Source organism: Pseudoalteromonas sp. TAB23, from assembly GCF_000498075.1.
GTDB classification, from domain to species: domain Bacteria; phylum Pseudomonadota; class Gammaproteobacteria; order Enterobacterales; family Alteromonadaceae; genus Pseudoalteromonas; species Pseudoalteromonas arctica.
On record NZ_AUTP01000168.1, the window covers coordinates 1 to 50,740 of the forward strand.

Genomic DNA, 50,740 nt, shown 5'->3' on the forward strand with positions numbered 1-50,740 from the left:
TGGCGTCCCCAAGGGGATTCGAACCCCTGTTACCGCCGTGAAAGGGCGGTGTCCTAGGCCTCTAGACGATGGGGACACATAAATGTGTCACTAGGACAACTGAATTTTTAAACTCGTTTCAGGCGAGCTTTCTTAATAACACTTCACTTCCCTATTAAAAATAAGTAAGTGGCGTCCCCAAGGGGATTCGAACCCCTGTTACCGCCGTGAAAGGGCGGTGTCCTAGGCCTCTAGACGATGGGGACACATAAATGTGTCACTAGGACAGTTGATAAGTTTAACTCACATCATGAGCTTTAAGGTAATTGCGTTTAATACAAGTAAAGACTCGAGCTTTAATTGTGACGCTATTTTCTCGGTAAAACCGCCTTTAACTAATAAAAGTTAAGTGGCGTCCCCAAGGGGATTCGAACCCCTGTTACCGCCGTGAAAGGGCGGTGTCCTAGGCCTCTAGACGATGGGGACACAGAAAACTGCTACCCTAGGACAAAACACTAATTTTTGGTGGAGCCATGCGGGATCGAACCGCAGACCTCTTCACTGCCAGCGAAGCGCTCTCCCAGCTGAGCTATGGCCCCAACTTAATCAATACCCGCCGTGACAAACACATCGTGTATCGCTTAGTGCGGGGCGCATTCTATGCACCACCCAAAATAAAGTCAACAGTTTTTTACCTAGCTTTATTTAAATGGTTTAATTTTCAACAAACTGGCTATCAAGCGTGCTAAAAAATACAATTTGAATAAGATTCTAGCCCTACTGCTTATAATAACATCACTATATCGCAGCGAATACTTAACAACACCCTACACCCCTATTTAATGCAACAAAATTGCATCAAAGCAAAGGTATACATTTATATGCAAATTGAACTTATCTAAAAACTACCAATTAAGGCCCCGCCAATCGCCTTAATCGTTTAAAAGTTACAATTGCTTATAATAACCAAAACTTAAATGTGGATTTGAGAGTGCCCACTGCCTTTACTTGCTTAATAACCAGCGTAACTCGTACTCAAAAACTCGATTATTGTTTGAAGAACATTTTTTAAAGAGCATTGTAGTTTCGTAATGCTATGTACAAAACTTCAGGGCGTGTTGATCTTTGGTGGGTGAATTTGCAGCAGTATGTTTGGTTTTTAGGCAAGGCAGAGCCTATGTAGTTTGGTTATTACCCATGAATAGGCGATAACGCCGCATAAAGTCCAAACATGCGCTGCCCTTTGGGTTCAATCCACAAAGGTCAACACGCACTAGTTATATGTGATCTATTTAGTCTTAATCCGAAGGCTATTAGTGAAGTATGAGTATTTACGATTTGGCTAGGTTGGCTTATAAAAATAAAGTAAGTACAAAAATAGAGTTTAGAATGCTGAAAATAGCATTTGTTTTGGGGAGTTTAGATTAAATTCATTTTTAAAGGACCGCTCTATTCACTAAATAACTCGCCCTAATATTAATCCATCTTGCTCATAATCATAAAAACGACTCCAGTAAAAAAACAATAAGTATCGTGAAGCTAAATTTAAGATTAATAAAATACAATTCCCTACTCACTTTTAGGAGCTTATTAGGTGCTTAATTGAACTGCAATATCAAATTTGATGATAAAATAGACTTCAACCATATCCTATTGTTTATAAAACCTTCATTCAGCACATTTTTATCATTCAAGTGTTGACACATTTTCAACTCTATCTATAATAGCGCCCCACAACAACGCAGCAATGCAATGTTGTTTAGATGTGGGTGATTAGCTCAGTTGGGAGAGCATCGCCCTTACAAGGCGAGGGTCACTGGTTCAAGTCCAGTATCACCCACCACTTTTTAATTAAAGTGTTCACATCTAAATTCTATATGGGTCCTAAGCTCAATTAGAAAATAGAGAGCATTACCGCTACTTACAAGTAACGGCGAAGTTCACTGGTTAAAGTCCAGTACTATTTATTTTAATAGTAGTGTTTTAATTTATATGTGGGTGATTAGCTCAGTTGGGAGAGCATCGCCCTTACAAGGCGAGGGTCACTGGTTCAAGTCCAGTATCACCCACCACATATAAAACCTATTATTATATAATAGTCGTGTTTTAAAATTGTAATATGGGTCGTTAGCTCAGTTACAAGAAAAGAGAGCATCACCACCTTTTATAAAAGATGGCGAAGTTCACTGGTTAAAGTCCAGTACTATCTATATAGGTAGTAGCATGTAATATGGGTCGTTAGCTCAGTTGGGAGAGCATCGCCCTTACAAGGCGAGGGTCACTGGTTCAAGTCCAGTACGACCCACCATTCTTAGAATGGTGCATATTACAAGAAAATCTAAATGGGTCGTTAGCTCAGTTAGAAAAAAGAGAACATTACCGCTATTTACAAGTAACGGCGAGGTTCACTGGTTAAAGTCCAGTACTATTTATTTCAATAGTAGCGTTTTAATTTATATGTGGGTGATTAGCTCAGTTGGGAGAGCATCGCCCTTACAAGGCGAGGGTCACTGGTTCAAGTCCAGTATCACCCACCACATATAAAGCCTATTATTATGTTAATAGTCGCGTTTTAAAATTTAATATGGGTCGTTAGCTCAGTTGGGAGAGCATCGCCCTTACAAGGCGAGGGTCACTGGTTCAAGTCCAGTACGACCCACCATTCCTAGAATGGTGCATATTAAAATGTAATTTGGGTGATTAGCTCAGTTGGGAGAGCATCGCCCTTACAAGGCGAGGGTCACTGGTTCAAGTCCAGTATCACCCACCAAATTACATCAAGCGGTTAATTGACAACAAAGAATTAAATAACAGGCATACCTATTATATGTGGGTGATTAGCTCAGTTGGGAGAGCATCGCCCTTACAAGGCGAGGGTCACTGGTTCAAGTCCAGTATCACCCACCACATATAAATACCATCAGACAACTTCCCTAGTAATAACTCTTTTCCCATATTAAATACGTTTAACTCCTCTTTTTACCTTAAATACATTTCATATTTTTATTAAAATCTAAATTTCCATATCAAAGCACTCATCAAATATAGCGTTTCCATTTTACTTATTTAGTTTTTAATTATGTTATTCGGCTCAGTACTTTCGTAGTTAGATAAACGTATTAGGCAAAGTTAAGTACCTAATAAATACAGCTATCATTTAAATTCCCTTGTAAGGAGTTAAACTGTTGATTATAGTCTGTGTTAAATACAATCACGCTTAAGCCAATGCCAACTAAGATCTATTCAAAAGCCAAAATACTTATAGTAGAGGAGCAGCCACTTGCTCAAAGCTATATGAAACAATCGTTAGAAAGGCTTGGCTTTCGGCAGTTGCGCTTTGCTGATCATGCAAATTCTGCAAAAGAGCAGTGTTTAAGTGAAGAATTTGATCTAATCGTTTGCTCATTCAACTTAAATAAACACCAAGATGGCTACCAGCTTTATGAAGAGCTACGTGTAAAGCAACTCATAAAAAGCTCGACTGGCTTTATTTTTATCTCAGCAGAAACAAGTGGCTCACTCGTTCATAGTGTTCTTGAGCTGCAACCTGATGACTTTTTAGTTAAACCTTTTACAGTACAAGAGCTTAAAATACGCATTGAACGAATCTTAAAGCGTAAACACGACTTACAAACAGTGTATTCATTAATTGATGATGGTAACGATTCAAAAGCTATTAAATTTATTGATACCGCTCTGGATAAAAAAAATAATAATTACAGCCCTATCCTACTTCGCTTAAAAGGTGATGCCTTACTTCGCTTAAAGCGCGCTCAAGATGCGAAAGACTTTTTTAAGTCTGTTCTCGACATTCAAAAATTTGCTTGGGCAAAAGTAGGCTTAGTAGAAGCACTTATAGCGAATAACGAACATATTTTGGCGCAGCGAATGCTCAAAACAATGTTAGAGCGCCAAGAAACTCGTTTAGTAGCCCTTGATTTGTTGGGCAGATTAGAAATAAAGCTAAATCAATTTGAGCTAGCACAAAGCTTTTTAAGCCAAGCTGCAGAAATTGCACCGCGAAATATCACACGCCAAAAATCGCTAAGTAATGTGTCGCTAATTAATCACGACTACGAAAAAAGCTATTTAACTCAAAAAGATATAGCCACCTTTGCAAAACACTCAATACACGACCACCCCGATGTATATTTGAATGCAGCACGTGCAGGTATCGACTTTGCGCTAACGACTGATCAAACCGATCAAATTCAACGAATTTCTAGGCAAACCAATCAGTACATTAATGATTTAAAAAAACAGTTTCCTAATAATACTAATCAAGCTCAAATTGATGTACTTAATGCACGACTCCATTACTTAAAAGACGAGCATCAAAAAGCTAAAAAGCTAATTGAACAACTTGATGATGACGATACTCATATCCGATCGGTTGATGGCGCACTTGATAAAGCAAAAGCATTTCATGAACTGGGGTTTCATCAAAAGGCGCAAACCTTATTCACACAAATAATTAGCCACTGTGAAAGACATCCCGCAGTTAGCGACACAACTTACTTGCGTTATATTCAGCAGCAACAAAGTGAGCGACGCGATATTAAAATGGGTCCAAAAGAGCTTAATAACCATGCCGTTAGTCAATTTAATAAAGGCCAATTAAATACTGCGTTGGAAGCTTTTACACAAGCGTTTAGAGTCATGCCTCGTAATCAAAGTATCGCACTTAATTTATTACAGTGCCTATTTGATTCAACTAAGCAATCTGGCAGCTCATTTAATATGGATCTTGCTAGAAGGTGCTACGCCCTTCTTGATAAAACTAAATTACAAGCAGATCAGACGCAGCGTTTAGATAAGATTTTGCACATAGCAAAAGAAATGAATTTAGATATTCAAAGCGCTAGTAAATAAAATATTAGAGCTTTTTCATTGATGCGGCATTAACGCAATAACGTAAACCCGTTGGTAATGGGCCATCTGGAAAAATATGACCTAAGTGCGAATCGCACACGTTACAAACCACCTCTATGCGCTCCATACCATGACTTGTATCGCTTACATAGCCAATCGCTTCAATTGTCGCAGGTTGCGTAAATGACGGCCAACCAGTACCACTATCAAACTTCTCATCAGCATCAAACAATAGATTATCACAACAAATACACACATACTTGCCAGGTTCGAGTAATGTACAACTACCCGAGCTACCTGGGCGCTCTGTTCCCTTTTTACGTGTTACGTAATATTCATCTTCTGATAGTTGCATCCGCCACTGCTCGTCAGTTTTGACTACTTTTTTACTTGGGGTAGGATTGCCATTGGTGGCAAAGTTAATAACATCATTCCACTTCAACATAATAGCCTCATTGAATAGTTGATTAGCTATACTTTATAAAGTCATAAAAAGTACGGCTAATTATTACGTTATTTAATACACTAAAGATCAGCTAAGGAGTGTTGACCGTTTAAGACTAAAACTCGTTCAATCTTAAAGGTAATTTTCTTAGCTAAAGGTAATATTTTGTTTTTCTGAGTCGGTAAGTATTCGTTTAATAAAACTATCTAGCTCTGCTTTTTTTACAGGTAAACTAACACTCATTTGGCGCTCGTTATTACTGTAAATTATTAGCTCATCATCCTTTGTCGTTATACGTTCAATACTCTCAATAACTAACCAATCTGGACCGTGCTTTTTATCAAAAAATCCCATCAAACTAAAAAGTAATAAGTGTTGGGCATCTCGCTGAATAAAATCCTCTAACCTGTTTCTTGATTTAAATAAAGGCGTTAACCTATAAACGCTTGAGCAAAAAACAAATACCCATAACCCAAATAACGCTTTAAACCACATAAACTCTAAAAGCTCAGTGCTAATCATTAAAATAATAAGCACAAAGCCTATTATCGATATAGCTATCGCTATTTTTTTATTTACGGCGTCCACAACTAATCCCTTTTAAGTCGCTTTTTTTCTTCTGGTGCCTTTTCTGTCGGCTCAGGCCAATCATTAAAGAAAACAGTTAAATAGCGGCTTTTCACCAAATACCATAATACCCATAAAACAATCATCATTTGTACTGCTAAAAATGATGAAAATCGATAATGGCTATGCGCTGCTTGAACACTTAACCATGTTAAATCAACAACTGCACATAAAATAAGAGGCCAGCGCATATGTCGCCATATTCTTGCTAACCTGTTGCTTGCACTGTGTGAATCTCGTGGTCTGCGTAAACAAAATAAAATAGTCGGTATTATTGCAATACTTCCAATCGTTATTGCGATAAAAAAATCATTTTTATTTTTAAAAAATAACGACATTAAATCTAGTTCAGGCCTGCGGCTTAAAGCCGCAATAACCCAAATAAAATAACTGCGTAATAACACAAGCACACTTAAATGAAATGCAATAGGCGTACGGTAACTTCCGTACTTATCCCAGTATTCTGGCCCATATCGGCTCATTGTCATTTTCCTAACCGTTATGCTTTATAAGCAACTCAATTAATTCATCTTCAGTTAGTATGTCTATGCCTAGGTCTTGTGCTTTTGTTAGTTTTGAACCTGCTTTTTCACCCGCCACTAACGCATCTGTTTTAGCCGATACGCTACCAGACACCTTGGCACCAAGTTGTTGTAATCGTGCTTTTGCATCATTGCGATTAAGTGTATTAAGCGTACCTGTAAGTACATATGTAAGCCCAGCGAGCGGCTGTTCTTCTTCAGAAGGTGCGCTCAACGCTGGCCAGTTTACACCTTGATCTATCAGCGCATTAACAACTGCTAAATTATGCTCTTCATCAAAAAAACCACGAACATGAGCAGCTACTATTTCGCCTACATCACTTACTTGCGTTAAACTATCAATGCTGGCATTTATTACATTTTCAAGGGTTAGAAAGTGATTAGCTAAATTTTGTGCTGTCGCCTCCCCGGCTTCTCGAATACCTAATGAATATAAAAACTTAGCAAGCGTAGTGCCTTTAGCCTCTTCAAGTGCTGTTACTAAGTTTTTAGCTGACTTAGGTCCCATACGTTCAAGTGACTCAAAATGCCCCTGTTTTAAAATAAACAAATCAGCAGGCGTTTTTATAAGTTCTCTATCGACTAACTGATCAACAATCTTATCGCCAAGACCATCTATATCCAGCGCTTTGCGCGAAGCAAAGTGCTTAATAGCTTGCTTACGCTGTGCAGGACATACAAGTCCACCCGTACAACGGGCTACAGCTTCGCCTTCAACCTTTTCAACATGAGAATCACAGATTGGGCAAGTCGTCGGGAATTCGATATCTCTGGCATCATCAGGTCTGCGTTCAAGTACAACTTGAGTTATTTGTGGGATTACGTCTCCAGCACGGCGAATAATAACTGTATCGCCTACTTTTACGCCTAAACGTGCAACTTCATCACTGTTATGAAGCGTTGCATTTGATACGGTAACGCCACCCACAAAAACAGGCTTCAAACGTGCAACAGGTGTAATGGCGCCAGTACGACCGACTTGAAAATCAACATCAAGTAGTTGGGTTATTTCCTCTTGCGCCGGAAACTTATACGCAATAGCCCAACGAGGAGCACGTGCCACAAAGCCTAAACGCTCTTGTAAGGTCTTTTTATTTATTTTTATTACTACGCCATCAATTTCATATTTAAGCTCACCACGGCGCGTTAAAATATCGCTGTAGTAATCGAGCGCGGCTTTTGGACCTTCAACTAATTTTGTTTCTGGGCACAAAGGTAGTCCCCAATCAGTCAGCTTTTCTAATTGCTGATAGTGATCCTCAGGAATGCTGCCATCAGCAACAAGCCCGGTGCTGTACGCATAAAACATGAGTGGGCGTTTAGCGGTAATTTTAGAGTCGAGTTGACGCAAACTCCCNCCCCGCCGCTGCATTACGCGGGTTAACAAATACTTTTTCACCGCGTTTTTCTGCCTCAGTATTCAATTTATCAAAGCCAGCGCTGTCCATAAATACTTCGCCGCGAACTTCAAGCTCTTGTGGGTAATCACCACGGAGCTTGAGCGGTACATTACGAATGGTTTTAACATTTTGAGTAATGTTTTCACCGGTAAAACCATCACCTCGAGTAGCCGCTTGTACAAGCACACCATCGCGATAAATAATTGATACAGCTAAACCATCAAGTTTTGGCTCACAACAAAAAGTAAGCTCATCAGTACTCATTAAACGCTCTTTTATACGGCGATTAAACGCAGTGAATTCTTCTTCACTAAAGGCGTTATCAAGTGAGAGCATGGGTACTTGGTGCGCTACTTGTTCAAATTTACTAAGTGCTGCACCGCCTACTTTTTGTGTAGGTGAGTCGGCGGTTAAAAATTCAGGATGCTCGGTTTCAAGTGCGCTTAGTTCGCGTAATAACCTATCGTATTCAGAATCAGGAATACTGGGGGTGTCGAGCACATAATAATTATAGTTGTGTTGCTCTAATGTAGTACGAAGATGATTAACTTGCTCACTAATGCTGCTAGACATTTAAACCTCAATAAACATAAAAAAAGCCACTTTGACGATTCACCGTCCAGTGGCTTATAAAAATATAATGTATGCGTTATTTACGCTGAAAAAGAACGAACCTGCTCAACATATTGTCTTACGCGATCTACTGTCATTTCATTTCGCTCAGCATCTAAAATTTGTGCACCAAATTCATCCGCTAACTTTTTAGCTGCGCTGTGCAACATATTAAATGCAGCTAGACCATCGCCGTCGCACGGTAACGTCATAAATAAGCTTACCCCAGCGGTACTAAACTGTTCCATATTATCAATATCAAACGTACCTGGGTTGTACATATTTACTAATCTAAATAAAACAGGGCCTTGACCAGCCGGATCTAAGTGGCGATTAAAAAAGCCTTCCTCAGAATATTTAAAACCTAAAGTGTTAACTGCCGGCAATAATTTACTGCCCTGCATACTAAGCTCTTCTGGCATATGAATATGTACAATAACAAAGTCAGACATTTGGGCAGATGCTTCTTCAGCGCTTTGCTCTTTTGCTTCTAGGTCATCAACTATTTCTAGGTCATCTTCAATCGGCACTTCTGGCACGCTTGTATCTATTTGCGGCTCATTTGCATCAAAGTTAAGCTCACCAAACTGTGGCTCATCACGTTCGTTTTGCATTGGCTCTTTTGGTTCAGCCTCAGTACGAAACGGTTTAGATGAAGCTGATGCGCTTTCTTGTAATGGTTCAACCCGCTCGTTATCAGATACTTCTGGGCGGTCTTTTTTTCTCACAGACCACAATCCATGTATTAATAAACCACCAATGACAACTACACTGATAATGATTAAAACCCATCTTAATTGTTCGGCCATCCCCTCACCTTTTATTATTTGATATGCCTAAAACCTGTATATTAATTAAAAAATAATACACTTGTTATAAAAATTTATGCATGTGCAAGTTGCACAGCCTGCTCTATATCTACAGCAACCATACGCGATACGCCAGGTTCTGCCATAGTAACACCTGTTAATCTACCAGCCATTTCCATCGCAATTTTATTATGACTAATATAAATAAACTGCACTGATTGTGACATTTCTTCAACCAAACGGCAAAAACGCACAACGTTGGCATCATCTAATGGTGCATCTACTTCGTCCAGCATACAGAAAGGAGCTGGATTGAGCCTGAATATAGAAAACACTAATGATAATGCGGTCAGCGCTTTTTCTCCACCACTTAACAAATGAATTGTTGAATTTTTCTTACCCGGTGGTCGTGCCATTATACTAACACCACTTTCGAGTAAATCGTCACTGGTTAATTCTAAATACGCACTACCACCACCAAAAACTTTAGGAAATAGCTCTGCAAAGTCTTCGTTAACTTGATCGAACGTCGCTTTAAAGCGTGTTTTGGTCTCACTATCAATTTTACGAATTGCACCTTCAAGGGTACTTAACGCTTTTGTTAAATCATCTAATTGACTATCAAGATAATCACTACGAGCTTTAGCTAAATCAAACTCTTCTATTGCCGCTAAGTTTACTGCACCTAATTTATCTAACTGATTAGTAAACCCGGTTAACTGATTTTGCGCTGCACTTAAATTCAATGAATCAGGTAATTCATCAAGTATTGCTTTTAAGCTTTGCTTTAGCTCTTCTAATGGTTCGAGCGCAACTTGCGCTTTTATTAGTAAGCTTTGCTCTTCAATTGTTAGCTTTTGATGCTGCTCTTGCAAGCCCACCAGCTCACCTTGTGAGTTTTTAAGACTTGCTTGCTTGGTGTTTAAACTTTCTTTAGCGTGAGATAATTCTTTTTGTAGCACTACCAGTGCCTGCTCGCCTTTTTGATGCTGCGATAAAAACTGCGTTATTTTATCGCTAAGCTCTTGCTCTGGTATAAGCAGCTCTTCTATTTCATTGAGTAGTTCTTGCGCACCTTCAGATGCACTAACGTGCTCCTGCTCTGCATGGCTCAATTTGGTTTGGCTTAACTGCCATTCACTGCGTGCCTTTTGCTCTGAGAGCGTTGCCTTATGCGCTTGCGTTTTATATTGCTCAAGCATGCTTAATGCTTCGCTATAACTTTTATCACTTTGTGAGCGCAGGCTATTTGCAGCGTCTACCTCATCCGCTAAGTTAAGTTGCTGCTCATTTAACACTTCCAATTGCTCTGTTTGCTCATCAAGCACGTTATTTAATTGCAAAAGCGCAGTGGTTAATTGCTGTTTTTGTTGCTGTAGCTTTTCTAGTTGAAGCTTAAAGTGCGCTACTTGCTGTTTGAGCATATCGCTGCGTGTACCGGCTACTGCTATATTTTGCGCAAGCTCATGTATGGCTTCTTTTAGCTCGCTTTGCTCATTAATTAACTTTACTTGCTCGGCTGTATGTTCATCACGAGTGTGTGTTACTTGTTTTAGCTCATCCTCGGCATTGCTTAACTGCTGAGCTTTATCCTGCAATTGCTTATGTTTTAAAAGTAATGAGTTTTCAGCATTTCTATCGGCACTTACATGCCAGTTACGACCATATAAAGCGCCGTTTTTATCCATAACGGCTGTATAATAAGCATCTTTTAACAGCGTTAGATCACCGCTCTCGCTATAAGCAATGCGCGTTAAATGATCTGGGTACACGCCGCTTGTTATGAATGCCGCTAAGCTATTTTCAGCAATGTGCTTACCACTAATTGGCCACACACTATTATCAGCTTGCTGTTCACTTACATTTAAGTGCTCTAGCGATTTAAGTGCTTGCTCTATTAAGGGCTCAAAGCCTTCTTTAACACTTAGCTGATTAAACAAACCATTAGTACTTTCACTTTCTTCATCAAACCCTAATGTACTTTTAAGCCCCGTTATACTCGCTTTTAACTCATTTATTGTTTGAGTAAGCGTCGAATATTGCTTTTGTGAGTTATTAACACGCTCATTTTGCACTTCAAGCTGAGCACTGCACTGCGTGTGCGCTGTTTGTTTAGCGGCAAGTTCTTGGGTTAATGTTTGTGTTTGCTGTGTTTGCTGCGTTAATTGTTGTTCTACATCGCTACTTTGTAAGTCAGTAAGCTGCGCATTTAACTGATCAATTTGCTCGTTAACGTGGCTTATTTGCTGCTGAGTTTGTTTAATGTGACTGCTATGCAGTTGCGCATTATTATTAAGTTGCTGCTGTTGCTCACACAAAGTTTGCCAGTGTGTATTGTGGCGCTGCTTCTGCGCTAATAATTCCTCAAGCTCATGCGTTAACTTCCTAACTTGCTCTTCGCACATTAACGCGTTTTCACTTGCCTCTTGCAGGGTTTCATTTAGTTGCTCGCACAGAATTTGCTGCTGCGTTTTAACTTCAGTGCTATGGGTTTGGCGTTGCTGTAATTTAATTAAATTTTGTTTAAGCGTTTGAGTTTGTTGCTTTACATTTATTTGCTGTTGCTCAGCGCGGGTAAGCTCGGTGTGTATTACATGTTGCTGATGCTGTGCATCGCTTAGTTTATCTTGCTGAGCTTGTACTTGCCCTTCTAAGCTTGCAAGTACATCGTCATGCCCTGAGTTAGCGGTTTTAAAAAAAGAAATTTGATCGTTCAGCTTTTTAATTAGAGTACTTTTTTCAAGTTGCTGCTGATGTAACTTTTGCCATTTTAAAACCGCAATTTGCCCTTTTAGCGTTCGCTCTTGCGCTTTTAACTCTCGGTATTTTTTTGCATCAACCGACTGCACAGCCAATTTATCTAATTGGCTTTGCAGCTCTTTACGCACATCTAACAAACGCTCAAGGTTTTCGCGGGTGCTTTTAATGCGTGTTTGTGTTTCACGGCGGCGCTCTTTGTACTTAGAAACGCCAGCGGCTTCTTCTAAAAATACGCGTAATTCTTGTGGTTTACTTTCTATTAAACGCGAGATCATCCCTTGCTCAATAATTGCGTAACTACGCGGACCAAGACCTGTACCTAAAAATATATCGGTAATATCACGCTTACGGCATTTACTGCCATTTAAAAAGTACAGCGATAGCCCGTCGCGCGTTACTAAGCGTTTAATGGCAATTTGGTTTCTGTCGGCAAATGTGTTTGAAGGACTACCTTTATCGTTATCAAAAACAAGCTCTACAGAAGCTTGTGATATGGCTTTACGATTAGTTGAGCCATTAAAAATAACGTCGGTCATGGCATCGCCACGCAGGTTTTTAGCAGAGCTTTCACCTAGCACCCATCGTACTGCATCAATAACGTTAGATTTGCCACAGCCATTAGGGCCTACAACACACGTCATTTGATCAGGAAATGGAATTTTAGTGGGCTCTACAAACGATTTAAAGCCCGCTAATTTAATAGTGCTTAAGCGCATCTTATTGTTATTACCAATTTATTATTGTTATTTGTCATAAACAATTTAACCCATAATTTACTAATAGATTAAGCTTGTCGTTTAAAGTTATCTAAAATAATACCGGTCGCCATTGCAACATTAAGTGACTCTGCTCCACCAAAAGCGGGAATGGTGATTTTATTGGTCACTAACTTTGCACATGTCTCGCGTATACCATGCGACTCACTGCCCATTAGCAAAACGCCTGAGCCCGTAAATTGGGTTTTATGTACACTTTGTCCATCTAAAAAAGCACCGTAAACAGGTAAATTTAAAGACTGTAAGTAATCAGGTAAATCTACTTGGCTTACCGATACCCTTACAAATGAGCCCATTGTGGCGCTAATTGTTTTAGGGTTGTAAGCGTCTGCGCTGTCGGTGCTAGTTACTATATGTTTAATACCGTACCAATCAGCTACTCTAATTATTGTGCCTAAGTTACCAGGGTCTGATACGCCATCAAGCGCGAGTATTAAGCCATTTGCTTGTGGTAAAGCTGCCTTTGGCATATCAACAATAGCAATGGCTGCATTATTGCTAACTAGCGTGCTCGCTTTAGTGAGGGTTTCTTCATCCGCTTCAATAAAATTAGCGTGCTGATACTCACCTTGGTACGCATTTATAAATTCGTTTGTAGCAAAAATGTTAACCGCATTTAATGGGCTGTTTAATAACTCAAGTACGTTTTTTTCACCCTGTACAAGGTATTGATTATATTGCTTTCGGTACTTTTTTTGGCCAAGTTGGCGAATAAGTTTGAGTTGGTTTTTTGAAATCATAACAGCCCCATAAAATTGTCCATTAAGTATAACAGATTTCGTTATAACATCTGAACTCGAAAAGCAGCGAATAGGGTTAATTTATCTTGCTGGCACTTCTTTCAAAGGTCAGATTAATGCGAATAAACATGCCTTTTATTGCCTCTAATTGGTTTGAATCACCAACAGATGCGGCTAATTCGTTATAAAGATTATCAGACGCTTTCTTAAATTTTTCATCAAACTTACCTTTGGTAGCCAGCATAAATGCATCAGCCAACGTGTGTTGCCACTCATTTAAGTATTTTAGCTTTGTGTCACCAGCAAGGTTTTCGCAAATTGAGTTTAATCGCACTGAAGCATGCCCTAAGTTTAGACCGGTAAGAGCCATATCGGTAATAGCGCGTGAGTGTGAGCCCTGATCGTAATTAGTTAAGCGGATTAACCTATCTGCCATGCGGCGGTTGTACCAAATACTCGGAGTTTGATGGGTATTTATTTCGAGTAAATCTTTATAGGTAGCCTTAAAAACACGATGAACAAGTAACTGAACACTTGGTCCTGTAAATAACTGAAAAATCCAAAATAAAATACTCACGCCAGCAAAAATAGCGATTGCAGAGCTGAGTGTATAATCAATTGAAAATGCTAGGCTCATATCCATGCTGGGTCTAACCAAAATAGTAAATGGAATACAAAACCCTAAGCCGTATGGCAGCGTTTGTTGATCAGCGAGTAACAGCAAACCCAAAAAATACGGACCAGCTAATACAAGCAATAATATTTCTAATTGCCCTCCACTTTGCGACAGTAAATTTAACGCATAAAAAATAGTTACAAAAGTGGCAACAATTATACCTGCCAATAAACGTTTAATTACAACCTGTAAAATAGCCAAGGGTATTCGCGCCAGCATTATCGAAAATATGACCGGTAAAATCATAATTAATAATGCAGCTGAAGAACCAGTATTAATCCAAATAAATGCGCCGATAGAAAACACCAAAGCAGTTCTAAATCCAACAATAATGCCAGCTAATGGGTCACGATATGTAAGCATACTGGGTGCATTTAATAATGTTTTATCGCGTTGTTCTAAAGCTCTGTATGCGCGTAGTAAAATTGTTAAGTCGGCTGCCACTTCTAAACTCACATTGAGCATGTGAGATTCAAATGGCGAATCACACACCGTATTTGCTCTATAGTCGGTTAGCTCTTTACGCAGCGTTTTAACTTGTTCGGCGCAGTAATCAAAATCGTCAGATTCTTTAATTTGCGCGAATACGTGTTTAAGTTTACTTATTAATTTGTCTAATGTGGGAGTAATAAGGTCAGCGTGGTTTCGTTGCAGACGACCAATTATTTGAATTGAAGCCAGTAAAGAAAGCACTTTTTGCGACAATTGATTTGCAGCACGTGAGCGCCCTGGACCTTTTGGTCCTTCGTACCTTACTGCGCTGGAGTCTTCGTTTATAGATCCTAATGTTGCCATAATGCCATCAATTTGCTGATGGCGATTTTCGTGCGAGCCTTTAGAATCAAGCTCAGTTACTAAATAATCTAACGTTTGGTTTATAACCGACCGCGCTTGTACTTGCAGTAAGTGTTTAACTTTTACAGGCCAAAACAAATGGCTCACAAGCCCTGCACATATTGAGCCTATTACTATTTCACTCACGCGCGCTTGTGCAATATCAAATATGCTTTGACTGCTTACCATTGCCGGAGTAACCATCACTAAAAGCACTATAATAGCGGCTGNCCTGCCATAGCAAACGCATAAACAAAGTTTGCTTGGCGTACCATTGCCGATAACGCAGAGTTTACCCCCAACCATAATGCAAGTGCACCGAGCGCTAAATAAGGGTAAAGAATTAGCTGAGTTAAAAGCAATATGCCAAATAAACCACCCACTATGGTGCCTATTATTTGGCAAATTGCTTTTTCAATAACTAATCCGCTTTGCGGGCGTAATTGCAAAAATATAGCCGAGACTAACGCCCAATAAGGTCTTTCAAGATTAAGCCACATAGCAATAGTAAGCGCCATTACCATGGCTATAACGCCCTTAGTCGCAAAAATAATTGCCTGTTTTTTAGGAAAAAACAAATTTTGTAATACAACGCCCACTGTCTTCCCCTTAACGTGTAGCGAGATGTATTGTGGCGGTCATTCCTGCGCTTAACAGTGTATCTTCGGGCAATGAATCTAACTTAATATCAACAGGAATACGTTGTGATAAGCGCACCCAATTAAATGTTTGTTGCACTTGCGGTAAAAGTTGTCCGTTACTTTGTGTATTCGTATTTGCAATTGCTTTACCTACACTCACTACATGCCCTGTTAATTGCTTACCACCACTTAAAAGCGCTATTTTAGCTTTTTGATCAGGATAAATAAGCGGTATTTTACTCTCTTCAAAGTAACCTGTTACGTAAAACGAATCTAACCGCACAATAGCAAACACAGGGGTGCCTTGAGCTACATAGTTACCTTGGCGTAAATTCAGATTAATTATTTGCCCCGATGCAGGTGCAACAATTTTAGTTCTATCAACATTTAATTGCGCAATTGTTTGCTCTGTTTTAGCTAGGTTATAATTTGCCTCAGCAATTTTAGTATTGATACGTGTTGATTCTAGCGTTTCTTCACTTATTGCCTGTTGAGTGTTTAGCTCAACACGTCTTTCGTATTTATGTTTAGCAAGCTCCCATGTATATAGCGTATTTTCTGTATTGGCTTTACTTTTATCAAGCGCTGCTTGGTAACGCTTTTGATCAACATTAAAAAGTACTTCGCCTTTTTGTACGTTTTGACCATCTTTAATGTTTAAAGCAGTCACCCAACCCGACACGTCTGGAGCAACTGTAACTATGTCTGCTCGAATGCGACCGTCGCGCGTCCAAGGAGTATGCATGTAGTCAGTCCATACCCAACGCCCAGCAAAAACCGCAGCTATAACAACCAAGATAGTAAAAGTAATACGCAGATATTTAATCATTCAATTTATCTTCCACTTAGTAAATAGACGGCCAGTGCCAAGTAACAAACAAATAGTGACACTTCAAACCAAGCCACTTTCCAAATACGGTCATGCCAATCTAGTCGATGCAAAGCAAAACGAGTCAGCGCTGTTAAAATAAACGCAATTGGGAAGTAAACAATCAGCGGGCTAAACTCTAATCCCCCTAACACGACTGCTTGAAACATAATAAATATCCTAATGTTATTTAAAGCGGTGATAAAAGCTGTAAAACCTAAATAAATTTACATCCCCACTACTCTTACAATCTATTATTTTGGCATATAAATCAATTAGCTTAATTGTACGTAGGTGTGCTTAATACATAATTAATGCCATTACATTTAAGCAGCATTAACTATGTATAGTAGCTAAATCGCATATTAAAAAGCTAAAGTTCCCAGTTACCAGCCAAATAAATAAAACCAGCGAGGTTTATTTATAAAAAAGTATTAGAGTATTTAACTCAATACTTAAAACGCCTATTTATAGCTGTTTACAGAAGGGTGAGATAATTATAAACATTGAATTTTGCACTAAAAATGGGTAAATTAACAAAAAAACAACATGGATATAATTTTAATGGAATCAATACACCCTACCCCATCTGAAACAACCCCACCAATAAATGAGCCTGCTGAACCAATTTTTAGCGGAAAAGTGCAGTTTAGTGGTAAAGGCGGTGAGTTTTTTGGAATTTGGATTGTAAATATATTACTTAGCGTTATTACGCTTGGCATATACTCAGCGTGGGCTAAAGTACGTACGCATCGCTATTTTTACGGCCACACCCGCATAGATGGTCATAGTTTTGACTACCTAGCAACGCCAATACAAATTTTAAAAGGTCGGATTTTAGCGGTTATTGTATTTTTTATTTATACATTCTCTATTAGCTTTATGCCTATTTTAGGCCTATTTATTGCTCTTGGTTTTATCTTTTTAATGCCATGGATTATTAACCAAGGTTTACGTTTTAATCTGCGTATGACGCGCCATCGTAATGTTCGCTTTGCTTTTAAAGGCAGCTATGGCGAAGCCTTTGTTAACTTTATACTATTACCTATTGCAAGCATATTTACGCTTTATTTATTAATGCCTTACGTTATAAAACGTATTGATAGCTATATACATAGCAATATTAGTTACGGTGACAAACCGCTTACTGTAAATCTAAAAGGCGAAACCTATTACCTAACAGCGCTTATTTGCTTTGTAGTGAGCTCTATCACCATGGTGGTATTTATGGGGATTTTAGGATTATTTGGCCTCAACTTAGTAGATATTGAAAACCAACAAAATTTAGAAAACTCTGCAGCTATGGTTATGCTTCCTATCTTTATGATGATTGCCTATGTGCTAATGATTGCCATTGTTTCTGCTGTATGGCACGCCGCTATTAGAAATCACATTTTTGATAACAGCCATTTTGAAGGCATTGCTACATTTAAATCTGAGCTAAAACCAATTCCTTTCGCTGTTTTACTACTCACTAACATGTTGGCTATTGTGTTTTCTTTAGGGCTTGCATACCCATGGACAAAAGTACGTACATCAAAAATGCTCGCTGATGTAACTAACGTCACTATTTATCCTGGTGCATTAAGCCTAATCGATACCGCGCAAGAGCAGCAATCATCATTTGCTGAGGAAGCTGCAAACGTATTTGATATTGACCTTTCTCTAACTTAAGAGCTCACTATGCATGTAAAGGGACATTTTTTCCCCATCGCGTCGAGTAACTATCAAGTGTGTGTTGCAACTATTAGCGACACACACATTGAAGTTATCAACGATGAACACGTTATAGCTCGCCACGCAATCTCAAGTCTAAAATTAAGTTCGGGGATGGCAGGACTTGCTGACGAACTAAACTTTGAAGATGGCAGTCGTTTTATTCCTCAAGATGTAAGTTACAGATGGCCATTTAAAGAAAATAACCATCACATAATGGAGCGCCTTGAAAAAAGTAAATGGGCAATTTTAGCCGCAGTCATATTTACACCACTTTTTATGTGGTTAGTACTTTATAAAGCGGTACCTGCCATTGCTGTTTACAGTGTTGATACTCTGCCACGTAATGTTGTGGAACAAATGGGGGAGCAAAGCTTTACACTTATTAAAAAGATTGCGCTTGACCCAAGTGAGCTGCCCGCAGAGCAGCAAACTAAAGTACAAGCACATTTTACAAGTATGCTTAATGCGTTATCGCTTGATCAATCGGTTTATAGATTATCGTTTTATAAATCAGACAGCTTTGGTGCTAACGCGTTTGCACTACCCCATGGCCGTATCGTGGTCACAGATGATTTAGCAAATTTACTTGCCGATAAACCCAATGCACTAAAAGCGGTATTACTACACGAAATGGGTCATGTAGTGCATCAACATAGCGTACGTATTACAGCACAATCTGCCGCAAGTACGATTGTGCTAGCGGTTGTATTTGGTGATTTAGAAGGGGTTGCAGAGGTTGCATTAGGTACGGGTGCATCGTTTGCTCAGCAAGGGTTTTCACGAGATATGGAACGCGAGGCAGATACCTTTGCACTCATTCAATTAGAGTCGCTTGGGTATTCGAGTAATGACTTTGCTGATGCAATAGAGGCCCTACAAGAAAGCCATACCAGCGAAAACGAGCACCTCGAAAAAGTAAATGACTTTTTAGAGTACTTATCTAGCCACCCAAGTGCACAAGAGCGTATTGACAATGCTAGGAAATAATCGCGGTTATATTCAACTTGCTCGCTACATAGTAAGTTTAAGTTGGATATACTAATTCAATTAACTATGGGGGCTATTTTAACGTTAAATAAATCATTTAGTAACTAGGCAAAAAACTTTGTGTTTAGTGGTTCTAAATAAAAGTTTTTTAACGACGTTAGTAATTGATTTAGGTCGTTAAATTGTTCAAATAGTTATTTGGGTTAGTATCATTCATGGCTTTTTCCCAAAGCTTTATCATATTGCACCACTTGAAAAATTAATGACTGGCAGTGCTGGTTTTTCAGCAGAAGTATCTGACTTAATTACACGTTCGGCGGGTGTTGGCGAAATTATATTTGGATTGTGTTTATTTGTGTTTTATAAAAATAAACACCTAGTAATTTTAAATATTTTAGCATTAATTGGCCTTCTACTCGCTGTAGTTGCAGTGCAGCCACAATTGCTTATTGAAGCATTTAACCCTGTAACTACTAACCTGCCTCTTATTGGGCTAAGCGTTATTTGGTTAAAGGAAATTAAGCTGCTGAATAATCGATACCTCTAAATAAAAAAAGGGTATGCCTGCGCATACCCTTTTTTGTAGTACTTAAGTTATATAATTAGTACTTGTTTTTATGCGTCCACAAATGCAGTAATTCGCTCGCAATGGTTGCTGCGGCAATAGCGGTAAGCTCACTTTGGTCGTACGAAGGTGATACTTCTACCACATCCATACCTACCATGTTTATGCCTTTTAGCGCACGCAGTACTTTAAGTACTTTATCTGACGTTAAACCACCGCACACAGGAGTGCCTGTACCAGGCGCAAACGCAGGGTCTAAACAATCAATATCAAACGTTAAGTAAACAGGTAGGTCACCTACTCGTTCAAGTATTTGCGCTGCAATATCATTTGCATGTAAATCGTTGGCTTGCATTGCATCAATCACAGCAAACTCATGTTTACTTTGATCAAAGTCGGTACGAATACCTATTTGTATACTGTGCTCAACATCAATCAGCCCTTCCATTGGTGCATGATAAAACATAGTGCCGTGATCAAAACGCGAGCCATTGCTATAGGTATCGGTGTGCGCATCAAAATGTACTAATGCCATTTTGCCATGTATTTTTGCGTGAGCACGTAATAGCGGAAGCGTCACAAAGTGATCGCCCCCTAAACCTAATAGCGTTTTACCTTGGCGAAGTATTTGCTCAGCAGCCATTTCTAGTTGCGCAGTAAAATACTCAGGATCGCCAACAGGGTAAGTAAAGTCCCCTGCGTCTGCCACTTTTAAACGCTCAAACAACGGGAACGTCCACGGGTACTTAGTGTCTTCCCATGCTAAATGAACCGACGCACGACGAATCGCATCAGGACCTAAACGTGCACCAGGGCGACCCGATGTCGCTAAATCAAACGGTAAGCCTAAAACGACTACGTCTGCATCAATTGCATTAATATTTTGCACCATAGGACGACGCAAAAACGTCATCCCATTTGAGTACAATGAGTGATCTGCGTGACCAAACAAAGTCGACATTGCTTATAACTCTTCTAAATAAGTGTAGCCATCAAGGCCGCTTTGCAACTCGTCTAAAACGCTTTGCTGTTCGTGTTTTTCAATTTTAGTGCTTACTAACTGCTCGTATGATTGCTGAAAACTTTCAACATCTAAATGTACATAGCGCATCATATCGGCAACAGTGTCACCTTGGTTTATCTCGGTAATACTTGCAACGCCTTGCTCATCCATATTAACAATTGCGCTGTGCGTATCGCCAAACAAGTTATGCATGTCACCTAAAATTTCTTGATAAGCACCCACCAAGAAAAAGCCCATTAAATAAGGTTTATCGGCACTAAATTCTGGCACTGGTAATGTGCTTTCAATACCTTGTCCATCTACGTAATGCTCAAGTGCGCCATCTGAATCACAGGTTATATCAAGTAATACAGCACGTTTTTTGGGTGCTTCAGTTAAGCCACTTAATGGCAATACCGGAAACACTTGATCAATGCCCCATGCATCTGGAAGCGATTGAAATAACGAAAAGTTTACAAAAAACTTATCGGCTAAACGAACGTTTAACTCGTCAATAATAGGACGATGAAAACGGTTTTTATTATCCATGTGTTTGTTAAGTTCATAACAAATACGAATATTAATTTGTTCAGCCCACGCACGCTGCGATAAGTCTAATAAACCGAGTGCAAATTGGTTATGCGCTTCAGCTAAATCACCTTGACTGTCGTGATAAATTTCAATTAATGCACGGTCATCCGTTAAATCAGTTAACTGTACAAACGATGCCCACATATTTTTTAATAACAGGGGTGCATCTACTGCTGGCGCTACTAACTCTTCTGGCGTGTAACTTTCAGTACCAATAACATTAGAAATAAGCACAGCATGATGCGCCGTAAGCGCACGACCCGACTCAGAAATAATAGTCGGCATTGGTTGCTCATATTGCTTACATGTATCACCAATGGTGTACACAATGTTATTTGCATATTCAGCTAAGCTGTAATTCATAGAGTTATGCGACTGGCTACGTGTGCCGTCGTAATCAACAGCCAAACCGCCACCTACATCAAGGCAATCAATTTCTGCGCCTAATTTACGTAGCTCACAGTAAAAACGCGCAGCTTCGCTTACACCTAAACGTACGTCACGAATGTTCGCCATTTGTGAGCCTAAGTGAAAATGTACTAGCTGAAGTAAATCAAGCTGGTTTGCGTCTTTTAAACGATTAACTACATGCAAAACTTGCGATGCAGATAAACCAAATTTTGATTTTTCGCCGCCACTCGCTTGCCATTTACCTTTACCTTGCGACGCTAAACGTACACGAATACCAATGCGTGGTTTTACGTTAAGCTCTTTTGCTTGGCTAAGCACCATGTCTAGCTCAGAAAGCTTTTCAAGTACGATATACACTTTATGACCTAGCTTTTCGCCAATAAGTGCTAAACGTACGTATTCTTTATCTTTGTAGCCATTACATACAATAACGGCGCTGGTTTTTTCAGCCAATGCTAATACTGTAAGTAGTTCAGGCTTGCTGCCTGCTTCTAAACCAAGTTGCTTTTTTTCTACTTGTGCTTGGCTTGCTACTATTTCCTCAACCACTTCACGTTGTTGGTTTACTTTTATTGGGTAAACTAATAGGTAGTCTTTAGGGTAACCATAGTTTTCAATCGCAGTATTAAATGCGCCGCATAAGCTGTGTACACGATGGTGTAAAATTTGCGGAAAACGAACTAAAGCAGGTAAGCTTAAACCTTTATCTTGTAGTTGCTTTGCGATATCTGTTAATGCAATGGTTTGCTCTGGGGCATGAGCCTTGGGCGCAACATACACATCACCTTGATCATTAATACCAAAAAAACCTTGGCTCCAATGACGAACATTGTAGCTCGTACGAGCTTGTTCTAGTGATGTTGTTTCTTTCATTTATCTTTCTCTTTTATTTAATTAATTAGTGCCAACTCGGCTAGTGCCGCGCATTAAAAGAAAAATAGAGATCTAAGTCCAACAAGTATTTTTGCTCGTAACGAGTGATTTCTAATATTAACAAAACAACCAATCACGCATTGCCCTCCAGCGTATATAAAATAGGACTTTGATGATTATTAAAGATAAGAAAAGCTGTAAAAAATGGCTGTTTTTAAATGACTCTTTATAAATTTTATTAGCAAAAATGAGTTACCCTATTCAATAAAACTAATCTGGAGTTACTTTGGTAATAGAATCTGCTTTTGAAGAATTAGAACCGAGTGTTCTACACGCTTCATATTACTCATAGTTTAGCCAACGTGTTGTGTTTAAGTAATACCTATGCATTTTTAAAATTGAATATAATCTGCACTTCTAAAACGCTCAGCATAACATCCACCAGCTTCAATAGTTGCTTAGCGCATATGTAGCGTTAGGTATTGCCTGTCGTATTGAAGTTGTTATATTTTATTGGCAGTTTGAAAATAATCGAGATAGGACTTTAAATAGCACTAGGGTGTGTTTATCTTTGGAGGTAGAAATTGCAGCTGTGCATTTGGTTTTTAGCCAAGACAGGGCCTATATGTGTTTTCCCCTATAAATAGGCGCTTTTTATTTATTGAGTATGAGCCAGCTATGCACTTTTTGGTGCGAACATAATTATAGCCATACCTAGCAGTGCAACTAAACCACCAATAATATCCCACATAGTAAGCTTTACGCCATCAACAACCCATAACCATAATAGCGCAAAACAAATATATACGCCGCCATAAGCTGCATACACGCGCCCTGCTGCAGTAGGATGTAAAGATAGCAACCATGCAAATAGTGCCAAACTTAAAGCCGCAGGAATTAAAAGTAAAATGCTTTTATCTTGCTTAAGCCAAAGGTAAGGCAAATAACAACCCACTATTTCTGCTAAGGCTGTAATAGTAAAAAGTGCGATTGTTTTTAGTTCAAACATAATGCTCCACGCTAATATAACAAGCATAACAATCTATATAAATTGTTATGCTTAGTATTCGTTATGAATCTGCGTTGTTATTCGCTAAGCGCCATGGTGGCAAGTTTCATTGTGCTTTCAAACGACTTAGTGCCCGCTATAAATAAGCCATTGTGACAGAACACAGCGTCGTCAATACCGGTTTCATCTATAAACGCTTGATCAGATAAACCTGACCATGCTTTAGGAAGCGGTTTTCTATCTTCAAACGAGCCAGGCTCAACGGGTACTGTTTGTAATATCCATTGCCCAGAATGCGATGGGTAAACCATGTATAGCGCATCGCTTGATAAAATATGCACTGTTTTTTTCCACGGTGTGTATTTTTCAAGCACTATAACTCTGGCATCTTCTGCATTTTCAATTGCTTTAGCAACAATCGCTTTTGCATTTACACTACCGTGAGCTGAGGCGATAAAACGAATGAGCATGCGAGCTGCAAATTCAACAGCTTCATCAAAACAGGTATCAAAGTTACTCTCTTCTTCCCACGTAGGGTTAAACATTGAGATTGTTTGGCTCAAGCTTATTCCTTTTGATACACCTTCAACATGACCACAATCAATGGCATCAATGGTTGAAACTAAGCCTGAATCCACTCTATCAGCCACGGCTTGGTTATCATCACACAGCGCTAAGCCGTATTTTTTCCACACTAAACCAAATGATGAAAAAGGGATGCCATTTTCTCGCTCGCCTGCACCACCGCGTTGATGATGATCAAAGCGATTAGTTTCAGGGTCGTATTCGCCACCTACATCAATTACAAAGTCGGCACTCTCTATAAGCGCTTTATCGCGAGTACGTACCAGTTTAAACGTTGGCAAAACATGTTTAAGTACCGCAATACTAAAAACGTCATCTGCATGAAAATTACCATTGTGGGTTACTACTGTTATTTCGCTCATTTGTTTATTGCTACTTTTAGAAAAGATAAAAATTCTCGCTTTGTAAGTTAGTCACTAATTATCGAGGCAGATTTTATACGAAGACAGGTGTTAAAAACAGTGAAGTATTTTTTGCATCACTATAAAAGCTGCTTTTATAGTTAATAGTTTGAGTATGACTTTTATTACAAGGTAATAATGAGGCCAGATATTTACGACACATTAAGCTTTAACATGTCGTAGCGTTAATAAGCTTACTGGCTAAGCCCTAACTCCATAAATACACTTTGTGGATTATCTACATATGAGCCAAAACTGCTACAGCGTTTAAAGCCTAAATTTTCATATAAATTGATTGATTTTATTTGCTTTGGACCTGTTTCTAAACGTATTAACGGGATTTTCTTTTCGCCAGCTTGATGTAATAAAATCTGCATAATACGTCTTGATAGCCCTTTACCACGATGACTTGGTTTTACATATAAACGTCTTATTTCGCCATAAGGCTGAGTATCAAATTTCTCTACAATCGCACCACAAGCGATAATACCTTCTTCAGTTTTTAAACCAATAGCATACACATTAGGTAAGGTTAATTCGTTTAACTCCAAAGACTGCGCTGTAGCAACAGGGTATAAAGAATTTATAAGTCGGTCTATATCGTCAAATACATTTACTACATCGGGATCATTAGGGTTCAAATCGACTAACTGCATAAAGCTTCCATTCATTGTTATAAGTTTATTAAGCTTTAAATAATATATTCAAGCGGGCATAGCTTAGCATTGTTTAACCAAAAAATCTTTAGTCCTTATTTAGCATATAGTTTGGGGAATTTTAGCAGCTAGAAAAAGTAAAAGTGACCTAGCATATGGGAAGTCTCTGTTAGGTTATTCCCAATTATTAAACATTGGCCTTTAAGTAATTAAGCTCTGAGAGCATTTCCGTACCAAATTTGCTTAATTAAGTGATCTATTTTGAGATAAGAAAATCGTGTCGATAACAAGGCAGAATTTTTTAACACAGTTACCGCCAGATTTAATCCCTCTAATTGATTAAGTATTATTGCGGATTGCTATTAGCACTATGCCATTTTAAATAACGTTCTTTATCCATCGGCTTTGCAACTAAGTAGCCTTGCATAGTGTCAATATTCATTTTTTTAAGTAAGTCATACTGCTCTGTTGTTTCTACGCCTTCTGCAACGACCACTAAGTTTAAGCTTTTTCCTAAACTGATAATTGTTTGTGCGATATTAAAGCCAATCTCATTATCTAAAATTTTATCAATAAAGCTTTTATCTATTTTTAATTCTTTAACAGGAAACGCACTTAAGTAAGCTAAGCAAGAGTATCCAGTTCCAAAATCGTCAATCGAGAATAAAAAGCCAGCCGCAATGAGCTCTTTCATTTGCCTAATTGTATAATCTATATCACTAGAGAGCATTGACTCGGTTATTTCTAACTTAATTTGTGATGCTCGAATATCAAATTCATTGATAGTGTTGAACAGCTCACCTTTTAAATTTGATGAATTGAACTGACTTTGACTAATATTAATTGAAACACTAAACGAGTCGTCAATGATAGCGCTTGCTTTAAGCTCATTAATTAAAATACATATATCATGCAAAACAATATTTTGTAGTTTTTGAATAAGTCCGTATTGCTCTGCAATAGGTATGAATTCGTTTGCTGTTATCAGCCCTCTTTGAGGATGGTTCCACCTAATAAGTGCTTCAGCACCAACAACATCACCCTGCGTATTAACTTGTGGCTGAAAGTAAGCACAAAACTCATTAGACGCAATTGCTCTCACTATGTCGGTTTCTAGCTCTGTTTGCTTTTCAAGTAGTGTTTGCAAGGCTGGGTCGTAAAAGCTGCTGCTATTACCCCCTTTATTTTTAGAACAATACATAGCAGTATCTGCAAATTTTAATATATTGTCAGCCTGTGCGTTTACGCTATCAATTAGGCAAATACCGATGCTACAGCTTACTTGAAATGCAAGGTTGCCCACTTCAAACTTATCATGAAAAGCTCTTTGAATTTCTTTAGCAACGGCTTTACATTCTAGAATTGCCTGCTTTGTATTTTGCCCTATGTGTTTAAGCAAAATAATAAATTCATCACCACCCGCTCTGGCCAGTGTATCTGAGCCTTTTATTATTGCGCTTAACCTTTTTGATAATTCCACAAGTACTTCATCACCCGCACTGTGCCCAAGTGAATCATTAATACGCTTAAAGTTATCTAGGTCTAAAAATAATAATGCCCCTATATTTTTGTTACGCTTAACACTCTCTACACATCGGCTTAATTTGTCGCTAAGCATCCTTCTATTTGGAAGATTAGTTAATGGATCGTAAAATGCGAGCTTATGAACTTCTTGCTCAGCCTTTTTCTTTATTGAAATATCTCTGGCCATCCACACTACATGTCTTTTTGTAGGACTACTGGGATTGTAATGATCTAAAGCGGCAGCTCGTCCCTCAAAAACTATGCCCCCTTTGGGAACATTTAATTCATATTCAAATATTTGCATCTCGTTAGTCGAGAGTGTTGTTTCGATGACATCCATTATCATCTTCGCATCTTTTTGAGGAAGTAGGTCTTTAACATTTTCGCCAATAAGATCCGTGGTCGAATCTAGCAGTAACTCATTAGAGGTACCATAAACATCGGTATATGTGCCATCCTCACTTAAAATGAGGATGAGATCAGGCATTACTTTGGTGAAGGCTTTAAATTTTTCATTACTGTGCTGTAAATTAAAGACAAGCTGTTTTGCCTTCTCAAATTCGTTACTTTTCTCAAGAGCAATACTTGAAAAGTGTACAAAAAAATCTATTAGTTCTAAATCTTGCTCTGATGGGGCTTTAGGGGTGCTGTGATAAATAGCAAAGGTGCCTAACAAATCAGCTTGAGTTGAAAGAATAGGTGTTGACCAACATGACTTAAGATCAAACTTTAGCGCTAAATCTTTAAAGTCCTCCCAAAGCGGTGAGGTTTCAATATTTTCTACAATTGTGCGCGATTTCGAAAATGCTGCAGTACCACATGAACCTACTTTTGGCCCTATGTGAACTCCATTAAGCAAACTACAGTACTCTGGGTGAATATTAGGGGCTGCGCAATGAAAAAGCTGCTGGCCTTTAACTGATAAAATAGAACACCTAGCAGATTCATCATTAATAATCTGCTCTATTGATAAACAAATTTCAGTAAGCACCTCATTTAAAGGTACCCCTAATGCAATTTTAGATAAAATGCCTTGCTGGTGAGATAATAACTTTTTTAACCTATCCGTACCCATTTTCACTTGCTCGCATTATTTATACATATTGATACAACAAAAAGCCTCTGGCAGATGCTTTTTTCTACGTAGTAAAGTTCAGTATAGTCATGATTAGTAAGTTCATTCTTTTATTAATAAAAAACTAACCGGGTCTACATTGATTAATCATAATTGCATATTACTAAACACCTGTAGTTACTATATAACCAAAACCGCAACATTAAAGCTAACACTTTGTTACTTAAAATTACTGTTCAAAATTATTAAGCTATTTATACTATAACTAATGGTAAATATTTTTTGAGGTTACAGTGCAGATCACACAAGGTATGGAATATTTTTTTTCGGGATTTAAATTAATTAGCCAAAAAGGGTTAAAGCGCTTTGTACTTATCCCGCTTTTAATTAATGTTCTGCTATTTGGTAGTTCGTTGTTTTTCTTATTTGGATGGCTAAGTGATAGCTTTAGCTACATCAGTAACATGCTACCAGAATGGTTAAGCTGGCTTGAATGGCTAATGTGGCCAATTGCTGTATTAGTCGTATTATTTAGCTACAGTATGCTATTTACTATAATCACTAATTTTATTGCAGCCCCATTCAATGCTTTATTAAGCGAAAAAGTTGAGCTTTATTTAACGGGTCAAAAAATTAACGATGATGGTTTTTCCGAATTAGTTAAAGATGTACCTAGAATGCTTGCCCGTGAGTGGACAAAGCTGTGCTATTACCTTCCTCGCGCTATTGGTTTTTTCATACTACTTTGGGTTTTACCTGTCATTGGCCAAATACTATGGGTTTTGTTTACCTGTTGGATGTACGCAGTACAATACGAAGACTATGCGTTCGATAACCATAAAATTGGCTTTAAACAGATGAAAGACGATTTAAAATCTAAGCAAGGTTTATCATACGGGTTTGGTTTTGCTGTTATGTTATTAACGGCTATACCCTTTGTAAACTTAATAGTTATGCCTGTAGCTGTGTGTGGTGCAACACGTTTGTGGGTCGATAATTATCGACCAAAATACCGTAGTTAATTAAGAGGTTGCTGACTTTTTAATATCCGAAGGACACCGCACCCGAGATAAAAAAGCACCTAAGGTGCTTTTTTTAATCTATTTTTAAAACAATAAACTCAAGCGATGCACGCCTTGGTAATGCGACGCTTTGTTTATCTACTTCTTCAAATTTTTTAATCAAAATACTAAAGCGCTGATTGTTAAAATTAACGGCTGTAACTTCACCAATTTTTATACTGTAGTTTTGCTGCTGATCAAACAGCTTTAGTGTTCGCCCTTTTATACGCTCTACGAATAAGTAAGGTGTTTGGTCTGGCATCTTTAAACGGATAACATTGATTTTACTTAACTCATGTACCGCCACCCAATTTTGACTATGCATTAACGTATTATAACTACTAATGCCTTCAGGCTGATAAACAACATCTTGGTTTATAACGCATGTCTTACAGCCCTTTACTGATTCAACTCGCCAGTCAATAGCTGTATTTTTGTAATATAAATTGTCATTTTTTAGTAACCATTCACGTGCATTGTTAGTATCGCTACACGCTATTAGTAAGCTTAAAAAACTACTACAAACAATAAACTTAATACGTAACCCTAGTTTCATATTAATGCTCTTTAATTGCTTTTAACTCAGCAATAATTGCACTACTTGGCTGCGCTTCTTTTATATAACTGGGCAGCGTTTCAATATTAGTAGGTGAGCTTTGTAAATTATACACCTTACTATTATTAGTATTTGGCACGCCAAATCGATTACCTGCACTTTGCATATAAAACTGCAAATTAAGCATGCTCCACTCATCTACATCACTAAGTATTGATATTGTATTATCTTGATTAGTATCAAAGCTGGTTAAGCTTTCGGTGTTAATTGCATTACAGTTAAAATCAACAGGTAGTGAGCCATTTCGATTTAGCCCCTGTGCTTCAAGTATTGTGCTCTCATTTAAATCTGCTGAACTACCACTTGAATAATCAATAATAAAATCCTCTGTAGAGCCTAAATGACTATTAGTATTTGGTGTAATATCGCAGCTAGCATTGCCGGGATAAAAACGCTCATAATAACGATCGCCTTCGTTATTACCTATTGTTGATAAACCCGCTAATTGATATAAATAATTCATAGAGCTTAAATGATTAGGCTTAAAGTTAACCTCTTCATCGCCACCATGGTATAAGCCTAAGTTATGGCCTAGCTCATGAAAGATAGTTGATGCTTGATAATTATAAGTTACATTGGTTGCTATTTGCGTATCGAGCGTTAAGCCCCAGCCGCCCATAGTTACCATTAAATCATTACCGCTGATCTCAGCAATACCCGACCCACTAATACTGCCATCTTCATTTCCACTACTTGCCATTAATAAGTAATGAAAAATGGGTCTGCGGGTTATATCGGTATATTCCATTTTATAAGCAAACAAATTAGGGCTACTTAAATCGTACTCAAACGGAGTATAACTATTAAAAGGGACAACATTTCCGCCACCTAAATCAAAGTTTTGCGGCGCAATATCGCTACTTTGATCAAATAAGTCACCTACATCAAAATGAACGGTATAGCCTTTACTTGCAAATACACTAACAATTTTTTCAAGTGCAGTTCGATGAGGCGTTATTCCAACATCACTACTATCCATATAATCTATTTCAATAAATATATCTTTTTGTGAAGTACGCGCCCCCCATTCATACAAAGGCAGCCCACCAAATGTTGCTCCCTCTACCTCTGCACAATCTGGAATACCGTCTTCATCATCATCTATTGAGCAAGTTATATCGTTAGGCCCTGCCGGAGTATTGAATACTGAGTAGTTCCAGTCTGTATTTTGGTTGGTATCGGTTGCGCCGAGCGTACGCTTTAAGCTGGCGCCCTGCTCTGGCAGTATTTGTGCAGCATTTTCTCCTTGCCACTGCGAGGCTGTTACAGGCTCTTGGGTTGAATTTCCAAACTTAATAAAGTCGATAGTTTGTGTACCCGCACTATTAAGTAATTCTGCAAAACCATTTATGTACCAATAAGGCCTAATTTGATCATTCGCGCTACCAACAAGTACAAGCTTAGTGTTATTTAATGACGCACTTGCTAAAAAATCATCGCCAAAGCGGCTTTGTAAAATAATATAGGCGCCATTTAAAAGCTCTTTATTAGGCAGCGTAAATATTTGCTCATCACTCAACGTACTATCAGACATATTAATACTGCGAGCTTTAAGAGAGTAGTCTTGTAAATTTACTGTCGCACCGGTGCCGTTATAAAGTTCAATCCAAGGTAAGTCATTACTAAATTGCACAGATGAAAGCTCTGTTATTTTTATATCTTGGCTAGAAGTTGTAAACGAGGTGGCAGTTTGCGCCAAAATAGTTGTGCTATCAAAATTAGCTAAATCAGCTGTAACACGAACAATATATTGAGTGTCTTCATCAAAGCTTGCGCTTAAATTTACAGTATGAAAATAAGTACTTGTGTCGCTGGTAGTACCCGACAAACTTTCAATAGTTAAGGCCAAGCAAGTAGTAAAATTATCTGCTGACACTTGTACGCTTCCAGTACAAGTACCACTGCTAGAGTTAACGGCTAAAGTACTCACGAGCATAATATCTGAAAATGTAATGCTAACAGGGCTATCTACAAATACTGGTTCATTACTCTTTTGGGGCGTTACATTACTAATTGTAGCGGGCGTTGAATCAACAACGGTAACACTCAGTACAAATTCGGTTGTGTCTTTTGTATCAGTCGCCGTTAACATATAGCTTTGTGGAGTGATACTGTTTGCAGGAGGTGTGTAACTAAAACGTAAGGCTTGGGCATCAATAACACTGATTTGCGCCCCATTTAAATCATCGCCAAAGTCAATCTGTACGCTATCGTTATCAGTGTCGCTAACCACTAAGCTAAATTCTGTGGCTTGGTTATATTGCACATTTATATTTACATCATCGGCAGCCGGTGGGTTATTTGGGGCTAATATTACAACTATTTTCTGGGCGTTATTTGTAGCGTTATCGTCATCGGTAACAGTTACTACAAACGTTACATTGGTATTTTGCGCAACAGTGGGCGCATTAAAGCTAATACTTGTTTCTGTTTGGGTAAGTTCAACTACAGGGCCACTTGTTTGTTGCCAGGTTATGTTATTAATACTGCCATCGCTGTCTTGTGCATCTGCAACTAGGGTTACACTGTCATCTTTTTCAGCTTCTTCAGGGCCTGTAACAATGACTGTTGGCGCGCTATTTACTTGATTAATTAAAACCGTTTTACTCGCTTGAGCGCTTTTACCGGCATTGTCAGTTACGGTTACGCTAAAGCCTAGCGTTGTATTTTCAGATACATTGGGGGCAGTAAAACTAAGTACACCATCTGACTGGCTAAAATCAACATTATCTCCCGCAGACTGAATCCAACTAATAGTGCTTATGGTTCCATCTGTATCTTGAGCGTTAGCAACTAAGCTTACTTGTGTGTTAGCAAGTGCACTACTTGGGCCTGTAATATTAACTGTAGGTGCATTATTTTGAGAAGTGATAGTGCCTGAAAATACTTGTTGTGCAGTAGCACCTGAATTATCAGTAACAGTAACTGAAAAACTAAAGGTCGTGTCAGTGGTTACACTCGGTGCAGTAGCTGTAAGCGTATTGCCATTAACAATAAATGTAAATTCAGGACCACTAAGTTGTTGCCATTGATAATTGGCTATTTGCCCGTCACTATCACTTGCAAGCGCAGTAATAGTAAACGATTGGTTAGAGACAATAACGTTACTACTAACAGAGAGCGTAACACTGGGCGCAGCGTTACCAGAGGGCGTAGTTGAATCACTACCTTCTCCGCCGCCGCCACAACCTGTGATTAAAAGTGATAAAAAAAGTAAACTTAGCCATTTATTAATATTGTTTTTTACCACTTTTAGCCTCTACATATTAACTATACAAATTTTGTGGCACCTTAGTAACGTTTAAATGAACGGTTATTTCCTCACGATCATGATAGAGATGTTTAGCTTGTAACTCGTAATTAATGCTATGTTTCTCAAGCTCTTTTCTTATCATCGAAAGACATTCATAAACACTATCAAAGCGTTTTTTCATAGGTAGTTTTAAGTTAAATATAAACTCTTTTGCGTATGCATTTACTGCCCAGTCAATCATTAGCGTAGTCACTTTGGTTGGTTTTTCCACCATATCGCACACTAACCAAGTAATATTTCTTTTTTCTGGGCGATATTTAAAACCATCTGCTCTAAAATGTTTAACTTGCCCCGTTTGCATTAAATCGTCATTCATTGGGCCGTTATCAATCGCACTTACAAACATACCACGGCGTACAAGCTGATAAGTCCAACCACCCGGGCATGCACCTAAATCAACACTGCGCATACCTGCTGCCACGCGTAATTCACGTTGTTGCTCAGGAATAAATACATTAAACGCTTCGTCGAGTTTTAACGTTGAACGACTCGGTGCATCGCTTGGCATACGAAGGCGTAAAATACCCATGAAAAATGGAGAATTATTAAAGCTATACGAGTAACCAACATAAGCCGTATTGTTTGTTAAAAACATGACATGCATTACTGGGCGGTTTGCTTTTGGCTCACGCAGTACTGTATTTTGTTTTTCGAGGGCTTTTTTAAGCGGCGTTGATATTTTTTTACAGAACGTTAAAAGCTCTTTGCCTTCATTTGTATCTGGCGTTTCTACGCGCAGCTCTGAGCACAATGTAAAATCTTTAGCAGCTTCAACTACTGCACTTACACGGTCCTCTACTGGCATGTTTTCAAGTAATGTACCGGCAAACCATTGGCGTGCAAACACCATATTTTTAAAATCGACTTTTTTGATTATTTCGTCGCTGTGATGCGCTTCAAAACATTCGTAAACAACATAACCTGTATTTGGCTTTGCTTTTACATACCCTGCAAAACCCTGCTCTGCAGCATGAAACGTTATTTCAGCAGCGGCATCGCTTTCAAAACCACTACGACAATAAATCACAACACTAGACATATTAACCCTTAAACTCTTTAAAACTTAAATCGTGCGACTTGCACTAAAATAACAATCCAACCAATAATAAAGCACAATCCACCAAGCGGTGTTATCGGCCCTAGCCACTTCATATCTGTTAGAGCGAGTAAATATAAACTGCCACTAAAAAGTAGTGTGCCCGTTATAAAAAAACCACCAGCCCAACTCAGGTTTATGCCCCATTTGATTAAAATAGCCACCGCAATAAGTGCAAGGCCATGCACCATTTGATACTCAGCAGCTGTTTTAAAAACCCCTAATGAATACTCCGATAAACGGCTTTTTAAACCATGGGCAGCAAATGCACCTAACATAACCGAGAGCATACAAAAAATACTGCCGGTCATTAAAAATAATTTAATCATCTAATCCCCTAATCGAGTCTTAACACATCTCTACTTGTTGCTTAATAAATTCAACGGCACTTAACGCTGCTGTTTCTCTATTTTGCAGTTCAGTTACGCCACTTTTTTTACGTGGTTTTAATGAATGATCGCCATCAGTCAGCCATGTGAGTAAAGGCTGTTTTGGCATTTCCATAGTAAGCAGTTCTTCACGTGTACCAAATGTATCTCGCTCGCCCTGTAATACTAAAAAAGGGCAAACAATATCAGCAAAATGATCGGTGCGTAACTTTTCTGGCTTACCCGGCGGATGAAATGGATAACCAAATGCAATAACACCCGAAAGTCTTTGCTCTGTGCTGCACGCAAGCATTGATGCCATGCGTCCGCCCATCGATTTACCGCCTATAAATAACGGTAAATCTGGCTGCGCCTGCCCAAGCACTTGCTCATAATGAGTAAGTAGCTTTGGCGCTCGCTCTGGAGGCCTACGTTTATTAGTTTGTTTAGCAATTTGCATATATTCAAAATCAAATAAACCAACATCAACACCTTGCTCGCTTATTAATTTTGCCATATGTTGCATAAAGTCAGAATCGCTACCAGCACCTGCACCATGCGCAAATATAAACTGTGCAATTGCAGGTTGTGCGGTGTTTTTAAACCATTCAATCATTATTAATACTCATGTTCTTGCTCATGCTCTACTAAGCTCAGCATCCACTCTTTAAACGAAACTATTTTACCAAGCTCTGTTTGCGATTCGCGAAGCACTAAGTAATATGCATTTTTACTTTCTAGACTGTGATTAAACGGAATAACCAAACGCCCTGCATCTATGTCGGGTTTAGCTAATACACTATTACCAATTGCCACACCTTGCCCATGTACTGCAGCTTGTAACACCATTGATGAGTGACTAAATATAGGCCCTTGATTTACCTGAATGTTACGCACGCCTGCAGTTTTCATCCACGTTTTCCAGTTTTTACGTGTGGTGTCATGCAATAAGGTGTGATGCGCTAAATCACTAGGTTGATCAAGCGGCTTTAATCCGCTTAATAACATAGGGCTACAAAGTGGTACTAAATACTCGGTATGAAGTTTGTACGCTTGTACGCCATTCCAATGGCCTCTTCCATAGTAAATAGCAATATCTACGTCATCAGTCAGTGAGTTTTCATCTTGATCTTGTGCTTTTATTCGCACGTCTATCTCTGGGTGTAACTCATTAAACAAACTCAAACGAGGCACTAACCACTGAATAGCAAAACTTGGTGTTAGACTAACTGTTAATGAGCCCTTAGCACCACGGGCTAATAGCTTTTCAGTTGCATCAATAAGCTGAGTAAAAATCTCTTTTATATCTAAAAAATAGCCTTGGCCTTCTTCAGTTAATAATAATGAGCGGTTTTTACGTAAAAACAACTTTAAACCTAAATGCTCTTCAAGTGTTTTTATTTGATGACTTACTGCCGCCTGCGTTACATAGAGCTCTTCTGCAGCCTTAGTAAAACTTAAATGACGCGCAGCCGCTTCAAAGGCTTTTAATGCGTTTAATGGAGGTACCCGTCTTGACATAATAACCAAGCTTAGAATTAGTTTTTCTTATGCGTGAGATTATATACATCATATAAGTTTGTGTATATTAAAGGCATAAAAAAAGCGACCTGAGTCGCTTTTTAATAAACATCATGCTTAATTATAAATCGCTTGCACTTGTATCAAGTGGGGCAAAGCTTTTAATTAAATCATCAACCGCTTTCATTTGCGTTAAGTACCCTTCTAACTTACTAAGCGCTAGCGCACATGGGCCATCACATTTAGCTTCGTTAGGGTTTGGATGCGCCTCAATAAATAAACCTGCAATACCTAGCGCCATACCGCTGCGTGCAAGCTCTGCTGCTTGTGCACGACGACCATCAGCAGAATCAGCTCGGCCACCTGGGCGCTGAAGTGCATGTGTTGCATCAAAAATAACAGGCGCCATTGCTTTCATATCATCCATACCCAGCATATCAACCACTAGGTTGTTGTAACCAAAGCTAGAACCGCGCTCACAAAGTGCTATGTTATTATTACCGGCTTCATTAAATTTAGTAATGATATGGCGCATTTCATGTGGCGCTAAAAACTGTGGTTTTTTCACGTTAATAATTGCACCTGTTTTAGCCATCGCCACAACTAAATCTGTTTGACGTGCTAAAAAGGCTGGTAACTGAATTACATCAACAACTTCAGCAACAGGTGCTGCTTGATGAGGTTCATGTACATCAGTAATAAGCGGTATGTTGAAAGTCTTTTTAATCTCTTCAAATATTTTTAAACCTTCTTCCATACCAGGACCACGGTACGAATTGATTGAAGAACGGTTAGCCTTATCAAATGACGCTTTAAATACATAAGGAATATTGAGTTTCGTCGTAACTTCTACGTAATGCTCTGCAACACGCATAGCTAAATCGCGAGATTCTAATACGTTAATACCACCGAACAATACAAACGGTTTGTTGTTTGCTAGTTCAATTTCATTGATTTTAATAATTTGGTCTTTCATTTAAATTCCTTACGGTGCAACTGCTTGCATCATTAATCCACAAATATAAGCCATATAAGTACCCACACCATAGCCCAGTACAGCTAACAGAACACCAACAGGCGCTAATGACGGATGAAACGCTGATGCTACAACAGGTGCAGACGCTGCACCGCCCACATTAGCCTGCGAGCCCACAGCCATATAAAATAACGGTGCTTTAATTAGTTTAGCTACTACTAACATTATGCTTGCATGCACTAGCATCCAAATTGCGCCAACTAAAAATAACCCAGGGTTATTAAAAATAGCGGTTACATTCATATGCAAACCAATCGATGCGACTAAAATATATAAAAAGCTAGAGGCTACCTTTGAAGCGCCAAACGCTTCTATTTGTCTAACTTTAGTAAACGATAAGCCTATGCCAATCGTTGTTGATATAACAATTAGCCAAAAGAATTTACTGTTTAAGCTGTATTCTTTTGCCCACTCATAAGTAGTGCCAAAGTACGGACCTAAAAAGTCAGCACAAAAATGCGCTAAACCGGTTATACCAAATGCAATTGCAAGCAGCGTCATGTAATCGTTAAGAGTAGGAATACGCGCGTGTTCAGCATGATAGGCTTCAACACGTTTTTTTAAATCTTCAATTGCGCTTGTATCAGCACCCGTAGCAGCATCAATTTTTTTATGATTTGCTGCCATTAACAATAAAACAGCCATCCAAATATTCGCGACTATTACATCTACTGTAATCATTACAGAAAATATATCACCACCCACTTCAAACATCTCTTTCATTGATGCCTGGTTAGCACCACCGCCAATCCAGCTACCCGCAACGGTTGTCATACCGCGCCATACTGCATCGGGCCCATGACCACCAACAATACTTGGATCAAATGCACTCACTACTAAAATAGCTAATGGCCCACCAATAACAATGCCCAATGTACCCACTAAAAACATAATGAGCGCTTTAGGGCCTAAGTTAATAATAGCTTTTAAATCAATACTAATGGTAAGTAGTATTAAACAAGCAGGCAGTAAGTAGCGCGAAGCCACATAATAAACATTAGATTTATTACCATCTACAATACCAAAGGTATTTAATAACGAAGGTAAAAAGTAACACAGTAGTAAAGCAGGTACGTATTTATAAAATCGTTTTAAAGCTGGACGCTCACTGTTTGAGGTTTTAAAAATAACCCCCAAAATAACAGCAAGCAAACCAAGCACAACGGCATCATTTGTAATTAATGCGCTTTGAGTTTCAACCATAATTATTCCTATTCTTAATGGTGCGTTTTATTATTATCTTCTAGTTCTTCTATTTGGTGTTGAATAATCTCTATTGCAGGATCGTCCGGACACTCATCGACAAAAAACTGTAAATCATCACGTGCCATTTTAGGGCAACCGAGCTGATTTAATAAGTAACCTCTGTCGCGTCTCTCATACGGGTCGTCGCCTATTAGCTCCATTAGCATCTCTACACAGGTCAAAGCATGACCAAATTTGTTTTCGCTAATGAAAGACCATTTTTGCTGAGCTAAAAATAGCTTATATACTTCGTCATCAAAAATTAACTCTAAAGGCTCTTGTTCTTGCCCATCATCTTCATCTGCGTTTTCAGGGATGATATACCAGCTTTGTTGCCCGCTGCTTGGCTCAATTATATAGCCCTCTTCATCACTTATCGCCACATGAACACCAACATCACCCAGCGTAAGACTAAGATTTGCATCAAAGTTAGCGTGTTGTAAAAAGTGACAAAGTATAATTGCAAGCGTTGTTGGTGAGCCACTACGCATAGAAAGCGTATAGCTTAATGTATTTAATTTGTATTCTGGCACTTTTAAGCCTGAGGCACTAAATAGCCAATCGCTGTAAAACATATCTAATAATTTTTCGAAGCGATCGTGCTCATCACTCACTTTTAAACACAGCGCTGAAATTTGCTGTTCAAAGTCAGTTAAAGTTTCATAACATGGTGTTAAATCTATCTGAGGGTCCCATTTTGACTCTGCTTTAATACAGCGGTAAATCGCTGGAGGTGTAAATTCATCGTAAGCATCATCAAGATAAGATTCATCGTGTTCGTCAAACCCGAGGGTAGTCATTAATACTGCAACATTTTAGAAAACGAAGGCTTAGTTTACCTAACTTTAAAGCTATATACCAATATAGAGATGTTTTTGAATATTTTCTGAGAGGGAGTCGTATTTGAGCTTTATAAAACAACTATAAAGCTCAAATAGTCAGGTATTTTAAAGCAAAAAAGCTGATTTAGACGTCGCTAAATAACCTATCGCTAAAATAACAGCAGTGTTAACTAAAACGTAAGCAACTTTAGCCGTCATTTTAGTTTGTCTGGCGCTTTTAGCCCCAATACCAATATATATAACCACTAAAACTATTTTTTCTAATAGCCAATATTGTTCAAACGGGTTAATTTTAGCCATAAATATAAGCGTAAGTGCAGACACTAATAACAAAGTATCTATACTATGACTACCAATCATTACCGCTTTATTTTTTGCTAATTTACCACTGCCCATTCGCGAAAATGCGCGAACATAAAATAAAATCACACTCAACATCGCAATTGCCATGTGTGAATGCTTTACTGCTAAATAATCCATATGCCCCTGTACTTCTGTTTTATAAAAATTTAATCAGGAAAACGGTTAAGAACCGCTTCTAACTCATCAAGCTTCTCGTTAAATACTTCAACCAATTTTGGTTCAAAGTGTGTGCCTTTTTGAGCGTTAATTTCATCAACTACGTTTTGCAGTGTCCAAGGTTCTTTATAGCATCGTTTATGGCGAAGTGCATCGTATACATCAGCAAGTGCAACTATGCGACCAAATACATTAATTGCGTTTCCGCTTAAACCTTGTGGGTAACCAGAGCCATCCCATTTTTCATGATGCTCTTTTGCAATAATTGCACCTGCACTAACAATCTCATGCGGCGAGTCTTTTAAAATAGTATAGCCTTTATCAGTATGGGTTTTCATCACTTCCCATTCTTGGGCGTCTAACTTTGCTGGTTTATTTAATACCGCATCAGGAATGCCCACTTTGCCTACATCATGAAGAGGCGACGCCAACCTTACTAAATCAGCATCATGCTTAGATAAGCCATACCCTTGTGCCAATATATGACAAATATGTGCTACACGCTTAACATGATTACCCGTTTCTGTTGAGCGTTGCTCTACTGCTTCACTTAACCTGTAAACAAGCTCTTGTTGCGTTGCTTCTATTTCAGACTGAAGTTGTACATTTTCAAACGCAAGTTGCACATTTTGAGAAAAAATCTTAATTAAATGGCGCTGAGTATCCGTTAAATCCTTTGGAATACCTGATATAAATAGCATCGAATTATGATTGTACTCACTGCTACAATACGCAAATAAGTAGTTATCTTTATAAATAATACTTTTTTCATTAAGCGCCTGATGACATGCACTTAACTGTTCAGCTTGTAATACTTCATCGAGCTCTTTACCTTCACTTTTTTCAAAGTCACCGGTACCCGAGCAAACAATTAATTTTTTATTATTTTGTGCCTCAGGATTTTGCGCAACTAAAGTAGTTGCATACATAGCTTGATCAGCAATACCAAGTAAAGAAGTTAACTGCTGCATAACGCCTTCAATAAAGTGCTCTATTGAATGCGCAGAAAAAATATCACGGGACGCTATAATTATTTTCTCAAGCCCTTCGCGTGACTGCTCAATCGAAATAATATCCCGATACGAGCGCAGGCTCGACATAATAACAGTAAATAACTTTTGAGCCGTTAGCTCTGTTTTAGATTTGTAATCGTTAATATCATAATTAATAATTACTTGTCGTTCAGGTGCTTGACCAGGTTGACCCGTTCTTAAAATAATTCGAATATGATTATTTTTAGCTTCTTCACGAATAAACTTAGCAACTTGCAAACCGGCATCATCGGTCTCCATTACTACATCAAGTAGTACAATGGCTGCATCTGGATGCTCTTTCACAAGCTCTTTTGCTTCAGCACCTGAGTACGCACTAATAAATTCTAAGCGTTTATTTTGAAACTCAAAATCACTCAACGCTAGTTTTGTAACAGCATGAACTTCAGGTTCATCATCAACGATTAATACTTTCCAGGTACCGAGTTCAATCTCATTGATTGCTTCTTCTGGCTCATCTGAAAATAAAAAATCACCCATCATAGTCGAAATTCCTTCATGGCATTATTTAACGCACTAGCAGGCAATTATTATTCTTTAGGGCCACTGTGCAAACGTTACACGGTCGTTATCACCAAAGTCTTTCACTGTTTTAATATTCACAAATGCCATTTTTTTGAAAAAATGACGAACAGCTTCACCTTGCTCAAAACCGTGTTCTATTAAAAGATAGCCACTAGATAACAAATAGTCACGTGATTGTGTAATTATTTGTTTAATATCAGACATTCCACAATCATCAGCCACTAATGCCGACAAAGGCTCAAAGCGCACATCGCCCTGATTTAAATGTATATCACTGCTTTCAATATAAGGTGGGTTAGTGACAATTAGGTTGAATTTCTCACCATGTAACTCGCTAAACCAGTTGCTTTGCTTAACGTGAACGTTATTAATCGCCAATCGCTGCTGGTTACGTGTAGCCAGTGCAACTGCATCGCTTACTCTATCTACTGCAATAATTTGCCAATTAGGCATTTCACTACCCAATGCCAGCGCTATTGCACCAGTACCCGTGCCTAAATCAAGCACTTTAGCTGTAGCAGGTACAGCCACTTCAAGCGCTTGTTCTACTAACGTTTCGGTATCTGGTCGAGGTATTAAAGTTGTTGCGTTGACTTCAAGCGATAAGCTCCAAAATTCACGTTGCCCCGTAATATGTGCAACAGGTTCACCGTTTAAACGTCTTTGGCAAAATGTATTAAATTGCTGTTGTTGTTCGGCATTAAGCGCATGCTCTGGCCAAGTGAAAAGGTAACTGTGAGGTTTTTGAAGAATATGTAGAAGTAAAACTTGTGCGTCTAATTTAGCACTTTCGCTGCTAGGTGCTAATAAATTAGCGCCTGCAGCAATAGCTTGTTCAAGAGTTTGGCTCACGATTACTCGTCGCCCATAGCCGCTAATAAGTCAGCTTGATGTTCTTGCATTAATGGGTCAATAACGCAGCTTAAATCACCCGCTACCACTTCATTCAAGCGATAAAGTGTTAAGTTAATACGGTGATCGGTAATACGACCTTGTGGGTAGTTATAAGTACGGATACGTTCAGAACGATCGCCACTACCTACTAAGTCACGACGTTCAGATGCTTCTGCCGCATGGCGCTTTTCATCTTCAGCCTGTTGCAAACGTGCTGCAAGTACCGACATCGCTTTAGCACGGTTTTTATGCTGTGAACGTTGATCCTGACACTCAACCACAACACCGGTAGGTATATGTGTAAGTCGAATAGCAGAATCTGTTTTATTAACGTGCTGACCACCTGCGCCTGATGCACGAAATGTATCAACTTTTAAATCTGCGGTATTAATTTGTATCGCTTCGGCCTCTGGTACTTCCGCCATTACCGCAACAGTACACGCAGAGGTATGAACTCGCCCTTGTGACTCAGTTTCTGGCACACGTTGTACGCGGTGTACACCTGATTCAAACTTTAATTGACCGTAAACGCCTTCGCCACTAATATTTGCAATAACTTCTTTGTAACCACCGTGCTCACCTTCATTGGTGCTCACAACTTCTACTTTCCATTTTTTATTTTCTGCGTAGCGGCTGTACATACGGAACAAGTCGCCAGCAAAAATAGCCGCTTCATCACCGCCCGTCCCTGCTCGTACTTCAACAAACACGTTATTGTTATCTCGCGGATCTTTTGGCAACATTAATACTTGAATTTGATCTTCAATTACCAAAATTTGTGCTTTAGCTTCTTTATATTCTTCTTGCGCCATTTCACGCATTTCAGGGTCAGAATCTTTAAGCATTTCTTCTGCACTGGCTAAATCATCTTGCGTTTCTTTGTAAGTTAAAAACGTTTTTACAATCTCTTCAAGCTCAGAGTATTCTTTTGAAAGCCCACGAAAACGATTTTGATCACTAATGACCGACGGGTCGCTTAGCAGCGCTTGTACTTCTTCGTAACGCTCTACTAAGGTTTCTAATTTATTATAAACAGACTCTTTCATTTAACGGTTATTCCTGATCAATACCTAACATTTTTTTCAACTGGTTTAGCTGCGCCACTTCACCTTTTTTCGCTGCGTCTTGTATTGCACGGGTAGGCGCGTGCATTAAGCGATTGGTTAATTTATTGGCGAGCTCTAATATAATTTTTTCTGCATCTTTACCTGTATTTAGCTGACTAACAGCACGCTCTACAAGCTCTGACTTAATTGTTTGTACATCATTTCGATAATGGCGGATTAAATCTACCGAATCGAGTGAGCGCATCCACATTGCAAATTCTTTGGTGCGTTCAGTAATAATTATTTGCGCTTGCTGTGCAGCTTGCTCACGCGCTGCCATATTCTCGCTTACAATGGTTTGTAAGTCATCAACGGAATATAAATAGGCAGCATCTAGCTCACCTACTTGGCTTTCTATATCGCGCGGAACCGCAATATCTATAAATAGCATAGGCTTGTGTCGGCGCTGCTTAAGCGCTTGCTCAACCACCCCTTTACCAATAATAGGTAAAGTACTGGCGGTAGAACTAATGACTATATCGGCTTCATGTAAACGTTCTGGCAACTGTGCAAGTGCGATAACATCTGCCGACACTTCATCAGCAAGGCTGCGAGCACGTTCAATTGTTCTATTCGCGACCGTTATTTTTTTAGGCTCATTTTGATATAAATGTTTAGCAACCAGTTCAATGGTTTCACCAGCACCAATTAATAGCACATTGGTTTGATCAAGCTTGCCATAAATATGTTTTGCTAAGTTAACAGCCGCAAATGCAACCGACACGGCACTTGCGCCTATATTTGTTTCAGTACGAACTTGTTTTGCTACCGAAAAGGTTTTTTGAAACAACCTATCAAAAGTAACCCCTATTGCATCGTGGGTTTTAGCACTAAAAAACGATTGCTTTATTTGCCCTAAAATTTGCGGCTCGCCTAATACCAAAGAATCCAACCCACACGCTACGCGCATTAAGTGGTTAATGGCGTCATTACCTTCATGGCAGTATATATTGCTGCTCAGTTCATGTTCATCCAAACCATGGAAACTGGCAAGCCAAGTTAACAGTGTTTGGGAATTTTGCTGAGCGAGGCTACAATAGATCTCGGTTCGATTACAGGTAGACACAATAACCGCTTCATTAAAGTCGGCATGGCCACTTAATTGTTGCAACGCCTCTGAAATTTGCTCAGGCGAAAAAGCCACTTTTTCACGTAATTCTACGGATGCGGTTTTGTGATTTATACCTAGTGCTATTATGGTCATATTTGCCAAATATTGCTGAGCCCTACTTCAAAGGCGGTAATTTTACCAAAAATCAGCGGAATATGGAAAGTAAGGAACAACATTTGATTCGACAATATTTGATTTTATTCATGTTTTTTTTATTTTTAGGTGGCTGTGCCCATCAAATTGATACAAAAACAACACTTTATGATGATTGGAAACCACGTTTAGCTGCTCAAAAAACTTGGCAGGTCGAGGGTAAACTCGCGTTTATAAGCCCAGAAGAGCGTCAATCTGCAAACTTAAATTGGCAGCAAACAACAAATTCCAATAATTTAATACTGACTACTTTTATTGGTACTCGTATTTTGTCGCTTAAACAAACATCAAATGGTGCTGAATTAGAGTTTGACGGTGATGAGTACTTTGATACTAATGCTGCAGAGCTTTTAAAGCGTTTAACGGGTTTTACACTCCCTGTTGATAATGCCGATAATTGGCTTAAGGGCACCATTGACGATCAAAGTTTAGTCGTTGATGAACTAGGCCGCGCAAAGCAAGTATTATGGTTTGATAATGCAGGCAAAAAATGGCAAATAGATTACGGCACTTACGTACAAAACGCAGGTTACTGGTTACCAACTAAACTGACGTTAAAGCATCAACAAATAAAAATAAAAATTCAACTCTACGATTGGCAGTTTAAATAAGCATGAATAACAAAACCTCTTTTTCACTTATTGCCCCGGCAAAACTCAATTTATTTTTACATATTAATGCTCGCCGAGAAGATGGCTATCATGAACTCGAAACCTTATTTACTTTTTTAAATTTTGGTGATGAGTTGCATTTTGAGCTAACAACAGACGGTGGTATTTCTGTCGGTGGTGATACTAAAGACATACCTCTAAATGATAATCTCATCTATAAAGCGGCTTTATTATTACAAACACACTGTAAAACCTCTTTGGGTGTAAAAATAAATTTAATTAAACGCTTACCGATGGGCGGAGGTGTTGGAGGTGGTTCATCCGACGCCGCAAGTACTTTATTAGCCCTAAATAAATTATGGAAATTAGAACTAAATTTAGAAATTCTAGCCCAATTAGGACTTAAATTAGGGGCTGATGTTCCGGTGTTCATACAAGGGCAAAGCGCCATAGCGCATGGTATTGGTGAGAAATTACACCAGGTAAAACTTGAACAAAAATGGTACTGCGTTGTACACCCAAATCAACATGTAAGTACCGCAAAAATATTTACACATCCAGATTTAAAACGCGACACACCAAAAATAATAGGCGATTGGAAACACCATACTTTAACCAACGATTGTGAGCCTTTAGTTAAAAAGCTTTGCCCCGAGGTTGAAAAAACCCTCCAGTGGTTGCTAAAATACGCACCGTCGAAGATGACCGGAACAGGTTCATGTTGTTTTGTCGAATTTGCTAGTCAAGTTCAAGCACAAGATGTACTTGAAAATCTCCCCCATACTTGGCAGGGTTTTGTGGCTTCAAGCGCNCCGCCATATTCGATCAATGAAGTAACGTACAAGTAATCATAAGTTAACTCGCAGTGGTATTTATCATTGCCCGTTAGTCCAAATATTCAGTGCCTGAGGAACCCTACCGTGCCTGACATGAAGCTCTTCGCTGGTAACGCAACACCTGAGTTAGCTCAAAAAGTTGCAAAACGTTTATATATTGAATTAGGCGATGCTGTTGTTGGCCGTTTTAGCGACGGTGAGATCAGTGTTCAAATAAATGAAAATGTTCGTGGCTCGGACGTTTTTATCTTGCAATCAACCTGTGCCCCTACAAACGATAACCTAATGGAACTTATCGTTATGGTTGATGCTCTACGTCGTGCATCTGCAGGTCGTATTACTGCCGTCATTCCTTATTTTGGTTATGCGCGCCAAGACCGTCGTGTACGTTCTGCCCGTGTTCCAATTACCGCTAAAGTTGTTGCCGATTTCTTATCAAGCGTTGGTGTTGACCGTGTTCTTACGGTTGATTTACACGCTGAACAAATCCAAGGCTTCTTTGATGTACCAGTAGACAACGTATTTGGCAGCCCTGTATTACTTGAAGATATGAAAGAACGCGACTTTGAAGACGTCGTTGTTGTATCTCCAGATATTGGTGGTGTTGTACGCGCACGTGCAATTGCAAAACTACTAAACGATACCGATTTAGCAATCATTGATAAACGTCGCCCTCAAGCAAACGTTTCTCAAGTAATGCACATTATTGGTGACGTTGAAGGTCGTGATTGTATTATCGTAGATGATATGATTGATACCGGTGGTACGTTATGTAAAGCCGCAGAAGCACTTAAAGAACATGGCGCTAAGCGCGTATTTGCATACGCAACGCACCCTATTCTTTCAGGTAAAGCAGCAGAAAACTTACGTGACTCGATGATTGACGAAGTAATTGTAACTGACTCAATTCCGCTATCTGACGAGCTTAAAGCCCTTGATAAAATTAAGGTACTTACGCTTGCTGACATGTTAGCAGAGACTATTCGTCGTATTAGTAACGAAGAATCTATCTCAGCGATGTTTGAACACTAAAATTAAACATTCCTGAGTATAAAAGCGCCTTTTGGCGCTTTTTTTGTAAGCGATGTTTATTTTGTCTGGGCGTGGTGGTATGATAGCGCGCCTTTTGGCTAGGGACCTTGGTCGCAAAGGCCCTACACATTTTAATAACTGGAGACATCATGTCTAACAAAACTTATACATATAACGCTGAACTTCGCGTAGAAACTGGTACTGGTGCGAGCCGCCGCCTACGTCGCGAAGACAAAGTTCCTGCAATCCTTTACGGAGCTGACAAAGAAGCTTTATCTCTTACTTTTGCTCATAAAGATATGATCAAAGCACAAGAAGACGAAGGTTTTTACACGCATATCCTTACGCTTAACGTAGATGGCGAAGCTGTTGAAGTAATCTTAAAAGATATCCAACGTCACCCATTCAAGCCTAAGCTTACTCACCTTGATTTCCAACGTGTAGATGCTACTCATAAATTTCAAACTAAAGTTCCTCTTCACTTCATCGGTGAAGATATTGTAACTAAAGCTGGCGCAACTGTTGTTCACCAGTTAACTGAAGTTGAAATTACGTGTCTTCCAAAAGCACTTCCAGAATTCATTGAAGTAGATGTTTCTAAGTTTGTTGTTGGCGATTCTGTTCATATTTCTGACCTTACTTTCCCTAAAGGCGTTAGCTCTGTAGATTTAGGTAAAGGCGAAGGCCATGATCAGTCTATCCTGACTATCAAAGCAAACAAAGCAGCTCCAGTTGAAGACGACGCTGCAGCAGCAGAATAATTTTTAAGGTCTCGCAACCTTGAATTCTATTCAAATGCTTGTGGGCCTGGCTAATCCAGGCCCCGAATACGCAAACACACGCCACAATGCAGGTGCTTGGTTCATCGAGCAAATCGCTGCACGCTACAACTGCACCCTAAAATACGATCCTAAATATCACGGCCTTACAGGCAAAGTGATCATTCAAGGCCAAGAATTCAAATTATTGATCCCCACTACTTACATGAATTTAAGTGGTAAAGCGGTCGGTAGTTTAGCTAATTTTTTCAAAATCCCTGTCGAGGACATTTTAGTTGCCCATGACGAATTGGATTTAGACCCAGGCGTTGCCAAGTTAAAAAAAGGCGGCGGGCATGGCGGTCATAATGGTTTAAAAGACATTATTGCAAAAATGGCAAATCAAAAAGACTTTATGCGCTTGCGCATTGGTGTAGGTCATCCGGGGCATCGTGAAATGGTTACTGGTTGGGTGCTTGGAAAAGCAGCCAAAGCAGACCAAGAAAAAATGGATGCTGCTGTTGATGAAGCAGTTCGTTGCATGGAAATACTTGCAAAAGATGGTGTGTTAAAAGCACAAAACAGACTACATTCGTTTAAACCCTAGTAACTTGGGTCCAAGTACACCGTTTAAACGAATTCTAAACAAGGTATCTTACTATGGGTTTTAAATGTGGCATCGTTGGCTTGCCTAACGTTGGTAAATCAACGCTTTTCAATGCACTAACTAAAGCGGGTATTGAAGCCGCTAACTTTCCTTTTTGTACCATTGAGCCTAATACAGGTGTGGTACCTGTGCCAGATCCTCGTCTAGACGAACTTGCTAAAATTGTTAATCCTCAACGAGTTCTTACCACTAGTATGGAATTTGTAGACATTGCTGGCTTAGTAAAAGGCGCATCTAAAGGTGAAGGCCTTGGTAACCAGTTTTTAGCTAACATTCGTGAAACCGATGCAATTGGCCACGTAGTTCGCTGTTTTGAAGATGAAAACATCATCCACGTAGCAGGCACTATTGACCCTGCTGACGATATTGACGTAATCAACACTGAGTTAGTACTTGCTGATATGGATAGCGCTGAAAAAGCCCTTTTCCGTAATTCAAAAAAAGCAAAAGGTGGCGATAAAGACGCTAAAGAGCAAAATGCTGTACTTGAAAAAGTAAAAGTGCATCTTGACGAAGGCTTAACTTTACGTGGTCTAGCACTAACTAAAGAAGAAAAAGCAGCAATCAGCTCTATTAACTTCTTAACGATTAAACCAACAATGTATATTGCAAACGTTGCAGAAGATGGTTTTGAAAATAACCCATACCTTGACCGCGTACGCGCTATTGCCGCAGCTGAAGATGCGATTGTTGTTCCTGTATGTGCCGCTATCGAGTCTGAGCTTTCAGAACTAGATGACGAAGACAAGCTAGAGTTTATGGCTGATCTTGGTCTAGAAGAGCCAGGTCTTAACCTTGTTATTCGTGGTGGTTATGAATTACTACAATTACAAACTTATTTCACAGCTGGCGTAAAAGAAGTACGCGCATGGACAATCCCTGTAGGTGCAACAGCACCACAAGCAGCGGGTAAAATCCATACCGACTTCGAGCGTGGCTTTATCCGTGCGCAAACTATTGCTTTTGACGACTTTGTTGCCTTTAAAGGTGAGAGTGGCGCAAAAGAAGCAGGTAAGATGCGTCAAGAAGGTAAAGAGTACATTGTTAAAGATGGCGATGTAATGAACTTCTTGTTCAACGTATAAGTACAAATTAAACCAATTTCACTTGGTAATAATTTTTAAAGGCTCGTTTTTACGAGCCTTTTTTGTATTTAAATATTATAAAAATAATAATTAAGCTCAATCAGGGCCTGTTGACCTTTTAGGATTAAAATTTGTTCAATCCAAGGAAGATTTAATCGCGGCGAGAGGTTTGTAACAACCTAGTGTACTAAGTAAAAACCGAGCAACAAAGAGTAAATTTCCCCTAGGCAGAACCCTTCGGGCAGCGTGTGTTTGGCATTTATTCTACGTTATCGCCTATTTATGGGGAACAACCACACTACATAGGCTCTGCCTTGTCTAAATACCAAACACACTGCTGCAAATTTAACCTCAAAAGATAAACAGGCCCTAGTCTATCTTTGTAATATCGCTTAATTAAAGAAGTACAGGGTTAATTAAGATTCCGCGCCTTAAAGGCAGCTAAAAAAACAGCATTTTTATTAAATTTTAGCCTGTTAGCTTAATTTTCCTGCAAACAAACACAGTTAAGTGTTTTTTTGCAAAAAAGGTGTTGACGAATTTGGGTCATATCAGCATAATACGCCCCGCACTCAGCGATGAAGTGCTAACAAAAAAAGATGGCTAAGTAGCTCAGCTGGTTAGAGCACATCACTCATAATGATGGGGTCACAGGTTCAAATCCCGTCTTAGCCACCATTATTTTTTTGTTGCTCAATGAAGAGTTTAAAATAACTACCTTGTGTGCGGGAGTGGCGGAATTGGTAGACGCGCTGGATTTAGGTTCCAGTATTTTAGGATGTGAGAGTTCAAGTCTCTCCTTCCGCACCATAATTCTTGATAAGAATTAAAACTATCAATTGTTATTGTTGGGATATCGCCAAGCGGTAAGGCACCAGGTTTTGATCCTGGCATTCCCAGGTTCAAATCCTGGTATCCCAGCCAACAATGGCTAAGTAGCTCAGCTGGTTAGAGCACATCACTCATAATGATGGGGTCACAGGTTCAAATCCCGTCTTAGCCACCATTTCTTCTTTTAGAAATGGCTCTGCAAGAGTTAAATTGCAGCTCAATGAAGAGTTTAAAATAACTACCTGTACTTTATTGTACAAACGATGCGGGAGTGGCGGAATTGGTAGACGCGCTGGATTTAGGTTCCAGTAACTTCGGTTGTGAGAGTTCAAGTCTCTCTTTCCGCACCATTTCTTGATAAGAAATAAAATTATCATTAATTCTTTGTTGGGATATCGCCAAGCGGTAAGGCACCAGGTTTTGATCCTGGCATTCCCAGGTTCAAATCCTGGTATCCCAGCCAACTTCTTCTACCAAGGAAA

The 50,740-nt window shown here is 39.0% G+C and carries 39 protein-coding genes, 17 tRNA genes and 2 pseudogenes; 24 read left to right on the top strand and 34 right to left on the bottom strand.

Annotated features, from left to right (window positions below):
• The 4 genes from L654_RS0107415 to L654_RS0107430 all read right to left on the bottom strand — a co-directional run bounded on the left by L654_RS0107415 (window position 1) and on the right by L654_RS0107430 (window position 578).
• Window positions 1-76: transfer RNA gene (locus tag L654_RS0107415), tRNA-Glu, on the bottom strand.
• A 93-nt stretch (window positions 77-169) separates the two neighbouring features.
• Window positions 170-245, bottom strand: a tRNA-Glu gene (locus tag L654_RS0107420).
• 144 nt (window positions 246-389) lie between these two features.
• Window positions 390-465, bottom strand: a tRNA-Glu gene (locus L654_RS0107425).
• A 37-nt stretch (window positions 466-502) separates the two neighbouring features.
• Window positions 503-578: transfer RNA gene (locus tag L654_RS0107430), tRNA-Ala, on the bottom strand.
• A 1,168-nt stretch (window positions 579-1,746) separates the two neighbouring features.
• Between L654_RS0107430 and L654_RS0107435 the strand changes: the two genes are divergently transcribed.
• From L654_RS0107435 to L654_RS0107470, 8 genes are all read left to right on the top strand, one after another.
• Window positions 1,747-1,822: transfer RNA gene (locus tag L654_RS0107435), tRNA-Val, on the top strand.
• A gap of 153 nt (window positions 1,823-1,975) precedes the next feature.
• Window positions 1,976-2,051, top strand: a tRNA-Val gene (locus tag L654_RS0107440).
• A 160-nt stretch (window positions 2,052-2,211) separates the two neighbouring features.
• Window positions 2,212-2,287 (top strand) — tRNA-Val (locus tag L654_RS0107445).
• 153 nt (window positions 2,288-2,440) lie between these two features.
• Window positions 2,441-2,516 (top strand) — tRNA-Val (locus L654_RS0107450).
• 49 nt (window positions 2,517-2,565) lie between these two features.
• Window positions 2,566-2,641, top strand: a tRNA-Val gene (locus L654_RS0107455).
• Between the two features lie 32 nt (window positions 2,642-2,673).
• Window positions 2,674-2,749, top strand: a tRNA-Val gene (locus tag L654_RS0107460).
• Window positions 2,750-2,810: 61 nt separating this feature from the next.
• Window positions 2,811-2,886, top strand: a tRNA-Val gene (locus tag L654_RS0107465).
• Between the two features lie 318 nt (window positions 2,887-3,204).
• On the top strand, window positions 3,205-4,851 hold the full coding sequence (locus tag L654_RS0107470) for a tetratricopeptide repeat-containing response regulator (RefSeq protein ID WP_024591593.1): 1,647 nt from the start codon (window positions 3,205-3,207) through the stop codon (window positions 4,849-4,851).
• A 4-nt stretch (window positions 4,852-4,855) separates the two neighbouring features.
• On the opposite strand, the gene msrB is transcribed toward L654_RS0107470, so the two are convergent.
• From msrB to L654_RS0107520, 10 genes and pseudogenes are all read right to left on the bottom strand, one after another.
• A complete protein-coding gene (gene msrB, locus L654_RS0107475) occupies window positions 4,856-5,296 on the bottom strand; it encodes a peptide-methionine (R)-S-oxide reductase MsrB (RefSeq protein WP_007584021.1) in 441 nt (146 codons plus the stop codon).
• Window positions 5,297-5,443: 147 nt separating this feature from the next.
• Window positions 5,444-5,884: a hypothetical protein gene (locus L654_RS0107480; RefSeq protein WP_007584019.1), complete on the bottom strand. Its 441-nt coding sequence runs from the start codon at window positions 5,882-5,884 to the stop codon at window positions 5,444-5,446.
• Between the two features lie 2 nt (window positions 5,885-5,886).
• Window positions 5,887-6,405 (bottom strand): DUF2919 domain-containing protein, encoded by a 519-nt coding sequence (locus L654_RS0107485; RefSeq protein WP_024607692.1) that lies wholly within the window; start codon window positions 6,403-6,405, stop codon window positions 5,887-5,889.
• Between the two features lie 10 nt (window positions 6,406-6,415).
• Window positions 6,416-8,438: pseudogene (ligA, locus tag L654_RS01000000125705) on the bottom strand (NAD-dependent DNA ligase LigA).
• Window positions 8,439-8,518: 80 nt separating this feature from the next.
• Window positions 8,519-9,286 carry a cell division protein ZipA gene (gene zipA, locus L654_RS0107495; RefSeq protein WP_024607693.1) on the bottom strand — a complete coding sequence of 256 codons (768 nt, stop codon included), beginning with the start codon at window positions 9,284-9,286 and terminating at the stop codon, window positions 8,519-8,521.
• A 74-nt stretch (window positions 9,287-9,360) separates the two neighbouring features.
• Window positions 9,361-12,762: an AAA family ATPase gene (locus L654_RS0107500; protein WP_024607694.1), complete on the bottom strand. Its 3,402-nt coding sequence runs from the start codon at window positions 12,760-12,762 to the stop codon at window positions 9,361-9,363.
• 68 nt (window positions 12,763-12,830) lie between these two features.
• The gene (locus L654_RS0107505) at window positions 12,831-13,562 is read right to left on the bottom strand and encodes an RNA methyltransferase (RefSeq protein ID WP_010555372.1); all 732 of its coding nucleotides are present in this window, start codon (window positions 13,560-13,562) and stop codon (window positions 12,831-12,833) included.
• Window positions 13,563-13,638: 76 nt separating this feature from the next.
• Window positions 13,639-15,671 (bottom strand): annotated as a pseudogene (locus L654_RS01000000125710) (FUSC family protein).
• Window positions 15,672-15,681: 10 nt separating this feature from the next.
• Window positions 15,682-16,542, bottom strand: a complete 861-nt coding sequence (locus tag L654_RS0107515; protein WP_024591600.1) for an HlyD family secretion protein — start codon at window positions 16,540-16,542, stop codon at window positions 15,682-15,684.
• A 5-nt stretch (window positions 16,543-16,547) separates the two neighbouring features.
• On the bottom strand, window positions 16,548-16,751 hold the full coding sequence (locus tag L654_RS0107520) for a DUF1656 domain-containing protein (RefSeq protein ID WP_008171772.1): 204 nt from the start codon (window positions 16,749-16,751) through the stop codon (window positions 16,548-16,550).
• A 394-nt stretch (window positions 16,752-17,145) separates the two neighbouring features.
• Between L654_RS0107520 and L654_RS0107525 the strand changes: the two genes are divergently transcribed.
• The 3 genes from L654_RS0107525 (at window position 17,146) to L654_RS0107535 (ending at window position 19,834) form a co-directional block, all read left to right on the top strand.
• Complete coding sequence (locus tag L654_RS0107525; RefSeq protein WP_024593853.1) at window positions 17,146-18,255, top strand: YjgN family protein; 1,110 nt, start codon at window positions 17,146-17,148, stop codon at window positions 18,253-18,255.
• Window positions 18,256-18,264: 9 nt separating this feature from the next.
• A complete protein-coding gene (locus L654_RS0107530; protein ID WP_024593854.1) occupies window positions 18,265-19,287 on the top strand; it encodes a M48 family metallopeptidase in 1,023 nt (340 codons plus the stop codon).
• Between the two features lie 181 nt (window positions 19,288-19,468).
• Window positions 19,469-19,834 (top strand): DoxX-like family protein, encoded by a 366-nt coding sequence (locus tag L654_RS0107535; protein ID WP_029753538.1) that lies wholly within the window; start codon window positions 19,469-19,471, stop codon window positions 19,832-19,834.
• Between the two features lie 55 nt (window positions 19,835-19,889).
• On the opposite strand, the gene speB is transcribed toward L654_RS0107535, so the two are convergent.
• The 6 genes from speB to L654_RS0107565 form a co-directional block, all read right to left on the bottom strand.
• Window positions 19,890-20,813: an agmatinase gene (speB, locus tag L654_RS0107540; RefSeq protein ID WP_007583987.1), complete on the bottom strand. Its 924-nt coding sequence runs from the start codon at window positions 20,811-20,813 to the stop codon at window positions 19,890-19,892.
• Between the two features lie 3 nt (window positions 20,814-20,816).
• Window positions 20,817-22,730, bottom strand: coding sequence for a biosynthetic arginine decarboxylase (gene speA / locus L654_RS0107545; protein WP_024607696.1), 1,914 nt, complete (start codon window positions 22,728-22,730; stop codon window positions 20,817-20,819).
• Between the two features lie 676 nt (window positions 22,731-23,406).
• Window positions 23,407-23,739: a YnfA family protein gene (locus tag L654_RS0107550; protein ID WP_024607697.1), complete on the bottom strand. Its 333-nt coding sequence runs from the start codon at window positions 23,737-23,739 to the stop codon at window positions 23,407-23,409.
• Between the two features lie 77 nt (window positions 23,740-23,816).
• Window positions 23,817-24,686, bottom strand: a complete 870-nt coding sequence (locus L654_RS0107555) for an MYG1 family protein (RefSeq protein WP_024591604.1) — start codon at window positions 24,684-24,686, stop codon at window positions 23,817-23,819.
• A 233-nt stretch (window positions 24,687-24,919) separates the two neighbouring features.
• Window positions 24,920-25,381, bottom strand: a complete 462-nt coding sequence (locus L654_RS0107560; RefSeq protein ID WP_024591605.1) for a GNAT family N-acetyltransferase — start codon at window positions 25,379-25,381, stop codon at window positions 24,920-24,922.
• Window positions 25,382-25,727: 346 nt separating this feature from the next.
• Window positions 25,728-27,980: an EAL domain-containing protein gene (locus L654_RS0107565; protein WP_024607698.1), complete on the bottom strand. Its 2,253-nt coding sequence runs from the start codon at window positions 27,978-27,980 to the stop codon at window positions 25,728-25,730.
• A 293-nt stretch (window positions 27,981-28,273) separates the two neighbouring features.
• On the opposite strand from L654_RS0107565, the gene cysZ reads away from it, so the two are divergent.
• Complete coding sequence (gene cysZ, locus L654_RS0107570) at window positions 28,274-29,002, top strand: sulfate transporter CysZ (protein WP_024591607.1); 729 nt, start codon at window positions 28,274-28,276, stop codon at window positions 29,000-29,002.
• 73 nt (window positions 29,003-29,075) lie between these two features.
• Here cysZ and L654_RS0107575 read toward each other — a convergent pair whose 3' ends face one another.
• From L654_RS0107575 to hemA, 14 genes are all read right to left on the bottom strand, one after another.
• A complete protein-coding gene (locus L654_RS0107575) occupies window positions 29,076-29,597 on the bottom strand; it encodes a hypothetical protein (RefSeq protein ID WP_024607699.1) in 522 nt (173 codons plus the stop codon).
• A gap of 1 nt (window position 29,598) precedes the next feature.
• The gene (locus L654_RS0107580; protein ID WP_024607700.1) at window positions 29,599-32,907 is read right to left on the bottom strand and encodes a chitinase; all 3,309 of its coding nucleotides are present in this window, start codon (window positions 32,905-32,907) and stop codon (window positions 29,599-29,601) included.
• A 16-nt stretch (window positions 32,908-32,923) separates the two neighbouring features.
• Window positions 32,924-34,009 (bottom strand): 23S rRNA (cytidine(2498)-2'-O)-methyltransferase RlmM, encoded by a 1,086-nt coding sequence (rlmM, locus tag L654_RS0107585; protein ID WP_024607701.1) that lies wholly within the window; start codon window positions 34,007-34,009, stop codon window positions 32,924-32,926.
• Window positions 34,010-34,026: 17 nt separating this feature from the next.
• Window positions 34,027-34,395: a DUF423 domain-containing protein gene (locus L654_RS0107590; protein WP_024591610.1), complete on the bottom strand. Its 369-nt coding sequence runs from the start codon at window positions 34,393-34,395 to the stop codon at window positions 34,027-34,029.
• Between the two features lie 19 nt (window positions 34,396-34,414).
• Window positions 34,415-35,050 carry an alpha/beta family hydrolase gene (locus L654_RS0107595; RefSeq protein ID WP_024591611.1) on the bottom strand — a complete coding sequence of 212 codons (636 nt, stop codon included), beginning with the start codon at window positions 35,048-35,050 and terminating at the stop codon, window positions 34,415-34,417.
• 2 nt (window positions 35,051-35,052) lie between these two features.
• The gene (locus L654_RS0107600; protein WP_002958561.1) at window positions 35,053-35,955 is read right to left on the bottom strand and encodes a transcriptional regulator GcvA; all 903 of its coding nucleotides are present in this window, start codon (window positions 35,953-35,955) and stop codon (window positions 35,053-35,055) included.
• Between the two features lie 121 nt (window positions 35,956-36,076).
• Complete coding sequence (gene kdsA / locus L654_RS0107605; protein WP_007583968.1) at window positions 36,077-36,931, bottom strand: 3-deoxy-8-phosphooctulonate synthase; 855 nt, start codon at window positions 36,929-36,931, stop codon at window positions 36,077-36,079.
• 9 nt (window positions 36,932-36,940) lie between these two features.
• Entirely contained in the window at window positions 36,941-38,194 is a 1,254-nt protein-coding gene (locus L654_RS0107610; RefSeq protein ID WP_024591612.1) for a DUF819 family protein, read from the bottom strand.
• A gap of 14 nt (window positions 38,195-38,208) precedes the next feature.
• A complete protein-coding gene (locus tag L654_RS0107615; RefSeq protein WP_024607702.1) occupies window positions 38,209-39,036 on the bottom strand; it encodes a tetratricopeptide repeat protein in 828 nt (275 codons plus the stop codon).
• Window positions 39,037-39,183: 147 nt separating this feature from the next.
• Complete coding sequence (locus tag L654_RS0107620) at window positions 39,184-39,558, bottom strand: SirB2 family protein (protein ID WP_007583965.1); 375 nt, start codon at window positions 39,556-39,558, stop codon at window positions 39,184-39,186.
• Between the two features lie 29 nt (window positions 39,559-39,587).
• A complete protein-coding gene (locus L654_RS0107625; RefSeq protein ID WP_007583964.1) occupies window positions 39,588-41,132 on the bottom strand; it encodes a response regulator in 1,545 nt (514 codons plus the stop codon).
• Window positions 41,133-41,186: 54 nt separating this feature from the next.
• Window positions 41,187-42,026 (bottom strand): peptide chain release factor N(5)-glutamine methyltransferase, encoded by an 840-nt coding sequence (gene prmC / locus L654_RS0107630; protein ID WP_010554719.1) that lies wholly within the window; start codon window positions 42,024-42,026, stop codon window positions 41,187-41,189.
• Between the two features lie 2 nt (window positions 42,027-42,028).
• Window positions 42,029-43,114: a peptide chain release factor 1 gene (gene prfA, locus L654_RS0107635; protein ID WP_024607703.1), complete on the bottom strand. Its 1,086-nt coding sequence runs from the start codon at window positions 43,112-43,114 to the stop codon at window positions 42,029-42,031.
• A 7-nt stretch (window positions 43,115-43,121) separates the two neighbouring features.
• The gene (gene hemA, locus L654_RS0107640) at window positions 43,122-44,378 is read right to left on the bottom strand and encodes a glutamyl-tRNA reductase (RefSeq protein WP_010554718.1); all 1,257 of its coding nucleotides are present in this window, start codon (window positions 44,376-44,378) and stop codon (window positions 43,122-43,124) included.
• Between the two features lie 83 nt (window positions 44,379-44,461).
• On the opposite strand from hemA, the gene lolB reads away from it, so the two are divergent.
• The 12 genes from lolB to L654_RS0107700 all read left to right on the top strand — a co-directional run bounded on the left by lolB (window position 44,462) and on the right by L654_RS0107700 (window position 50,721).
• On the top strand, window positions 44,462-45,049 hold the full coding sequence (gene lolB / locus L654_RS0107645; RefSeq protein ID WP_024591615.1) for a lipoprotein insertase outer membrane protein LolB: 588 nt from the start codon (window positions 44,462-44,464) through the stop codon (window positions 45,047-45,049).
• A 2-nt stretch (window positions 45,050-45,051) separates the two neighbouring features.
• On the top strand, window positions 45,052-45,897 hold the full coding sequence (gene ispE, locus L654_RS0107650) for a 4-(cytidine 5'-diphospho)-2-C-methyl-D-erythritol kinase (RefSeq protein WP_024607704.1): 846 nt from the start codon (window positions 45,052-45,054) through the stop codon (window positions 45,895-45,897).
• A gap of 72 nt (window positions 45,898-45,969) precedes the next feature.
• On the top strand, window positions 45,970-46,917 hold the full coding sequence (locus tag L654_RS0107655) for a ribose-phosphate pyrophosphokinase (RefSeq protein WP_007583957.1): 948 nt from the start codon (window positions 45,970-45,972) through the stop codon (window positions 46,915-46,917).
• A 149-nt stretch (window positions 46,918-47,066) separates the two neighbouring features.
• Window positions 47,067-47,678, top strand: a complete 612-nt coding sequence (locus L654_RS0107660; RefSeq protein WP_008171830.1) for a 50S ribosomal protein L25/general stress protein Ctc — start codon at window positions 47,067-47,069, stop codon at window positions 47,676-47,678.
• A gap of 19 nt (window positions 47,679-47,697) precedes the next feature.
• A complete protein-coding gene (pth, locus tag L654_RS0107665; protein ID WP_007583954.1) occupies window positions 47,698-48,282 on the top strand; it encodes an aminoacyl-tRNA hydrolase in 585 nt (194 codons plus the stop codon).
• Window positions 48,283-48,335: 53 nt separating this feature from the next.
• Complete coding sequence (gene ychF, locus L654_RS0107670) at window positions 48,336-49,427, top strand: redox-regulated ATPase YchF (protein ID WP_007583951.1); 1,092 nt, start codon at window positions 48,336-48,338, stop codon at window positions 49,425-49,427.
• A 601-nt stretch (window positions 49,428-50,028) separates the two neighbouring features.
• Window positions 50,029-50,105, top strand: a tRNA-Met gene (locus L654_RS0107675).
• A 47-nt stretch (window positions 50,106-50,152) separates the two neighbouring features.
• Window positions 50,153-50,237 (top strand) — tRNA-Leu (locus tag L654_RS0107680).
• Between the two features lie 39 nt (window positions 50,238-50,276).
• A tRNA-Gln gene (locus tag L654_RS0107685) sits at window positions 50,277-50,351 on the top strand.
• Between the two features lie 5 nt (window positions 50,352-50,356).
• Window positions 50,357-50,433: transfer RNA gene (locus L654_RS0107690), tRNA-Met, on the top strand.
• A gap of 90 nt (window positions 50,434-50,523) precedes the next feature.
• A tRNA-Leu gene (locus L654_RS0107695) sits at window positions 50,524-50,608 on the top strand.
• Window positions 50,609-50,646: 38 nt separating this feature from the next.
• A tRNA-Gln gene (locus L654_RS0107700) sits at window positions 50,647-50,721 on the top strand.
• Window positions 50,722-50,740: the final 19 nt, after the last annotated feature.

Excerpts from the sequence above, each read along its gene's own strand:
- L654_RS0107470 (WP_024591593.1), top strand. The coding sequence starts at position 3,205 with ATGCCAACTAAGATCTATTCAAAAGCCAAAATACTTATAGTAGAGGAG.
- msrB (WP_007584021.1), bottom strand. The coding sequence starts at position 5,296 with ATGTTGAAGTGGAATGATGTTATTAACTTTGCCACCAATGGCAATCCT.
- L654_RS0107485 (WP_024607692.1), bottom strand. The coding sequence starts at position 6,405 with ATGAGCCGATATGGGCCAGAATACTGGGATAAGTACGGAAGTTACCGT.
- zipA (WP_024607693.1), bottom strand. The coding sequence starts at position 9,286 with ATGGCCGAACAATTAAGATGGGTTTTAATCATTATCAGTGTAGTTGTC.
- L654_RS0107500 (WP_024607694.1), bottom strand. The coding sequence starts at position 12,762 with ATGCGCTTAAGCACTATTAAATTAGCGGGCTTTAAATCGTTTGTAGAG.
- L654_RS0107505 (WP_010555372.1), bottom strand. The coding sequence starts at position 13,562 with ATGATTTCAAAAAACCAACTCAAACTTATTCGCCAACTTGGCCAAAAA.
- L654_RS0107515 (WP_024591600.1), bottom strand. The coding sequence starts at position 16,542 with ATGATTAAATATCTGCGTATTACTTTTACTATCTTGGTTGTTATAGCT.
- L654_RS0107520 (WP_008171772.1), bottom strand. The coding sequence starts at position 16,751 with ATGTTTCAAGCAGTCGTGTTAGGGGGATTAGAGTTTAGCCCGCTGATT.
- L654_RS0107525 (WP_024593853.1), top strand. The coding sequence starts at position 17,146 with ATGGAATCAATACACCCTACCCCATCTGAAACAACCCCACCAATAAAT.
- L654_RS0107530 (WP_024593854.1), top strand. The coding sequence starts at position 18,265 with ATGCATGTAAAGGGACATTTTTTCCCCATCGCGTCGAGTAACTATCAA.
- speB (WP_007583987.1), bottom strand. The coding sequence starts at position 20,813 with ATGTCGACTTTGTTTGGTCACGCAGATCACTCATTGTACTCAAATGGG.
- speA (WP_024607696.1), bottom strand. The coding sequence starts at position 22,730 with ATGAAAGAAACAACATCACTAGAACAAGCTCGTACGAGCTACAATGTT.
- L654_RS0107550 (WP_024607697.1), bottom strand. The coding sequence starts at position 23,739 with ATGTTTGAACTAAAAACAATCGCACTTTTTACTATTACAGCCTTAGCA.
- L654_RS0107555 (WP_024591604.1), bottom strand. The coding sequence starts at position 24,686 with ATGAGCGAAATAACAGTAGTAACCCACAATGGTAATTTTCATGCAGAT.
- L654_RS0107560 (WP_024591605.1), bottom strand. The coding sequence starts at position 25,381 with ATGCAGTTAGTCGATTTGAACCCTAATGATCCCGATGTAGTAAATGTA.
- L654_RS0107565 (WP_024607698.1), bottom strand. The coding sequence starts at position 27,980 with ATGGGTACGGATAGGTTAAAAAAGTTATTATCTCACCAGCAAGGCATT.
- L654_RS0107575 (WP_024607699.1), bottom strand. The coding sequence starts at position 29,597 with ATGAAACTAGGGTTACGTATTAAGTTTATTGTTTGTAGTAGTTTTTTA.
- rlmM (WP_024607701.1), bottom strand. The coding sequence starts at position 34,009 with ATGTCTAGTGTTGTGATTTATTGTCGTAGTGGTTTTGAAAGCGATGCC.
- L654_RS0107590 (WP_024591610.1), bottom strand. The coding sequence starts at position 34,395 with ATGATTAAATTATTTTTAATGACCGGCAGTATTTTTTGTATGCTCTCG.
- L654_RS0107595 (WP_024591611.1), bottom strand. The coding sequence starts at position 35,050 with ATGATTGAATGGTTTAAAAACACCGCACAACCTGCAATTGCACAGTTT.
- L654_RS0107600 (WP_002958561.1), bottom strand. The coding sequence starts at position 35,955 with ATGTCAAGACGGGTACCTCCATTAAACGCATTAAAAGCCTTTGAAGCG.
- kdsA (WP_007583968.1), bottom strand. The coding sequence starts at position 36,931 with ATGAAAGACCAAATTATTAAAATCAATGAAATTGAACTAGCAAACAAC.
- L654_RS0107610 (WP_024591612.1), bottom strand. The coding sequence starts at position 38,194 with ATGGTTGAAACTCAAAGCGCATTAATTACAAATGATGCCGTTGTGCTT.
- L654_RS0107615 (WP_024607702.1), bottom strand. The coding sequence starts at position 39,036 with ATGACTACCCTCGGGTTTGACGAACACGATGAATCTTATCTTGATGAT.
- L654_RS0107620 (WP_007583965.1), bottom strand. The coding sequence starts at position 39,558 with ATGGATTATTTAGCAGTAAAGCATTCACACATGGCAATTGCGATGTTG.
- L654_RS0107625 (WP_007583964.1), bottom strand. The coding sequence starts at position 41,132 with ATGATGGGTGATTTTTTATTTTCAGATGAGCCAGAAGAAGCAATCAAT.
- prfA (WP_024607703.1), bottom strand. The coding sequence starts at position 43,114 with ATGAAAGAGTCTGTTTATAATAAATTAGAAACCTTAGTAGAGCGTTAC.
- hemA (WP_010554718.1), bottom strand. The coding sequence starts at position 44,378 with ATGACCATAATAGCACTAGGTATAAATCACAAAACCGCATCCGTAGAA.
- L654_RS0107660 (WP_008171830.1), top strand. The coding sequence starts at position 47,067 with ATGTCTAACAAAACTTATACATATAACGCTGAACTTCGCGTAGAAACT.
- ychF (WP_007583951.1), top strand. The coding sequence starts at position 48,336 with ATGGGTTTTAAATGTGGCATCGTTGGCTTGCCTAACGTTGGTAAATCA.